This is a genomic window from Bradyrhizobium sp. AUGA SZCCT0182 (assembly GCF_018130185.1).
GTDB lineage: Bacteria > Pseudomonadota > Alphaproteobacteria > Rhizobiales > Xanthobacteraceae > Bradyrhizobium.
Window position 1 is genome coordinate 1 of record NZ_JAFCLY010000059.1, and the last position, 54,857, is coordinate 54,857.

General features: G+C 57.7%; 51 protein-coding genes and 1 tRNA gene. 34 read left to right on the forward strand and 18 right to left on the reverse strand.

Annotated elements, in window-relative coordinates:
• A partial coding sequence (locus tag JQ611_RS37335; RefSeq protein WP_312012360.1) for an AMP-binding protein occupies positions 1 to 422 on the reverse strand: 422 nt, incomplete at its 3' end.
• A gap of 255 nt (positions 423 to 677) precedes the next feature.
• Between JQ611_RS37335 and JQ611_RS37340 the strand changes: the two genes are divergently transcribed.
• The gene (locus JQ611_RS37340; protein WP_212468264.1) at positions 678 to 2,078 is read left to right on the forward strand and encodes a hypothetical protein; all 1,401 of its coding nucleotides are present in this window, start codon (positions 678 to 680) and stop codon (positions 2,076 to 2,078) included.
• 70 nt (positions 2,079 to 2,148) lie between these two features.
• A complete protein-coding gene (locus JQ611_RS37345; protein ID WP_212468265.1) occupies positions 2,149 to 2,343 on the forward strand; it encodes a hypothetical protein in 195 nt (64 codons plus the stop codon).
• A 503-nt stretch (positions 2,344 to 2,846) separates the two neighbouring features.
• On the opposite strand, the gene JQ611_RS37350 is transcribed toward JQ611_RS37345, so the two are convergent.
• Positions 2,847 to 2,990: a hypothetical protein gene (locus JQ611_RS37350; RefSeq protein ID WP_212468266.1), complete on the reverse strand. Its 144-nt coding sequence runs from the start codon at positions 2,988 to 2,990 to the stop codon at positions 2,847 to 2,849.
• Between the two features lie 137 nt (positions 2,991 to 3,127).
• Here JQ611_RS37350 and JQ611_RS37355 point away from each other — a divergent pair, with 137 nt between their 5' ends.
• The 5 genes from JQ611_RS37355 to JQ611_RS37370 all read left to right on the forward strand — a co-directional run bounded on the left by JQ611_RS37355 (position 3,128) and on the right by JQ611_RS37370 (position 11,173).
• Complete coding sequence (locus JQ611_RS37355; protein ID WP_211998602.1) at positions 3,128 to 3,550, forward strand: cupin domain-containing protein; 423 nt, start codon at positions 3,128 to 3,130, stop codon at positions 3,548 to 3,550.
• Positions 3,551 to 4,215: 665 nt separating this feature from the next.
• On the forward strand, positions 4,216 to 6,399 hold the full coding sequence (locus JQ611_RS42210) for an AAA family ATPase (RefSeq protein ID WP_249133763.1): 2,184 nt from the start codon (positions 4,216 to 4,218) through the stop codon (positions 6,397 to 6,399).
• Between the two features lie 2,069 nt (positions 6,400 to 8,468).
• Positions 8,469 to 8,621, forward strand: coding sequence for a hypothetical protein (locus JQ611_RS37365; RefSeq protein WP_212468267.1), 153 nt, complete (start codon positions 8,469 to 8,471; stop codon positions 8,619 to 8,621).
• Between the two features lie 81 nt (positions 8,622 to 8,702).
• Positions 8,703 to 8,912, forward strand: coding sequence for a DUF6894 family protein (locus tag JQ611_RS43195; RefSeq protein ID WP_409411329.1), 210 nt, complete (start codon positions 8,703 to 8,705; stop codon positions 8,910 to 8,912).
• Positions 8,913 to 10,624: 1,712 nt separating this feature from the next.
• Entirely contained in the window at positions 10,625 to 11,173 is a 549-nt protein-coding gene (locus JQ611_RS37370) for a GNAT family N-acetyltransferase (RefSeq protein WP_212468268.1), read from the forward strand.
• 398 nt (positions 11,174 to 11,571) lie between these two features.
• Here the strand turns inward: JQ611_RS37370 and JQ611_RS37375 are convergent, their stop codons facing one another.
• Entirely contained in the window at positions 11,572 to 12,555 is a 984-nt protein-coding gene (locus JQ611_RS37375; protein WP_312012361.1) for a thioesterase domain-containing protein, read from the reverse strand.
• Between the two features lie 84 nt (positions 12,556 to 12,639).
• Here JQ611_RS37375 and JQ611_RS42220 point away from each other — a divergent pair, with 84 nt between their 5' ends.
• The 7 genes from JQ611_RS42220 to JQ611_RS37415 all read left to right on the forward strand — a co-directional run bounded on the left by JQ611_RS42220 (position 12,640) and on the right by JQ611_RS37415 (position 22,362).
• Entirely contained in the window at positions 12,640 to 13,182 is a 543-nt protein-coding gene (locus JQ611_RS42220) for a hypothetical protein (RefSeq protein WP_249133765.1), read from the forward strand.
• Positions 13,183 to 13,512: 330 nt separating this feature from the next.
• Positions 13,513 to 14,136 (forward strand): hypothetical protein, encoded by a 624-nt coding sequence (locus JQ611_RS37390; RefSeq protein WP_409411330.1) that lies wholly within the window; start codon positions 13,513 to 13,515, stop codon positions 14,134 to 14,136.
• A gap of 135 nt (positions 14,137 to 14,271) precedes the next feature.
• Positions 14,272 to 15,780: a glucan biosynthesis protein G gene (locus JQ611_RS37395; RefSeq protein ID WP_212468270.1), complete on the forward strand. Its 1,509-nt coding sequence runs from the start codon at positions 14,272 to 14,274 to the stop codon at positions 15,778 to 15,780.
• Positions 15,768 to 17,924: a glucans biosynthesis glucosyltransferase MdoH gene (gene mdoH, locus JQ611_RS37400; RefSeq protein ID WP_212468271.1), complete on the forward strand. Its 2,157-nt coding sequence runs from the start codon at positions 15,768 to 15,770 to the stop codon at positions 17,922 to 17,924. The genes JQ611_RS37395 and mdoH overlap by 13 nt, the downstream gene beginning before the upstream one ends.
• 844 nt (positions 17,925 to 18,768) lie before the next feature.
• The gene (locus JQ611_RS37405; protein ID WP_249133766.1) at positions 18,769 to 19,650 is read left to right on the forward strand and encodes a YihY/virulence factor BrkB family protein; all 882 of its coding nucleotides are present in this window, start codon (positions 18,769 to 18,771) and stop codon (positions 19,648 to 19,650) included.
• Positions 19,651 to 21,735: 2,085 nt separating this feature from the next.
• Positions 21,736 to 22,113, forward strand: coding sequence for a hypothetical protein (locus tag JQ611_RS37410; protein ID WP_212468273.1), 378 nt, complete (start codon positions 21,736 to 21,738; stop codon positions 22,111 to 22,113).
• Between the two features lie 57 nt (positions 22,114 to 22,170).
• Positions 22,171 to 22,362, forward strand: a complete 192-nt coding sequence (locus tag JQ611_RS37415; protein WP_212468274.1) for a hypothetical protein — start codon at positions 22,171 to 22,173, stop codon at positions 22,360 to 22,362.
• 464 nt (positions 22,363 to 22,826) lie between these two features.
• Here the strand turns inward: JQ611_RS37415 and JQ611_RS37420 are convergent, their stop codons facing one another.
• Both JQ611_RS37420 and JQ611_RS37425 read right to left on the reverse strand, forming a co-directional pair.
• Complete coding sequence (locus JQ611_RS37420; RefSeq protein ID WP_212468275.1) at positions 22,827 to 23,003, reverse strand: hypothetical protein; 177 nt, start codon at positions 23,001 to 23,003, stop codon at positions 22,827 to 22,829.
• 179 nt (positions 23,004 to 23,182) lie between these two features.
• On the reverse strand, positions 23,183 to 23,959 hold the full coding sequence (locus tag JQ611_RS37425; protein WP_212468276.1) for a triacylglycerol lipase: 777 nt from the start codon (positions 23,957 to 23,959) through the stop codon (positions 23,183 to 23,185).
• Between the two features lie 973 nt (positions 23,960 to 24,932).
• On the opposite strand from JQ611_RS37425, the gene JQ611_RS37430 reads away from it, so the two are divergent.
• The 8 genes from JQ611_RS37430 to JQ611_RS37460 all read left to right on the forward strand — a co-directional run bounded on the left by JQ611_RS37430 (position 24,933) and on the right by JQ611_RS37460 (position 31,710).
• Entirely contained in the window at positions 24,933 to 25,172 is a 240-nt protein-coding gene (locus tag JQ611_RS37430; protein ID WP_212468277.1) for a DUF6894 family protein, read from the forward strand.
• Between the two features lie 382 nt (positions 25,173 to 25,554).
• A complete protein-coding gene (locus tag JQ611_RS42620; RefSeq protein ID WP_283816798.1) occupies positions 25,555 to 25,680 on the forward strand; it encodes a hypothetical protein in 126 nt (41 codons plus the stop codon).
• Between the two features lie 134 nt (positions 25,681 to 25,814).
• The gene (locus JQ611_RS37435; RefSeq protein WP_212468278.1) at positions 25,815 to 26,312 is read left to right on the forward strand and encodes a ferritin-like domain-containing protein; all 498 of its coding nucleotides are present in this window, start codon (positions 25,815 to 25,817) and stop codon (positions 26,310 to 26,312) included.
• A 2-nt stretch (positions 26,313 to 26,314) separates the two neighbouring features.
• Positions 26,315 to 27,598 carry a DUF892 family protein gene (locus tag JQ611_RS37440; RefSeq protein WP_212468306.1) on the forward strand — a complete coding sequence of 428 codons (1,284 nt, stop codon included), beginning with the start codon at positions 26,315 to 26,317 and terminating at the stop codon, positions 27,596 to 27,598.
• 102 nt (positions 27,599 to 27,700) lie between these two features.
• The gene (locus tag JQ611_RS37445) at positions 27,701 to 27,919 is read left to right on the forward strand and encodes a hypothetical protein (protein ID WP_212468279.1); all 219 of its coding nucleotides are present in this window, start codon (positions 27,701 to 27,703) and stop codon (positions 27,917 to 27,919) included.
• Between the two features lie 318 nt (positions 27,920 to 28,237).
• On the forward strand, positions 28,238 to 29,098 hold the full coding sequence (locus tag JQ611_RS37450) for a VWA domain-containing protein (protein WP_212468280.1): 861 nt from the start codon (positions 28,238 to 28,240) through the stop codon (positions 29,096 to 29,098).
• Between the two features lie 18 nt (positions 29,099 to 29,116).
• A complete protein-coding gene (locus tag JQ611_RS37455; RefSeq protein ID WP_212468281.1) occupies positions 29,117 to 30,421 on the forward strand; it encodes a protein kinase domain-containing protein in 1,305 nt (434 codons plus the stop codon).
• Positions 30,421 to 31,710, forward strand: coding sequence for a metallophosphoesterase (locus JQ611_RS37460; RefSeq protein WP_212468282.1), 1,290 nt, complete (start codon positions 30,421 to 30,423; stop codon positions 31,708 to 31,710). Before JQ611_RS37455 ends, JQ611_RS37460 begins: the two co-directional genes overlap by 1 nt.
• A gap of 639 nt (positions 31,711 to 32,349) precedes the next feature.
• On the opposite strand, the gene JQ611_RS37465 is transcribed toward JQ611_RS37460, so the two are convergent.
• Positions 32,350 to 33,255 (reverse strand): NAD(P)/FAD-dependent oxidoreductase, encoded by a 906-nt coding sequence (locus JQ611_RS37465; RefSeq protein ID WP_212468283.1) that lies wholly within the window; start codon positions 33,253 to 33,255, stop codon positions 32,350 to 32,352.
• Between the two features lie 91 nt (positions 33,256 to 33,346).
• Here JQ611_RS37465 and JQ611_RS37470 point away from each other — a divergent pair, with 91 nt between their 5' ends.
• The gene (locus tag JQ611_RS37470) at positions 33,347 to 34,252 is read left to right on the forward strand and encodes a DUF72 domain-containing protein (protein WP_212468284.1); all 906 of its coding nucleotides are present in this window, start codon (positions 33,347 to 33,349) and stop codon (positions 34,250 to 34,252) included.
• On the opposite strand, the gene JQ611_RS37475 is transcribed toward JQ611_RS37470, so the two are convergent.
• Positions 34,245 to 35,579, reverse strand: a complete 1,335-nt coding sequence (locus tag JQ611_RS37475) for a hypothetical protein (protein ID WP_249133767.1) — start codon at positions 35,577 to 35,579, stop codon at positions 34,245 to 34,247. The two genes, JQ611_RS37470 and JQ611_RS37475, sit on opposite strands and share 8 nt — an antisense overlap.
• A gap of 782 nt (positions 35,580 to 36,361) precedes the next feature.
• The gene (locus tag JQ611_RS37480) at positions 36,362 to 37,195 is read right to left on the reverse strand and encodes a YihY/virulence factor BrkB family protein (RefSeq protein WP_212468285.1); all 834 of its coding nucleotides are present in this window, start codon (positions 37,193 to 37,195) and stop codon (positions 36,362 to 36,364) included.
• A gap of 971 nt (positions 37,196 to 38,166) precedes the next feature.
• Here JQ611_RS37480 and JQ611_RS37490 point away from each other — a divergent pair.
• The 5 genes from JQ611_RS37490 (at position 38,167) to JQ611_RS37510 (ending at position 42,924) form a co-directional block, all read left to right on the forward strand.
• Positions 38,167 to 39,669, forward strand: a complete 1,503-nt coding sequence (locus JQ611_RS37490) for an FAD-dependent oxidoreductase (protein WP_212468287.1) — start codon at positions 38,167 to 38,169, stop codon at positions 39,667 to 39,669.
• 295 nt (positions 39,670 to 39,964) lie between these two features.
• Positions 39,965 to 40,351, forward strand: a complete 387-nt coding sequence (locus JQ611_RS37495) for an alpha-ketoglutarate-dependent dioxygenase AlkB (RefSeq protein WP_249133768.1) — start codon at positions 39,965 to 39,967, stop codon at positions 40,349 to 40,351.
• A gap of 35 nt (positions 40,352 to 40,386) precedes the next feature.
• On the forward strand, positions 40,387 to 41,631 hold the full coding sequence (locus tag JQ611_RS37500) for a DUF763 domain-containing protein (RefSeq protein ID WP_212468288.1): 1,245 nt from the start codon (positions 40,387 to 40,389) through the stop codon (positions 41,629 to 41,631).
• 378 nt (positions 41,632 to 42,009) lie between these two features.
• A complete protein-coding gene (locus JQ611_RS37505) occupies positions 42,010 to 42,198 on the forward strand; it encodes a CsbD family protein (RefSeq protein ID WP_212269841.1) in 189 nt (62 codons plus the stop codon).
• A gap of 507 nt (positions 42,199 to 42,705) precedes the next feature.
• A complete protein-coding gene (locus JQ611_RS37510) occupies positions 42,706 to 42,924 on the forward strand; it encodes a hypothetical protein (RefSeq protein ID WP_212468289.1) in 219 nt (72 codons plus the stop codon).
• A gap of 63 nt (positions 42,925 to 42,987) precedes the next feature.
• Here JQ611_RS37510 and JQ611_RS37515 read toward each other — a convergent pair whose 3' ends face one another.
• A complete protein-coding gene (locus tag JQ611_RS37515) occupies positions 42,988 to 43,230 on the reverse strand; it encodes a hypothetical protein (protein WP_212468290.1) in 243 nt (80 codons plus the stop codon).
• A 965-nt stretch (positions 43,231 to 44,195) separates the two neighbouring features.
• Here JQ611_RS37515 and JQ611_RS37520 point away from each other — a divergent pair.
• Complete coding sequence (locus JQ611_RS37520; protein WP_212468291.1) at positions 44,196 to 44,513, forward strand: PilZ domain-containing protein; 318 nt, start codon at positions 44,196 to 44,198, stop codon at positions 44,511 to 44,513.
• 906 nt (positions 44,514 to 45,419) lie between these two features.
• Here the strand turns inward: JQ611_RS37520 and JQ611_RS37525 are convergent.
• The 4 genes from JQ611_RS37525 to JQ611_RS37540 all read right to left on the reverse strand — a co-directional run bounded on the left by JQ611_RS37525 (position 45,420) and on the right by JQ611_RS37540 (position 46,782).
• Positions 45,420 to 45,590, reverse strand: coding sequence for a hypothetical protein (locus JQ611_RS37525; RefSeq protein WP_212468292.1), 171 nt, complete (start codon positions 45,588 to 45,590; stop codon positions 45,420 to 45,422).
• Positions 45,591 to 45,614: 24 nt separating this feature from the next.
• A complete protein-coding gene (locus JQ611_RS37530) occupies positions 45,615 to 45,809 on the reverse strand; it encodes a hypothetical protein (protein ID WP_212468293.1) in 195 nt (64 codons plus the stop codon).
• Entirely contained in the window at positions 45,806 to 46,006 is a 201-nt protein-coding gene (locus JQ611_RS37535) for a hypothetical protein (protein WP_249133770.1), read from the reverse strand. The genes JQ611_RS37530 and JQ611_RS37535 overlap by 4 nt, the downstream gene beginning before the upstream one ends.
• A gap of 578 nt (positions 46,007 to 46,584) precedes the next feature.
• Positions 46,585 to 46,782, reverse strand: a complete 198-nt coding sequence (locus JQ611_RS37540) for a hypothetical protein (protein ID WP_212269968.1) — start codon at positions 46,780 to 46,782, stop codon at positions 46,585 to 46,587.
• 100 nt (positions 46,783 to 46,882) lie between these two features.
• Between JQ611_RS37540 and JQ611_RS37545 the strand changes: the two genes are divergently transcribed.
• The 5 genes from JQ611_RS37545 to JQ611_RS37565 all read left to right on the forward strand — a co-directional run bounded on the left by JQ611_RS37545 (position 46,883) and on the right by JQ611_RS37565 (position 50,348).
• Positions 46,883 to 47,479: a twin-arginine translocation signal domain-containing protein gene (locus tag JQ611_RS37545; RefSeq protein WP_212468294.1), complete on the forward strand. Its 597-nt coding sequence runs from the start codon at positions 46,883 to 46,885 to the stop codon at positions 47,477 to 47,479.
• Positions 47,476 to 47,748, forward strand: a complete 273-nt coding sequence (locus tag JQ611_RS37550; protein ID WP_212468295.1) for a hypothetical protein — start codon at positions 47,476 to 47,478, stop codon at positions 47,746 to 47,748. Before JQ611_RS37545 ends, JQ611_RS37550 begins: the two co-directional genes overlap by 4 nt.
• A 733-nt stretch (positions 47,749 to 48,481) precedes the next feature.
• Positions 48,482 to 48,859 (forward strand): hypothetical protein, encoded by a 378-nt coding sequence (locus tag JQ611_RS37555; protein WP_212468296.1) that lies wholly within the window; start codon positions 48,482 to 48,484, stop codon positions 48,857 to 48,859.
• On the forward strand, positions 48,859 to 49,116 hold the full coding sequence (locus JQ611_RS37560) for a hypothetical protein (RefSeq protein ID WP_212468297.1): 258 nt from the start codon (positions 48,859 to 48,861) through the stop codon (positions 49,114 to 49,116). The genes JQ611_RS37555 and JQ611_RS37560 overlap by 1 nt, the downstream gene beginning before the upstream one ends.
• Positions 49,116 to 50,348 carry a site-specific integrase gene (locus tag JQ611_RS37565; RefSeq protein WP_212468298.1) on the forward strand — a complete coding sequence of 411 codons (1,233 nt, stop codon included), beginning with the start codon at positions 49,116 to 49,118 and terminating at the stop codon, positions 50,346 to 50,348. The genes JQ611_RS37560 and JQ611_RS37565 overlap by 1 nt, the downstream gene beginning before the upstream one ends.
• A 57-nt stretch (positions 50,349 to 50,405) precedes the next feature.
• On the opposite strand, the gene JQ611_RS37570 is transcribed toward JQ611_RS37565, so the two are convergent.
• The 5 genes from JQ611_RS37570 to JQ611_RS37590 form a co-directional block, all read right to left on the reverse strand.
• Positions 50,406 to 50,481 (reverse strand) — tRNA-Lys (locus tag JQ611_RS37570).
• 277 nt (positions 50,482 to 50,758) lie between these two features.
• Positions 50,759 to 51,352, reverse strand: a complete 594-nt coding sequence (locus JQ611_RS37575; RefSeq protein ID WP_212468299.1) for a Spy/CpxP family protein refolding chaperone — start codon at positions 51,350 to 51,352, stop codon at positions 50,759 to 50,761.
• 124 nt (positions 51,353 to 51,476) lie between these two features.
• Positions 51,477 to 52,802 carry a TRAP transporter large permease gene (locus tag JQ611_RS37580; protein ID WP_212468300.1) on the reverse strand — a complete coding sequence of 442 codons (1,326 nt, stop codon included), beginning with the start codon at positions 52,800 to 52,802 and terminating at the stop codon, positions 51,477 to 51,479.
• Positions 52,799 to 53,374 (reverse strand): TRAP transporter small permease, encoded by a 576-nt coding sequence (locus tag JQ611_RS37585; RefSeq protein WP_212468301.1) that lies wholly within the window; start codon positions 53,372 to 53,374, stop codon positions 52,799 to 52,801. Before JQ611_RS37585 ends, JQ611_RS37580 begins: the two co-directional genes overlap by 4 nt.
• 132 nt (positions 53,375 to 53,506) lie before the next feature.
• Positions 53,507 to 54,508 (reverse strand): TRAP transporter substrate-binding protein, encoded by a 1,002-nt coding sequence (locus JQ611_RS37590; RefSeq protein ID WP_212468302.1) that lies wholly within the window; start codon positions 54,506 to 54,508, stop codon positions 53,507 to 53,509.
• Positions 54,509 to 54,857: the final 349 nt, after the last annotated feature.

The window sequence follows — 54,857 nt, forward strand, 5'->3', positions numbered from 1 at the left end:
GCCCTGCCTTGCGGCACGAGAAGCGCGTCCAGGCGCAGCATGTCGAGACGTTGATCGAATTCCGCCTCGGACAGTCGTGGATCAAGAGGAACCGCGATGCTGCAGCAGGCCACGGCCACGATGGCGAGAACCGCCTCCGCGCCGTTCGGCATGAGTACCCCGATCCGGGCCTTGCAATCGAACCCGGCCAAACGAAGCTGCAGGCGGATACCGTCCAACTGGCGCTGAAGATCGCGGTACGTCAGCGGCGCAAACTTGGTGGAGACGATCGCAGGCTGGTCTGGCAACCGGCTGGCGGTCCGACCGATGACGTGGCCCAGCGTGCATTGGACCTCGGGCTCTGCGCCGTCGCGGAAGGACGAGGCTCCCTCGGGCCAGATCACGCGGGCGGAGTTCGCCTCCCCCAGGAGCAAATTCGTCACACAAGCCTCCCGTGACCACAAGAATGTGAGCGCTGTGTGCCGCCGCTACACCAAGCCACTGCAATCCCCAGTGGCAAAGATTACACCCACCTGCCCACTGACCGGACAACTGGCAATGGTGAGTACCTCGGATGGTTAGGTGTATTGTACCTATAGAGCTTTGTATCCGTTGGCAGGGTATCGGGCTCGCGATAGAGCTCTGTATGGCGCAGGGCCTGACGTGCGGCCGGCCAGGCTCTGGCGCGGATAATTGCGATGTCACTGTTCCGGTTTTACTCACCACCAGCAATTCGCAAACGTGGCCTGAGAAGCGCAATACTGGCGGGCCTGGGCCGGGGCGCGCATAGCTGGTTAGCTCTTCTCGTAATGAAGGGGCTCAATGCCGCACTAACGGCGGTATCGAATTTTGTCCTGGCGTATGTGCTGATTCGGACAGTTGGCCTCGAGTCGTATGCATTTATTGCAGGCTTGTTGGCGGTCGCTGCTCTTGTGGTGCAGTGCGATCTCGGAATTGCCGTTCTGACATTTTCTGAACTGCGGTCTCACTACCTTAGTGAGGCCCAAAAACGTAAGGCGAACCAGGACGACAACGACCTGGTGCTAGCGATCGTGACGATCTACAGCGCGATCGCTGCCATCGCCGTCGCAACTCTGGGTGTTGCATTCTTTGCCGGCATTGTTCCTGTCGCACATCATAGCATCGCATACTTCCTGATTTTCGCCGGAGCTGTCTGTCCTTTGCCGCATATGCCCCTTCGCATGGCCATCAACGCCAGGGATGGCTTTGTTTGGACTGAGAGCGTTGAACTGGCTAGACGTGTTGCGATCCTGGCGGTGACGATCGCGATGCTTTTTGGGCTTTCGCTTGTCGCATATAGCACGCTGAGCTTGTTGATATGGGTAACGTCGATAGCAGCCCTGGTCTGGCTCGCCCGCCCACACGGCTTTGCCTTGCAGAGTGGAGTGTTTCTCGAGGGTTTGCTGTTTCTGAGGCGCAAATTTCGGGAGGCGCGCGCGGCAGTCGTGTTGTCATCGGCTAAGTTTGTGATCAGCATTTTTCCGTATTACTTGCTCTCTGCCACAGGGGATGGATTGGCAATTGTCGCGTTCGATATGTTCTATAAGGTGTCGCGCTTCGCGATGATGACCTACCTGATTGGCGCAGAGACGGTCCTGCCTCATCAAACGCGCGCGCTACATAACAAAAATGCGTTCGGATTGGGTAGAGCAACTGCAGCCGGATTCCTGTTGGGCTTGTTGCCGATGACGCTGGGCATTGTCGCGGTCTCCATGTTCGGCGAAAGGATATTTGGTACTATTTTGAACCATAGCGGAATTGTATCACCGACTATGCGAACGGCACTTTGTGCAATGCTCGTGTTCATGCTGATACAAACAACGTGCGCATTTGTGCTGGTCGGCGCGGGAAAATTTGAGGCACTCGCCCGTCGCGCCAGCATCACGCTTGCGGGGATGGCACTGATCAGCGCTCTAATGCTTCTGTTTCATTGGAGCATCGACACGTTCATCGTCGCCTATGTGTGTGTCTATGGAGCAGGCGCTTTGCTTTACGCGGAGTGCCTTTATTCGCTAAGCAGATCGTTATGGTTAAAGAGCTCTCAAGCCTTCAAAATGGGAACGGTACAGAAGATATAACCGGGGATCAATTCATCGCGACTGCTGTCCGTGGTTGCGGAAAACTGAAGGTGAGCGTTAGGAGGTTTCATTGGCTGACATCGTGAACCTTGGAGACAGGCTAAAAGCGCAGCAGGAAAAAACAGCCCGCATGGACCTGACGGCTAAAATGATCCCCATCATGGTCGAGAAAGTTGAGAAGTTTTATTCGGTGGGTGCCACACCGGAACACATCGCGCGCTTTCTGCAGGTCGCCATCGAGGAAATTAACAAAAGGCCGCGCTAGATTGAGGGACTGAAGCCAACCATGTCCATACCTGCTAAACTCATCAAGTTGGTACCTGAGGGCGAAGCGAACGCGGTCTCGGGCCGGGTGCTCTGGCAGCAGCGGGGCATGTGGTCACCCGTTAGTGTCAAACACACTTTGAAGAAGATGGCCGCAGCGGGTGAAATCGAAAGTAAACACGTTCCGCACCCAACTGGTGAAGTGGGATTGTATTTCAAACAACCGCGCCGGCCGCAATAAGCGTTGGCAGCGTTCCGTGAATCTTCACATAAGTGGGTTCGCGCCTTTTCGATCCCCAAAGGATTGATAATTTGCATTCACCGCGCGCTGCCGTTTCGATGCGGCAAGCGCACGCGAAAACGTCCCGGCCCGTGGGCGCGCACGAACGCGGATCAGCTCGCGTGCAAGCCTTGGAACACGCGCATGCTCGGCTTTCATGGGCCAGCGCACCCCACGATCGCCATCGGCGATGCGCTCCATGCGGGCAAACCAAGGGTCATGTACTAAACCGACCGTCTATAATTTTGGCTTTTTGCTCCAATGGTCTTGCCGACTCCGCCGGTGACGCCATCAAGCTCATCGTCTCGCAAGACCGCCATGTCGCCATTGCCGTGCGGCGATTTGTTCTCTCGGGCGATAATATCCATTTTCGACCGCTCCTCTCCTAAAGCTCCAGGGTGGGTCTCAAGAGAGACCAATGAAAGAGGCCGCCAACTGAAGCGGCCCCTCGCGTAGCCGGGACGCTGTTGACCGTGCATACTTTTTCAATCCGCTGAGGTGATCGATGCCGCTTGCGCTTATAGAAACTGGCCATTTGAACGTGGATCTCAAGCCGTCGCCGATCGAGCCATCCTGGATCCTTGAAGGCAATCCGGAAGCCCGCTCGCATGTGCTGTCGACCAGCGCGGACGGCGCTGCCACAACCGTGATCTGGTCCTGTACCGAGGGCAAATTCAACTGGTACTACGATGTCGACGAGACAATCGTGATCCAGGAAGGATCGATCGTGCTTGAGAGCAAGGGCATGCCACCAAAACGTTACGGCGTCGGTGACGTGATCGTTTTCCACAACGGTGCCCACGCCAAATGGCATGTCGAGGGCTATGTGAAGAAGGTCGCCGTCTTCCGCCAGACCAGTCCGTTCTTGCTCGGTCTGGCCGTTCGCGCCGTCAACAAGCTGAAGCGGACGCTCGCCCCCGTCCATTGACTTCCTGACTGCCGATCCGCCATGCGGAGCATTCAGATATTGCTCGGCCGCGACCGCGCAAACGGTTCGCGGTCTGCGTGGCGGCTATCTGGCCAAATTCTTGAAAAGCTTGGTGGGCGCACCAGGGCTCGAACCTGGGACCCGATGATTAAGAGTCATCTTTAAACCCAACGTTCTCAACAGCACTTCTGACAAATTCCCTTTCCGTTCCGGCGTTGAACTGAAAGGAGAATTTTAAAATGTCAGAACTACTTCTACATGAAATCTTCGAACGTGAGGACGGGTTTTTCCAACTCAGTCTCGCCGACGATGCGCCGTGTTTTCGCACCCGGCAGTTCGCTTTGCGCGTGGCAAGTGGCCTCCCGCCCTGCCCTGCGCCGGTAACCAAGTTTCGGCACTTCAAGACCATCCGCGAGGTGCTGCAAAATGCATCCGCTTGACCCTGAAGCTCAAAGCCAGCGCGAGGGCGGCAACCCTGCACTGGCCAATTGCAAACTTGGAAGCTTTGAGCACGCCCAGAATATACTGCCAGCCCGACAAGCGCAACATCTTCGGCGCCTCTACGCCCTGACCGCCTCCGTGGCCAATGCCGTCGCCGAGCTTGCCTTCGCGGGGTTACCGCGATGAATGCAACCACTCAGCAGATATACGGACCATTTAGGCCGATGGACGAATGGACGGGTCGCGCAGCCGCTGTGCCGGTTGTCGAGGACGTTGAGTTTGTTCCTTTTGAGGGTCCCGCCGAGGAATCTGAGGAGGTCAGCGACCTCGACACCCGCAAGATTACGGTCACGTTCATCAAGGACGAAACCGGGCAGGACATGCGCCGCGTGGACATGACGCTGCCGCAACTGGCCGAGCACATCCGAAAACAGGCCGCCGCCAGCAAGATGGAATTGCCCTGGCTCAAGCTGGCGCTGTTCGGGAACAAGCGAAGCGAAAATAGCTCGCTGCGTACCAATACCAACGTGGTGCAGATCAGCGGCGTCGAAGGCGATCACGACAGCGGAGAACTGTCATTCGACGAGGCGGTCGCGAGAATACGCCAAGCCAACATTCGCGCGCTGCTCTACACGTCGGCATCCCACGTACCGGGCACTAAGGAACGCTGGCGCATCCTGGTGCCGCTATCGAAGGCCCGTGAGCCCGAGATCTGTCCCCGGCCCTTACCTGATTTGCGAGCAAAGTACCTTGCACGGGTTAACGGTCTCCTCGACGGCAAGCTTGCGGGCGAAAGCTTCACGCTGGCGCAAGGGTATCTATACGGCCACGTCGAAGGCAACGAGTACCGCGTTGAGGTGCTCGACGGCGACTTCCTCGACCTGCGCGACGACACCTATGCCGGATCGATCTTCAAGGACGGCAGCAGGGTCGGCAACAAAGCAGGCGGCAACCCTAACGGTCCCGGTTCCCGCCGCGCTCGTGAACAATACAGATCGTCAGGTGATGACACAGAAGGCGGTAAGCCCGCCGACTGGCAACCCCTGATCGGCAACATCCTTGCCGGCGAACCACTGCATACCTCGCTGCGCGACCTGGCCGCCAAGCTGGTCACGTCGGGCACAAGCGCTGGCACAGTCGTCAACCTTCTGCGGGCGCTGATGGAGAGTTCAAGCGCGGCGCGGGACGTGCGCTGGATGGCTCGTTTCAGCAGTATCCCCGAACTGGTCGATAGCGCCGAGCAATTCAGGGGCGGTGAAGGCACCGCTGAGCCCGCGGGGCCGGTAAGGGCGACCCCCTACGTCTGGCGCGATCCCAGGGACATCCCGAAGCGCGAATTTCTCTATGGGACTCACCTCATTCGCAAGTTTGGCTCGGCCAAGTTTGCGGCCGGTGGTGTGGGCAAGTCTGCCCTCGCGCTAACCGAAGCCATTGCGATGGCTACTAATCGCCCGCTGCTCGGTATCGCCCCACGCCGACGTTGTCGCGTCTGGTACTGGAACGGCGAAGATCCCCGCGAGGAAACGGAACGACGCATTGCGGCGATCTGCCTGCACCACGGCATCACCCGGGAAGAGATCGAGGGCTGGTTATTTTACGACAGCGGGCGGGATCAGCCAATCGTCATTGCTGAGCAAACCAAGACGGGCAGCGTTATCGCCAAGCCCGTTGTGAGGGCTCTTGTTAAGGCGATCCTTGACGACAAAATAGACGTGCTGACCGTCGATCCGTTCGTGTCTTGTCACCGCATTGTCGAGAACGACAACCCGGCAATGGACATGGTGGCCAAGCAGTGGACCGCAATCGCTGACGAGACGAATACGGCCATTGAGCTAATCCACCACACCAAGAAAACCGGGGGTGCTGAAGCCACGGTTGAGGACGGTCGTGGCGCTGTTGCTCTCCTGGCCGCCGTGCGGTCTGCCCAGGTGCTCAACAAGATGACGCCTGACGAGGGTGCCAAGGCGGGAGTTGATAACCACCGGCAGTATTTCAAGGTTGAAAACGGCAAGGCCAACCTGGCCCCACCTCCGGAGGGGAAAGACTGGTATCGCATCGTTGGCGTGCCGCTAGGTAACGGGAACGGGCTCCTCGATACGGGCGACAACGTCGGTGCCGTCACGGCGTGGCAGTGGCCTGACCCGCTGGATGGTGTCACCGGCAGCGACTTTGAGGCCGCAGCGCAAGCCATCCGCGCAAATAAGTGGCGAGAGAACGTCCAATCGACGGACTGGGTTGGTGTTCCCGTTGCTCGAGCGTTGGGCCTGAGCCTGGCTGACACAGCCGATAAGGCCAAGGTGAAGGGGCTCGTCAAAATCTGGATCGGCACCGGCAACCTCGTTGTCGTCGAAGAACTCGACGAAAAGCGAATGCCCCGCAAGTTTGTGCAGGTGGCAGATGCAGCTTGATTTGCCACACCTCACTTTCTCATCGCTGCCGTGCCTCACCACACCCCTCACCCCTAAGGGGGTGGTGGTGTGGCAGAGGAATGCCGAACCTTGCCAAACCTTTGCCGAACCAAGGTGTGGCAGGTGTGGCAGAGCACCTAAAAGGCAGCACCATGTGTGACCGATCACGCATGGCAGCCGAGGCCCCGCGGGAGGCCGGCAAGATGAAGGCCGGAGGGGCTATTTCCGGAATCTCAGCCATCGGCACCCGTTTACCGCCGGGCGAAAAATCGGCGCATCTACAATTCAAAACATGGGGCAGCCCAAAGGAAAATTCTACAGGTTTATGCTTGCCGTGCGGTGGAGCGGATCGGGCCAGCCGTTTCGGAAAATGCCCCCCTCCCGGGGGCTACGCTGGAAATCTCCATCCGGACAAACTGAGACCGCGCGGGGGCTAAGCTGCGCTAATCGCCCTCATTTTTGGTTCTGAGCCAGAATTGGCCATGCGGCGCGGTCCTGGCGTCAGCATGAGCGCTCGCCATGCTGGCTCTCAGCCTCTCCGGTGCCATGTCCATGGATGAGCAAGAGTTGCGCGGCGTGATCGAAGCGCGCATCGAGCCTTCGACTTTGCAATGACGCTTACAGCGTGACGCCGGTGCCTCGGACCTTATTCGCAACTTGGTTCAGTCCTCTTCCTACTGCCCCACAGATCCTCAGCAGCAGCGAACCTAGCGAGGGCTTCCCGCTGTGCAGCCGACGATCGGCTTTGACATGGGTGACCTCCTCAGAAGGTGTATTTTCAATTTCTATTTCTGTCTATTTTAGATGGACTCTATTGTCATTGGTGGGGCCGGGGCGGTGACCACCCCGATGGGCCCCGATTTTTGACACTCGGTGACCACCCCGTTCGTAAACTACCCGGCCGTTTGGAACGCTGGGCCGGGAGAGGAGTTTCTACGCGGTTGTTTTTATCGGGGAGTAAAATTGTGAGTCGGCGCCTAAGACACGAGAAGGGCAATCAGCGCCCGCCCGGCTAGGACCAGCGAGCCATATCCTGCGATACCGAGCCAATCGATGCGCCGGTTCATACGGAACGCTGATCGTGAGAAACCCAGGGATTCTTGACTTAAATCAAAACAATTGCGGCGCTTGACGAAAAATCCCGCCGTTGCCAGTTTTTCCCGAATTTTTATCAGAAGAACTAATGAGTTGGGAGCTTGCCGGAGATCGAAAGACCCCGCCGGTTAGGGCGGGGCTAAGTCGAGGTAGCATCGCTTCTTTAGCCCGCGTGAGGGCTGCTGACAGAGTAACGATCCGGTCGGTATAGTCGACCGCGTTTCCCGCATGCTTGCCTACTTATCCCGCATGCGTCCCGACATAATAATGCCGCCTGCGCACCATCGGCACAAACGGCCCCGGCGCGGAGAACGCCACGCTGCACCAAGGCCGCCAACCCCGTGGGGGTTTCTCCCGGTTGGAGGTTAGGGGCATACCGGGAGCACCAGAATCGATTCTTGGGACGCTTAAGGAGTTCCAAAGAAACGGCCCCAGCGCCGCGCGGTGGGCGAACACTGGGGCCGACATTTCCTCGAATGAAGCGCGGGGGGGACGTTGCATCATTCGGTCGTGCACCAACTAAGCGATCCGGTCAGGAATCGTTCCGCTCCCTTAGCGGTCGGCTCATTTCGACATTCCTACGGAAGATAACGTCTCGGTGAACGAAACCGATTGCCTTCCTCCACGCAGTCGTCCGGAAACGAAGCCGGAGCAGTCTCCTCGTCGCTGACAACAGGGGATTTCAAAATGATTGCTCTCACAGTCACCGCCATTTTAGCCGTCTGTGCCGGAACATTGATCGCGCTGGCATCGAGCGATTTCGGCCCGGAACTAGTCCTCGCCGTTGTCAGCCTCGTATAAGTACGGCAACAAAGAAAAAGCCCAGCCTTCACCCGGCGGGGCTAGTGGGGTTGGTGCGTTTCGAAAAACGCAGGGCATTGTTACTGCAAGTCGGTTGCCCCTCCGAACTAGTTGGGAGTACCCCGATCTGGCAGAGGTGAGATTGCTCTCCACTCTCCTGTATCCTCACCAACATGTCCGACGATGCCGCCAGATTTCGCAAGCTAGCTGATGAATGCCGCGATCAGGCCGATCGCGCGATAAACCCGCTCGATCAAGAACGCTGGCTGAAGCAGGCCGGAGACTGGGCCAAGATGGCGCAGGAAGCCGAAGCGCGGCACCGCTAAATGAAGTTGCCCCGCCTCGCACCATCGGCACAGACGAGGTCCCCCTGGGGAACGAACCGCATATTGGGGTATTTACCCTCAATGCCGCACTATCATTTTGAATTAGCGAATGGACATCGGATTCCTGACCCGCGGGGCCTCAATTGTAAAGATAACGAGGATGCAATCGCCAAGGCGCACCAAATTGCGAATGCGATGGCTGTTGAAGTCGGCGAAACGCCTCGTTGCCTTGTCGTAGTGGACGATGAAGGAAACGATCTCTGCAAAGTGCCAATCGCCCCAGCGCCATGAGTGGTTAGTTCAATTCAGCCGGCTTATTCGAAACTCCAGCTTGGCATGCAATACCTCGCCAAGTTCGTCATGGCATCTCCGATTTCGAGGTCTGCACAGCCGCAAGCACAATTACGAGGTGCAGTTCTACGCCTTCGAGGGCCAAGGATGCGTTTTCCTGAGGGCAGTTTCGTTGTTTCGGGCAGGAAGACGCGCCGCTAAAACGGCCCCAGCCCTGAGGAGGAAACTGGGGCCGATCGGCTAGGGATTAGGTAGCCTCATGCGTCTGGCACGACGCATTGGAAAGCAAAATCCAGCCGATCGCTATCGTTCCTGATCGCCCGTAATTAGCAAAGAAACGGCCCCAGCCTCGGGGAGCACTGGGGCCGCATATACTGCCGGGTAATTGGGGACAGGCAGCGCAGTCAAAACTCCGGCCATCGGCCACTTGTTCCCGAACACCCACGGCGGCGATATCGTGTTAAGTTTTGTGATGTGAGCTGTTTTGACCAGCGAGACAGCTACAGCCATGTCAGACTGGTTCATCACCGCCCGGTCAGTGGCTTTTATCGGTGATGAGAACGCCTGGTAGCGCTCCCGCCTTCCTTAATGGAAAGGAGCGCCAATGGTACAGCGGCGTCGATTCAAGCAATTGCTATCCCTCTCCGAGCGTCTCGAACAGGAAGCCCGGCGCCTACGCGCCCGAGCTGAAAAATTGCCGCATGGCCCGGAGCGGGAACAGATTCTTCGCAAGGCACGCCAAGCGGAGACTGCGACACACGTTGATGAGTGGCTTTCATCGCCCGGCCTGCAAGCGCCGGAGTGAGGTTATGCGAACCGTTGAACAGTACCTCGAAAAGGCAGACAATTCGAGGCGTTTGCGGCAACATCATCGACGAGTGTATGCAAAAGCGGTTCGCTGACATCGCGGCGTGTACCGGCTATTAGCTAGAGACCGGGAACGGTTGGTAGCTGCTGGCGCGATCCCGCCGGAACTAATTCGAGACAAACCATCTCCGGACCGTCCCATTAGCGCAACTTAGAAGCTGACGGACATGCGCAAAGACGATGCAGCTTACTGCCGCAAGGCCGCGGACCACTGCCGTACCAATGCTGCCGCGTCTGTGACTTTGCTGGCCACAGACGCATGGCTAGAGCTTGCGTCCGATTGGACGACGCTTGCGGAAGCGTTCGAAAAGGAAGCCCGGCCGCGATGGTTGAACTGAGGCCCGCCTCACTTGACGGCCGCGCTTACGGAAGGTGTCTCGATCGTTAGCAACCATCCGGTGACAGGCTCATTGTCCTGCATCACGGGCCAAGGCGCTGTCCGTAGGCGTCGGTGACTGAGAGTCGATCGTGCTCCCGCCTGCCCATAAAGGAAGCGAGAGCCATGAACGGACTAACCCATCTCGACTGGTATTCAGCCGCAGCACGCATCTGTCTGGGCGTTGCAATCCTCAGCACAGCGTTGCTCGCTACAGTGCTCACGCGCGCCTTTTGACGGAACTAGGATAGGTTAGAACTGTTCCATAAGGGCCTAACTGGCCTACGGGGTGGGAAAACAGTGCGCTTTCATTTCCAAGTTCGGACCGGGACTCACGTCATGTTGACGGAGGCGTCCGATTTTTCGAACACGGACGAAGGCCGGGGGTGCCATCCAACTTCGGCAAGCGGCTACCGAGGGGTGACACCCCAAATGCCGCCAATGCGGCCTTCTCGCACTGGAGGGTTATGTGAACGGCAAAGCTAGGAAAGAGAGCGCTCGCCGGTATCCTTCTGAATGGGAGAGGCATGTGGTTCTTGACGATAATTGGCCAATATTTCTGCGACCTGTTCGACCAAGCGACGATGGTCTTATTCGCGATCTTTTTGCGCACGTAAGCAATGAGGATCGGCGACTTCGCTTCTTCGATTCGATCAAGGAAGTATCGCCTGCACTCATGAACAAATTGACTCGGCTAGACTATTCACGCGCTATGGCCTTTGTTGCAATCGACGAATCGGATGGCCATACGCTCGGTGTTGTTCGGCTGCACACTGATGAGGCCGACGAAACGGCAGAGTACGCGATTGTTATTCGATCCGATCTAAAGGGACGGGGATTGGGGTGGCTGCTGATGCAACTGATCATCGAGTATGCCAAGTCAGAAAGCCTGAAACGCCTGCATGGCGAGATCCTCCAAGAAAACGCTGTCATGCTAAAGATGTGCGAGGGTCTAGGTTTTGAAATCAAGACGAACGCCGAGGATCGCGGCCTGCGGGAGGTTGACCTTATCCTGTAGCCTTAGAGCCGGCGATTATTTTCAAACCGGACGGCGAAAAGTCTGTTCGAGCGGGCGGTGAAGAGCTTCATGCCGTCCTTGTTCGGTCGTATGGCGCCCGTTTCTCGAATCATGTTTCTGGCGCCGAGCGCATGGTCGCTTGGAACGCCTTGGCCCAGGAGCCCTTATGATTTGCGGGCCTCCGGCCGCAACCCCACCCGTCGGAAAGAGTCAGAGATCTAATTTCCAACGAAAGGCGCTCCCGGCGGCGGTTGTGCGAACGCCAATCGAAAAGCTAACAGCCGATTTCAATGCGGAAAGAGGATTCGGGAAAACTTGGTATCTGTACCGGGAATCGTGCCAACCGATCCGAGTTATACCCCCGTTTAGACGATTGTGCCTTCATCGTCCTCAGCGCGCTATCCTCTTAGGCGTTGGGGCCGTTTTTTCGCCCGCTGGGGGGGCACATCGGCAACGTATGCGGTGGCCGAAGGCCAGCCGTCAACCAGAGCGTCAATTCTTTGCCGCAGATGACCAACCAGCTGTTCAGCGCCGATAGTCAGGCAGCCATGATGTCCCCAAGGCACCTCGACCACGTCGAGTTGAGAACTGAGATGCCGCCACGCCCGGCCGTCGTGTTCGGCCGCGTAAAAAGCCACAGGGACCTCAAGCGGTGCGGGAAGATATTGCGACATTGCGATTGAATAGGCTTGCCACAACACCGGTGGAATCTCCAGTTCGGCGATCGTAATCGGCGCGCTCTTCGGCGCCTTGAAGTAACGCTCCAGCTCCGCCATTTTTTCAAATGCCCAGCGCAGAGGGTAAAGCGGAAGCAGGGGCTTCATCAGCCCGATGATCGCCCGCGGCACCGGACGGGCACTGACGGTCGGCGGGTCGACCATCGCCACCATATCAACCTTGTGGCCGGCTGCCATCAGCAGGCGGGCTGTTTCAAACGCCACCATGGCGCCGTTGCATTTGCCGCCCAGGAGGAAAGGACCGCTGCTCTGCCTCTGCAGAACAAGCGGCAGGCGGTCGGCGGCCATCTGCTCGATCGACGGCGGAATCCGCTCCCCATGAAGACCATGGGGATCGATCGAAACGATTTGATAATCGGGCCCGAGAAGCTCTACGATCCGCCGCATACCCGAGTGGCCGCCAACGAGGTTCCCATTGAAAAAGAACAGGGGGGGCCGATCGCAACTGACACCGAACTGGAAGAACGGCGTCGCCGGGGTGCCTGTCTGCATGGCGATTTTTGGGACAAGTTGGCGGATGGTTTCTGCCCCATACAGAGTCGTTTCCGGTAAGCGGTGGCCGATGAGCCGCTCGACTTCGATGAGCATTTCCATCGCTAGAAGGGAGTCACCACCGCTGGCGAAAAAATCATCGTCGATCGTCACAGCGCCCCCTTTGGCAGTTGGTCGAGGATCAGAATGCGCCGCGGAATCTTGAACGAGCGTCCGCGCCAGCCCCCGGACGGGGGTTTGGGCCTGTTTTCCAGTACCGACTTGGCAACCCGCCAACCTCGCGATCACACGGGTTTCGCTCATACAGGCAAGCGAAGCATCATTGCAGCGGCGGTAACGCCGCACACGATGATCGCTATAATGATGCCGACTATAAGACCGGTGCTTGGCATCGTTCACGGATCCTCATCGGTAGGGCGCATCAATGCTCTACAAAATGTCTGCGCAACCTGGCTCGGCAACAGAGTGGATTTTGAATACCGCGGCTACGTCGCTTGCCGAAGCAACGCGTTTGTCGTTCCAAGTTTCCGCTCTTGGAAAGAAGTTGCCACTTTTTCCCGTTGTTTTGGAACTCCGCCTTTTATTGGGCGTTGCGCAAGAGAAAGAGGTGGTGACATGAATGAAGGTGCAGAACTAGCCACCGCTGGTTTGGTGGTGGCATGTGCGGCTGTTTTGCTGGTCGCTTCGCACCTTTTTATGGAATCGCAGTCTGCCAAGGAGCCCGTCAAAGGATCAATCGATCTAAAAATACACACCAATACAACCGCGAACTGGCTATGACCCGGGAGCGGCTGGGGAAAGCCGATGAGCGCAGATAGCTCTTGTTGCCCCTTCAGATTACACGGCTCGAACGACAGGCACTAAGCAACTAGAAGGACTCCAACTTCTCAGCGTGCCGCCCTGCGTCTTGCATTAGCCGCGGAAAGGCGGCCGCAGCGCGCCTGGTGCTGTTTGCGATCGCAGCCGTCACCATTCTCAGCTTCGTCGGCGCCTCGCACCTTCCAAATGTCCGAAAAGTGCCAACAGGCGACATGAATGCAGAGGCCTATAACTAAAGCGTCAGGAGGCAACTATCCCGGCGCCAGCATCACGCTGGGGCCGGGCTGACGCTTGGATATATCGCGCAACGACGTGTCGCGCGGGCACTTTGAATTAAGCCGGATTGACGCCCTGCGTGAAGGCGAGGCATTTCAGGGCGCAACGCCGTCCTTCTTGGAACGAATCCGGATCGAGTGCGGTTGTGTCGATCTAACCGGAGATTTGGACGTGGCTACGTTTCGGCTGCTCGCTGTCGTTATTATTAGCTTGGTGCCGGCAACGGTCGTTGCGGCCAGCATCCAGTGGCAGAGATATGTAATACCGAGCACCGGGACGAATGTAGAAATTCCGGTGACGATTTTCAGCAGGGACGCCGAACTGCCGGATGGTGGAACCGGGCGGCGTTTCTACACCGACGATCGCCGCGCTGATTTGACCGTCCAATCGGTTGCAAATCCCGAGAACGACTCGCCCGCGGCGTTCCTGGCGAAGAAGAATCCGCCGCCCGGTATCGTCTACAAAAGGGTGACGCCGAACTTCTTCGTGGTGTCTAGCATCCGCAACGACCGGATTTGGTACAACCGCTGTAACCGTTCGGCCGGCTATATGAATTGCGTCCTGATCAATTATCCCGCCGCGGAAAAACGGCAATGGGATCGCGTGGTCACGCGAATAAGCCACACGTTGGCCAACTAGCATTCGCGAGCGCCCCGCGCAGATGCTTAATTTCCAGCCTACTCGGGAAAAAATGGCAATAGAGTTCCTGGGGCAGGAACCCCTGATGCTGCACTGCGTTGCTCATGGTCGCCGCCAGTAACCACGAGTGATATTGTGAACCGCAGACACTTCCTCGCAGCCTCCGCCTTGCCGCTCGTATCGATCGCGGCGCCGGGACTCCTGACTTCCGCGCACGCGCAGCCGGTGCCGTTCGACCGATCCCTTGTGCGGCAAATGGCGCGTGATCTGGCCGGCAAAGCGTTCAAGGCGCCCGACAACAAGCTGCCGGATAATTTGAAAGATCTGGATTACGATCGTTACCGGGCGATACGGTTTTTGCCGGAACGCGCGCTCTGGCGCGGCGAAAAGCTGCCTTTCGAAGTGCAGTTCTTTCATCGCGGATTTTTCTACGCCAACCGGGTCGATCTCTATGAGGTGAAGGACGGCCACGCGGCGAAGATCGTCTATCAACCCGACCTTTTTTCATTCGGCAAGCTGACGCCGCCCGGCGCGGGTGTCGATCTCGGCTTTGCCGGCTTTCGGCTTCATGCGCCGATCAACAAGCCCGACTATTATGACGAGGTTTGTGTCTTTCTCGGCGCGAGCTATTTCCGGGCCGTCGCCAAGGGCCAATTGTACGGGCTGTCGGCGCGCGGGCTTGCGATCAACACCGGCGAAGCGAAGGGCGAGGAGTTTCCGTCGTTCAAGGCATTCTGGATCGAGAAGCCGGCAGCCAACGCCAAATCTATCGTGGTGCACGCCTTGCTCGACAGTGAAAGCGCCGCGGCGGCCTATCGCTTCACCATCCGGCCCGGCGACGCCACCGTCTTCGACGTGGAAATGGCGATCTATCCAAGAGTGGATCTGGAGCGTGCCGGCTTGATGCCGATGACAAGCATGTTCTTTTTCGGACCGAACGACCGCAAGGACGTCGACGACTTCAGGCCATCCGTCCATGATTCCGACGGGCTGTTCGTGGCCAACGGCCGAGGCGAGGAGCTTTGGCGGCCGCTTCATAATCCCACGGATCTTCAGATCAGCGCCTTCGCCGACCTCAACCCGCATGGCTTCGGGTTAATGCAGCGCCAGAGGGATTTTCTAGCCTACCAGGACCTCGAATCCAGTTTCGAGCGGCGGCCAAGTCTGTGGGCGGAGCCGATCGGAGACTGGGGCGAAGGTTCGGTCAGGCTGATCGAAATTCCGACCAAGGAAGAAGTGCACGACAATATTGCGAGCTTTTGGCAACCCAAGGCGGCTTTGCAGGCCAAGGGCGAACACACCTATACCTATCGGCTGAACTGGGGCCCGGACATTCCGAAGCCGAGCCCGCTGGCGCGGTTTTCCCGAACCGGCATCGGCGCAAGAGGCGATAACGCGACGCTGTTCGTGCTGGACCTGATCGGCGGCAGGTTGAAGTCCGTAGACCCAAAGACCCTGCGGGGCGTTGTGACCGCGGAGAAGGCCAAGATCCAGAACATCGTCACCCAGCCGAATCCGGCCTCGGGCGGCTGGCGTTTGAGTTTCGAACTTGTGAAGGAGAAGAATCCCGTCGAGCTTCGCGCGTCGCTGATGCAGGAGAACGAGGCGGTATCGGAGGTTTGGGTCTATCGATGGACACCTTAGGGAAGGTCCACGGATCGCTTCAGCGCAGCGATCCCTTCAATCAATTCCTGCCCCGGGAGGCGCCAATGGAAATGGCGCTCCGGCCGCAGCAGCGCGAACCGCAACCCCAAGCCGCGGATTTCACGACGGCATGGCCCAGGCGCGCATGCATCCTTGCCGGCACCGTCTTGCTGACCCTGGCCGGCTGCTACGAAATGTACCAGGTGCTCCAGGTCGGAGGCGTGACGATCCTGGAGTGGATGATCCTCGTGCTGTTCGTGTTGTTGTTTGCATGGATTGCTTTTTCCTTCACGTCGGCGATTGCCGGTTTCTTCGTGCTGCTGTTTCGACGCAAGGACGAACTCGGCATCGATGCCAGCGCGGCGCTGCCGGCGATCCAAAGCCGGACCGCCATGCTGCTGCCCACCTACAATGAGGATCCCTATCGCGTTCTGGCCCGGCTGCGCGCCATCTGCGAATCGGTCGAGGAAACGGGATGCGCTTCGAAGTTCGACTGGTTCGTTCTGAGTGACACGACCGATCCCGCGATCTGGATCGCCGAGGAAAAGTGCTTTCTTCAACTCCGGCATGAAGCCGGGCCGGCAGCCAGGATTTTCTATCGTCACCGGCCGGAAAACACCGCGCGCAAATCCGGCAATATCGAGGATTGGGTCAGGCGGTTCGGCTCCGACTATGAATGCATGCTTATTCTGGATGCGGACAGCCTGATGACAGGGGATACCATCGTGCGGCTGGTCGCTACGATGGAGCAACACCGACACGTTGCGCTGATCCAGACGCTGCCGATCGTGGTCAACGCCAGAACGTTGTTCGCGCGGTGGCAGCAGTTTGCCGGGCGGTTGTACGGCCCGTTGATTGCGGCCGGAATTGCCTGGTGGCATGGATCCGAAGGCAATTACTGGGGCCACAACGCCATCATCCGCGTCAGCGCTTTTGCCCGCTACGCGGCCCTTCCGGAACTGAGGGGCCGCAAGCCGTTCGGCGGGCACATCCTCAGCCATGATTTCATCGAGGCCGCGTTCATGCGCCGTGGCGGTTGGGCCATCCATATGGCGCCCACGCTCGGCGGCAGTTACGAGGAATGCCCGCCATCGCTGCTGGATTTTGCCGCCCGCGACCGGCGATGGTGTCAGGGCAACCTGCAACATCTGGCGGTGCTGCCGTCGCGCGGCCTGCACTGGGTCTCGCGGCTCCATCTCCTGACTGGGATCGGATCCTACCTGACGGCGCCGCTCTGGTTCATCTTTCTGGGCCTCGGCATCCTGGTCTCGTTGCAGGCGCAGTTTGTCAGGCCCGAATATTTTCCGAAGGGGTTCTCGCTGTTTCCGACATGGCCCGCACAGGATCCGATCCTGGCGGCCTGGGTATTCGTCGCCACGATGGGCATGCTGATTCTGCCCAAATTGCTCGCCTACATCGTCATGCTCACGCATCGTGACGAGCGAAGAAAGTTCGGCGGCGGCTTTCGGGTTCTTGCGGGGATTGTCGCCGAGACATTCCTTTCAGGCCTGACGGCGCCGGTGATGATGATCTTCCAATCGTCCGCGGTCGGAGAGATCCTGCTGGGGCGCGATGCCGGATGGCAGGTTCAACGCCGCGACGACGGCATGGTCTCGCGTAAAGAGACGCTTCACAAATATTCGGTTCCGACACTCTTTGGCGTCGCAATGGCCGTCAGCGCCTACGCGGTGTCGTTGCCGCTGCTGTTATGGATGATGCCGGTCATTCTCGGCCTCCTGCTTGCCGTTCCGCTTGCCACGCTCTCTTCCTCGGCCAGCGCAGGCGCTGCTTCCGGCCTGTTCAAGACACCGGAGGAGACCTCACCACCGCGGGTCTTGCTGCGGGCCAACGAACTGGCCAGCGCCTCACACCGGGCGGTTTCCTGCCCGCTTCTCGAACTCCGCCGTGACGCCGACCTGCGCGAGGCGCATCTCGACAATCTGTCCGGCCCAAGGCCGCGGAATCGCGGCGAGGTCGATCCGCATCTCGCGATCGCGCGAGCCAAGATCGAGGATGCCGAAACCTTCGACGAGGCGGCCACATTCCTTAGCCCACGCGAGAAATTTGCCACCCTTAATTCGCCGGCCGTTCTAGGCACCCTGCTGGATTTGCCGCCTAGAACTTCGGCGCGGCAAGCGTCCTAATTAAAATAGATCGCCCCTCGATCTCCTTAATCTTATAGAGCAGAGCGTCTCTCTCGATGCTGGGCGGGAGCTTCGCCATGTCCTCGCGAGCCTTTCTTACCTCGCTTTCTAGGCGGTTGTGCAAGCCGGCCTCCCACTGACGTGCGTATCCCAACCCAATGCACGCCGCCGTGCTGGATGATGCAAGAAGCGTTCTAACGAGGCCGGGTGGCGGCTGCTTCTTTGGTAATCGCAGCAAGCGAGTTGCCGGTCTTGCGGATAATGTCACCCAATTCCGGGGCAGAGAGCTTACGCGATCTCTTGCAAGAGGGCTGCCCGACTGGAATCTGACAGCCCTTGTACTCCTGCGCCTCATTAAAAATTACGCTGCCTTGCGGTTCACACTTTTGAGTGCCATCGTGTTCAGGCGACAACGCACGCAAGGGAGCCGTGAAGAAGCGTACGCAGCTCAAGAATCCGCTGACGAAGACATCCACCAAGCGCAATAAGGCGGGCGGGCAGTTTATGGCCGTTAAGAAGAGCGCGAAGAAGTTTAAGGGCGTCAGACGTGAGAAGTGATAGGTAAGGCCTGCCTGGCGGTCGTTGCAGTGTGCATAGCGTTTCTGATCGAACTGGCAGCATGGGCCGTCCTGTTATGAGGAATTTTCGGCGGACGATGCGGCCTACAAGAACGCCTACGTGGCGGTGGTTCAGGCATGGGCGAAAGGTATAATCAAGGGCACAGCTAACAGGTTTCTGACGCCACTAAATCAATTCTCGAGGACTAGGCTCAACCTGACCTAGACAAGTTTCTTTGCTCCGAACAAGGCGGACTTGGTCGATGTGGACTGCAGGTCGAACCGCCATGAAGGTTTTCAACCAACCAGGCGCCTTTGCTTGGGCTGTGATCACACAATTTCGTGCCAACCAGGGTGTTTTGCTTGCTGGAGCGGTGGCGTACTACACGCTATTGTCGTTAGTCCCGCTGCTTATCCTCATTCTAATGGCGCTCTCCCATATCGTTCCAGAAGACCGTCTTCTTTTGACCCTTAGCGAATATCTCGAGTTTGTAATTCCAGGGCAATCAGGAGCTTTGGTAGAGGAAGTTCGGACGTTCCTCGCTCAAAAGCAAGTCGTCGGCTGGATCCTGTTCGTCACAATGCTTTTCTTTAGCGCACTGGCGTTTACTATTCTCGAGAACGCAATGTCGGTGATTTTCTTTCATCGGGTCAAAATCAAGCGCCGACATTTCCTGGTGTCAGCCGTAATGCCCTACTTGTTCATCCTTTTTTTGGGTGTAGGGCTACTCATCGTCACCGTCCTTTCCGGAGTGCTCCAGTTCGTGGGCACTCGAAGTATCGTGATTCTCGGTCAGCCACATTCCCTGGACCAATTTTCCATTTTTCTCCTCTATATCGTTGGAGTTACCGGTGAGATCTTTTTGCTAACTGCGATCTATTTTGTCATGCCTGTGGGGCGATTGTCCTTGCGTCATGCACTGATTGGCGGAGTGACGGCCACGCTCCTTTGGGAAGTGATGAGGCACATTCTGGCTTGGTACTACGCAACCATGTCTCAGATTCAACTTGTTTACGGCTCCCTCACCACGTCGATCGCTGTGCTATTGAGTGTTGAGCTTGGCGCATTGGTCTTGTTGATCGGCGCCCAGGTGATCGCAGAATATGAACGGATTAGTCGTGAGCCAATCGAAACGGCGGCCCGACCGGCGAAGCTGGAGGAACCATAGAGCGCGAGGGTTTCCGGTGACACCACTGGAGCGCAAACTGCATGCCGCGCTCCGCAGCGAAGACCCGCAACTGCTCCTTGGCGCGATTGGCGTCTTGCTCGTCGGTCCACCGGAGCTACCGGACCTTACTCCGATCGAGGAGTCCGATTTTCCACTAGGGTTAGGAACGCACTAAATGCCGCAGGTATGAAATCCATCGGCGATGTACCGAGGCCTCGGATGCGACGCTTCTCAGCTTGCCTAATCTTGGGCCGGGCTCCGTAGCCTTTTTGCGCGAAAAACTAGGCCTGCCTTCGACCGAGGGAGTGCGCCCTGCTTTTGGCTCTTAACGTGCGCGGCTGGGTCGAGCCATTGCGGCGACCAAAGCCCGCCTTGCGCGTGCTGGCGGCCTTCTCAGGAGCATTTGAGAGTCTTCTAGTCCGTATGAACTCTGCGTGGCGCACACTAAGGAACTAAGGATCCTGGCGGCCGCAACAGACTCAACCCTCAACGCGCTCGCGATTCAGGCCTTGAACGATCTGAAAAGCACGGCAAGCGGCCGGCTATCGGAAATCCCCTCCCCCGAATAAATAGTTAAGAATGCGGCTGCAAATTCCTGGCGCGCTGGATGCGATTGATGCGATGAGCGGGGAACCAACTAGACCATTAACAATTAGCGGTCATGGATGAAAAAGATCTCGAACGCCAAGGCAATGAACCATCCCCGTTCCTTTTTTTCGGGATCGCGGCTTTGCCGTTCTTTGGCTTAATGGGATGGTATTTCGGCTTGTTCGGTTGAAAAAAATCTGCCCCTGCTATAGGCACCGGGTCAACATAACAGCAACCTGCATGCCACGAGGCGGGTACTAAAAGTGTCGGAGGTGCGAACGCTGCACCAGGCCGGCCGGCGGCCTCATACTCATGGTCGCCCCCATGATGGGGCCGCCGTTAAGGCTTCTTGTGGGGACGGTGCCGAGATTACTGACACCTCGGAAAATATTGGGATGTTTCTTCCGCTAGAAACACTCGGCACCGTCCATCGATAGCCGACTGCCTAATCCGCGGGTGTACCGCGAGCAATCAGGTTAGCGGGCCGGACTTCGTCATACTCGTAGACGACTTATGCAGCACCTCCAAGGCAGGGGACCAGCGCAGAGTGCGGACCGAGCCTTATACCAGTCTCGCAAACACAGATGGCAGGGTTCCGAGCTGGGCCGTTCGTTCCGCACAAACGATGCCTTCGTTGGCAAGGCGTATCGGGTGCCTCATCCCGCCCTTCCAGGCATTTGAGATCGCCGTGGCAACCAACAATTCAGGATTGGGAAACTTATCAACGAGCCCGGTCGCGTGCACGTAGCCCATGGCGATAGTCATAGCTTGGCACAAGTCGGGGTTGTTTTCGGTAATGGGAAAGTGCGCAGCGTACATGGGTCCTCACCACTCTTGCTGCGTTAGAAACTTTGTAAATACTTCACCGTTCCTATTCTGGTGCTTCCGGCAAACAAGCACTCTGTGGGCCAGGCGCGACGGTAATCAAACCTCGCTACTGCGCCTGGTCTCCCATTTAAAAAATAGGAACTCAAGCCGCGCTTGTGTATTCTCGGGCCAGCCGTCTCGTTTAGCCACAGACGGTCCTCTGGCCGGGCGGTCCACTGACACCATGCAGACGGCCGCCCGGTTTCAATTTATCGACGGTGGCCCAACGGCAGATTCATTGCCCTCGCCTTTTGACGCAACGTCGCACCCGATCGCTTCATAAGCTTTGCGATACGCTCTACCGGAGTCTTAGACTTCGAATGCGTCTTCAGCAGTTTTAGATCGTCTTTCGTATATCCACGACGTGCCGCCGTCTTCTTAGCTTTCTTGGCCACAAGAGACTCCTTTGTGTGAGGTGCCCTTCTAGCATTAAGCGATTGCGTTGCAGCTTAGGGGCCAAATGGCGGATCGGCGTTTAGCCAGGATAACCTAAGCTCAACACCCCCGTGATGATGGCTGCCACTAATTCCATAAAATCAGTCCCTCTGAATGATTTCTTGGGGAGATACCCCACCCTACCAATGCCGCCTGAAGGAAAAATGAGCTAGGATACCGATTCTGGAGGACACCATGGACACTGAAAAGACTGAGCAAGCCACCGAGGCCGACCAATCCAAGAAGCCCATCATGGAGCAAATGACCGACCTGGTCGCTGGAGCGGCAGGAACATTAGCTGAGGCCGCGGTAAAGACCGTTGCCAAGAAGGCCACCAAAGCGGTTGCGAAGCGCGTACCGAAGTCGGTCAAGAAGGCCGCCAAGAAAGTGGCCAAGGCTGCAGCGGCTAAGAAGACCGCCAAGAAGGCCTCGAAGAAGTCAGCAAAAAAGTCGGCCAAGAAGTCTTCGAAAAAGGCCGCGAAGAAGTCCGCACCGAAGAAATCAGCTAAAAAGGCGTCGAAGAAATCCGCCAAAAAGTCAAATAAGAAGAAAAGTAAGAAGTCAAAGCGCTAACGTTCAGCTCTTTCTCAGACATTGAAACGCCCCACATCATCTGGGCGAGAGAGAAACATGGCGAAGAAATCCAAACGCAAAGACTCTAACGTACCGATGACGGGGCGACAGATCACGAACGCCATGGCAAAGAAGAAAAAGAAGACCGCCGCTAAAATGCGCTCTGCAAAAACCGCCAAGAAAAGTGCGAAGAAAGCTTCTAAGAAGAGCAAGAAGACGGGGAAAAAGTCGAAGCGGATTATGCTCTAACCTGCTTGACTCAGTCACTGATATTTATTCCCAGGCGCTGAAGGACGCCGCTCTGCATGATCACATTTCTAGAACATTCGATTACGTCGAATATTGATGTGCCCATTCGGCCGAGCCGACATACAACTCTAGTTTGGGCCACGTGTTGCGGATAATATTCTTTAGGTCGTTGCAACGCCGCTTATGCCAGCGGACTTCTCCTGCTCAAACGCGGCGATGGCCGTATAAACTAACGTCATGTGCCATGCGTTCACTTGCCTTCGTCAAGCTCATTTAAGGATATATCGTATGCCGCCACGCGGTCAGCACGGCGCTCGTGACCGATAGCGCCGTATTTCAGAGAGTTGGTGGCCAGCTCATGGACAACTAGGGCAGTGCCGCCGCTTCGCTAACCGCCATTCGTCGAACCTATACCCGCACTCGCCCGCTAAAGCTCCCATGTCATTCAATGGTATAGCAGAGCGTCACCGTGCGGGCACTTCCGTCACTGTGACTTGAAGGCCAGCATCCCCAAGAGCTCCAAGGATGCGCTTCGCAATTATTTTGGCCTCCTCAGAATCTACCTTGAGCTCGGGACGGTCGCCAAAGCTATCGAGTATCGCCGTTGCGATGATCGCGTTTATTTGATGCTCATCAGTCATAACTGCTCCCAGTCCCAATTGACGTGGCCTAAGTTAGCGACGCGAAAAACCTCAGAGCAAGGTAGGCGACGACCGCTGTAACGAACGTGATGCCAATCGCGACGGCGACGCTTCTAACAAGATGTCCCCAATTCATACGTCTGCTTCCAGGATGCCCTGAGATTTCGCTCAGGTGCTCCTCATTTCTCGCGTTGAGCGCCCAGCGAGGGATCGGGGAAGATAAGGCTTCGCAAGCCACTGCGATCGAAGCGTTTCCACGCTCCCTCCGGCTGCGCCAATCTGTCGGCAACCGCATAGACGGCGGCGGGATTCACGGCCAGCCCGCAATGGCTGCCTTGCACCTCAATGCTTTCTGACTGAGCGGAGGTTTCCTCAACACAACCCTGCCACGCGCAAATTCCGTCCGTGCGGCTATAAATCGCCGTCGTAGGAACTGGTGGCGCGACCGCAACATCCTGCGCGTCGTCGACCGATTGGCCGCTGGCAAACTCATAAACTCGCCACGCATTTGTGGATTTGGGACTGGCGCCGAAGGGACTTCCCAGCGAAATCACCGAACGAACGCGATCTGGCAACATCTTTGCCAGTTCCCGCGCATAAATCCCGCCAAGGCTCCAGCCTACTATGCTGATTTTTCTACCGTGCAAGTCGCTAAGTTCACGCACCAAATCGAGCATCCGATCCTGGACGCCTTCACGAAGGCCTCGGTTTAGCCCCTGCCCCCAGCCACTAACCCTGTAGCTACGACCTTCCAAAAATTTGCGCAGCAGTAATGTGGAGTCGTCACCAGCCATGAGGCCGGGTAACACCAACACCGGATGTCCGTCCCCCTTTGGCACCAAGTTTAAAATCGGAAGCGCACCCAAAAAAGCGCCGAATTCGGTGAAAGCGCGCCGCCCTTCAAGCATCATAAGAATCTTAGATGGCGGACGAAATGACTGAGTTGTAGCTGGCATTTTTACCCTTGTTGCGTTGCACAAGGAGAACCTGCCAACCGACTGGTTGTTCCTAATTGCATCTCAATTGCCCGGAAGGAGCTAATTTTGTGACTAAAGCCTATAAATGCATATAAATGGCAGGCACTGATAGGAACGGAACGCCTCCTCAGATGTTGCGCTGCATCATAGAGGACTTTCATATGTCGAAGATCGAAAAAGCTCCGCCGGACCACACAGCGCCGCTATCGTCCCCGCCATCTATTCCTTTTTCGTTCAGTTGGGGCTCAGGATTAGAATGTCCTCGAAGCCCCCACTGCTAAATTCGGTCCGCCGCGAGAATTCGGCGAGAAGCGCCCAATTGCGAATGCGGTTTAAGTCGGCGAAACGCCTCGTTGCCTTGTCGCAGTGGACGATGAAAAGCCCGCGAGCACGGTCTCCACCACGACCGCGAAGGGCGGCGCTGTGTGTTAGCGCGCGTATTTGCGCATGATGAACAGCGTAAATCGGCGTGCGCGGCTCTGATGACTCAACATGCAGAATGTTCTGGAACACCGATTAAGACTGACTTTTCGGGATTGCACGGACAATCAATTGAGGGCCGCAGCGCGCTGCGCGCGGCCCTTTTTCACGTTTTCATTGGGCCGCCCCGCTAGAGCGCGAGTCCTCACATCAAAAGCTCCGGGCACACATCGATTTTAACTTCGCCATTACAGACGATATGTTTGCTCAAATTGAGGGACAGCCAGTGATCATTGTGCGCGGCAAGAGCCAGGTGGCTCACACCCGCGGACGATATCCGAAACAGCAATCGACCTGCTTCTACTAAGATGAACTGTTGTGACTTCGAAGAACGGCTGCGTGTAGAACGCTCAACCGGTCCGATGACGCCCGGAAATAGTTCTGGCGCGGCGCGCTAAGAGGCTGCGCAGTTCGCGAGGAACAGAAACCGGTTTCACCCTTTAACTCAGCGTGGTGCAGCCGGACGACGTAAATGAAACGCTATTACTTTGATCTTATAGATAGCAACGGGATTGTCGTGGACGACGAGGGGATGGATTTGGCGGACATTGAAGCCGCTCAGGACGAGGCCGCACGATCACTGGCAGATTTTGCGCGGGGGGCTTTGCGCAGTTCTCCCGCCGCTCCAGCCGACATGGCTGTCGAAGTCCGAACTGATGCCGGCGCGGTCATGCGCGTTAAGTTCTCATTCGAAATAGAAAGAACGAACTAACTCGCCGGTAAAGGCCACCTCACTTGTATCCGCCGGCATCGTGCGAATTTCAATCACATCCATTCGGACCTTCAGGCTCATCCCTGCCGACGATGAAGCCCGGCGCGGCTTGATAGCGATGGATGCGAGGGTGCCAAGCACCGTGAGCACGCAGCGGGGCCGGCGAACATTCGTTTCAAGAGTGGCGGTTCCGCAGTCGCGCTTCGCGAAGAACTACGTTCAAACATTAGCGGGGTGCCCTTGTGCCTCCTCACGCACGTCGTCGGCCATGCTAAGCTCGCGTTGCTCGACGATTGAACCTACTGTCCTCAGGTGCTTCCCCCCTTTTTGCGGCGACAAGCTCGGTGGCATTATACCGATTTCTGGTGAAGAGACGCGCCTGATGGTCTCCGAAAAGGTCAATGCTGCAGTGGAAGCTAGCGCGATGCTGATTGGAGGCAAGCGCACCGGCGAGGTCATCGATTTCTATAGCAAGCAAGTGGCAGCCAATGCGACGCGGCTTACCTAATGCCTCGCCGCATCAGTACCGCCTGTACGATGAGCGCATGCAAGGAACTCCGTTCTAAGGGAAGCGTGCGGTACAATAGGAACGATGAGCGGCGCGTCTCGTTGGACGGTCTCCTACCAACAATGGAGACGGCAATGACTACCACAGCAAGAGACGTATACGTCGCCGGTCTGCGCAATGCGCACGCGATGGAAGTACAGGCGCGAGAATTGATGGAGCGTCAATCGGAGCGACTAACCGACTATCCAGAAGTAAGGGTGCGGGTGCAGGAACATCTGGCAGAAACCAACGGCCAGCTCGGTCGCCTTGAGCAATGCTTGCAAGCGTGCGGAGAAAGCAATTCCACCCTCAAGGACGCGGCGCAATCCGTGATGGCTAACATGATGGCAATGACCCATGCGATGGCTGGAGATGAAACTCTCAAGAACACGTTTGCAAACAACGCTTTGGAGCATTTCGAGATCGCCGCATATAAATCGCTCCTAACGTTATGCGACAGCGCTGGCCAAGGCAGCTCCCGCTCGCTGCTCGAGGCGAACCTAAAGGAAGAAGAGCGAATGGCCGCCTGGATCGATGCCAACGTTGCAAAGGTGACCCAACAGTATCTCGCGATCGAACAGAAGGCGGCCTAATCATGTACCACCACGTCAAGAAACTGATGTTCACCGTGCGTGTCGACGAGCCGGACGTCCGATTTGGCAACATGCTGCTGGAGCAGTTTGGCGGTGCCAACGGCGAACTGGCTGCTGCCATGCAATACTCCATCCAGGGATTGAATTGCGAAGACCCTGACCGCAAGGATCTCCTGATGGATATCGGGACCGAAGAACTCAGTCATCTCGAAATCGTCGGTTGTCTGGCACGCATGCACCTCAAGCCCTCGAAGTTCGACCGGCAGGCGGCCGAAACTGACCCGCTGATTGCGATCGCCGGAGGTGGCGGCGTTAATCTGTTCAACTCGCAAGGCAATCCATGGACAGCCGACTACCTCAAGATCACCGGCGAGCTCGACGTTGATCTGCGCAGCAACATCGCGGCGGAAGCCAGGGCCAAGATCGTCTATGAGCGGCTCATCAATTTTTGCGACGACGCCGGCACCAAGGACGCGCTTCAGTTTCTCATGACCCGGGAGATCACGCACATGAAGGCTTTTGCCGCAGCCCTGGAGAGCATGAAGAAGCCGGCGTTCAGCATCGGCAAGCTCGCCCCGACGCCAGGGCTGGTGAACCAGTTCTTCAACGATTCCACGGGGGCCGGCGATGAAGGCGAGATCGATACGCGTGGTCCCTGGAACCAGGGCGGCGAGTGGGAATTCGTGGAGTCGCCCGCCTTCTCGCAGTCCGAGCCCGGCATCAATGGCTCGCAACCGATCAAGACAGAGAGTTCGCCTCCCCTCGCGCCTGAGGGCATGGCTGAACTTCTGGTCGACGAACTGCGAGACATCCTGCACGCGGAGAAACAGTTGACTAAGGCACTGCCAAAGATGGCAAAGGCGGCGCGGTTTGATCGCCTGAGAGAACTTTTTGAACAGCATCTGATGGAGACCCAAGAGCAGATTGAGCGGCTCAACGAATGTTTCTCGCTGCTCGGCGAAACTCCCCGCGCCAAGCCCTGCAAGGGCATGATGGGTCTGGTGGAGGAAGGCCAGGAAGTCATGGAGGAAGGCGCGGACAAGGAAGACGCGCTTGCCGATCTCGCTCTCATCGGTGCGGCGCAGCGGGTCGAGCACTACGAGATTTCCGGGTACACGACCGCCAAGAACCTGGCCCAGCAACTACGCCACAGCGCCGTGGTGGAATTGCTGTCAAAGTCACTGGCGGAGGAAGAAAACTCCGACCAACTGCTGAATCAGGTGGCCCGGAGCTTGATGTCGGTTGCCCAGATGCCGGCGGCGGTCGAGCGTATCGAAGTCGAATAGGGACTGCCGGCCGGCGCGCCGTTGCGAGCGCGCCGGCCGCCTTTCGTGCGTGGTAACCGAGTTCGAGGAAGCGAAACAAGTGCAAGCCGTAACAGCACGCAAATGAGTAATCATCGCCCTCCCCTGAACGATGATCGTAGCCCGCTGCTGGATTTGATGACGTGCGTTATTTGCATGCAGACGATGAAGATCGAGAAGGCCGACCCGGACGACGACGGCAACGATCTCATTCACTACCGGTGCGACATTTGCCAGGCAGTTGAAACGGTGCGGCTCGTTCGTCGCCAGCCTCCGATCAGCCGGCCGAAAAGATCCCCGTGACTAGAGGCTTGCGCATGATTTTGCTTCGAAACCTACGTGTCCGTGGTCGGCCTACTGAAGCTGACGACGATCTATCCCTCGCCCAGGCCGCCCGAAGTGACAGTAGTTCCGGGCTTCGTGCCGGCCAGCGTCTCCATGGCGGGACGGGCTCTCGAGCGAACGACCAACCCGGGTGCTTGCTTTATTCTGGCGGAGGCCTTTGGAAATTGGCCTACCTCGCAATGGCTATCGACGCCGAGATGCCGCGTGAAGCATAGGAACTTCGGCTACTTTGCCTTGTTGTACTGCCCACTGCACCCATTCGCTTATGGAGCCATCATGACCTCAGCTGAGCATCCCGAGAACCCGATCCTTCCGGAGGGCAAGGCAGCGATCGACAACCCTCAACCCGAAGCTCCGGCGGAATCTACTTCGAGTTTAGACGAACCCAGTTTGACCACGTCAGCACCTCCCGCAAAGGCGAAGACAAAGGGCGTGGCTGATATCGTGTTTATGGTTGATATCAGCGGCAGTATGGCTCCTTGCATTGATGCGCTGCGAACAAACATCGAAGCTTTCATCGACTCTTTGAGCAAAGGAGAAGCGAATAACGCTCCACCGATCCGAGACTGGCGAGGAAAGGTGGTGGGTTATCGTGACGTCGAGGCGGCTCAATCGGAAGGAATTCAATGGATCGTGGATGCACCTTTTGTGCGCGATACAAGTCAGCTGAAGGCGCAATTGGCCGCGTTGAAAGCGGAGGGAGGGGGTGACGAGCCTGAATCGCTTCTTGATGCTCTGTACAAGGCTGCCTCGATGGAAGCCAGTCCCAAAGGTTCCCAGACCGAAGACCCGAACAAGTGGCGGTATAGAAGCGATGCGGCACGTGTAATCATCGTCTTCACGGATGCATCGTTCAAGGAGAGCATGAGCATCCAGGAGGCCAAGGGCGGCTCCTTGCAAGATGTTGCAAACGTCATAATGGCCAACAGGATTATTCTGAGTTTGTTCGCTCCCAATTTTGAAGGGTACGACCGTCTTAGCCAGATCGATAAATCGGAGTGGGAGGTGGTGGAATATGAGGGGTTAAGCCCTCAAGAGGCCTTAAAAAAATTCACATCCGATCCCGTAAGTTTTCGAACAACCTTGAAACAGCTTGCAGCAAGCGTGTCTCGATCAGCGGAGACCGTGGCCCTCTGAGGAGAGAGCTACTCTGTTATGGCAAAAAAGCTGAAAGTTGGGGACGTTATCCGCGATTACCGCATCACGAAGGTCTTCGGACCAGGGATGATGGCGATTTCGTATGGCGCCGTTTCACCTTCCGGGGAATTAGTTTTCTTCAAGCAGTACAAATCTCCCGCGCCGACCGTCGTTTGGTATAATTCGTTTGTTGCCTATCAGCGCGAGCTCTCATCACGTGTTAAGAATGGCAAGGCGGCTCGCTTCGCAGTTGCCCAACTAGATGCCTTCGAAGAAATCTGGGGCGGTCCTTGCTATTTTCAGGCTTTTGAGTTTGTGAAGAATGGGGACGATCTGCAGAAAATCTTCGATGTCGAAGCCGATGAACACCGAAAATCAAAGGTGGCTCCGACCCAAAATTCAGCAGTGTGGTCTCGGCATGTAACGTGGGCCAAAGTATTGATGGCCGGAATTGAAGCGCTTCATCAATCCAACATTGCGCATGCTGATCTTAAACCGGCTAATATCTACTTGATCCGTGATCCAACTATCAAAGCGGGCTATCAGCTCAAGCTTATTGACATGGATTTCTCGTTATTGACCGACCATCGAGCGCCGTGGCACGGTCATCAAGGATACATCGGAAGCGATAACTACCGATCTCCCGAGCACCTCACCCGTCGTCAAGTGCCTGATGCCCGATCAGATATTTTCACCTGCGGACTAATTCTTTCAGAACTGCTTACGGGTAGGCATCCTTACTGGAGCGACGACCAGGGGGAATATGCCAAAATGGCACTCGGGGATCAGGCTAAGCCTCTACCGCTGGTGGGGACCATGCCGCTGCCAGCCCAAAACTCGTCGGTTAGTTTGGCGATCCACCGCTGCCTTTCTTCTGACCCTACACTTCGCCCCACAGCTTCTGAATTGCGTGCCGTTCTCAGCGGAAGCGATTCGAATCGGGAACGGAGCGAGATATCAATGGATCCCTCACCGACAGCCAGCGATCGAAGGAAACGAAGAGAGCCTATCACCGCCGATTTGTTGCAGCTCCAAAATGCGGAGGGCGGATCCCTGAGAATCGGGGTTCGAACAGAGCTAACTCGGTCCCTTATGCAACAGCTTGGTCCAGAGGCTCAATTTTGGGATACGAAGCAATGTATCCTAGACCGCAACTCTCAAGGTCAGTGGGTCCTGACCCCACAAGAAAGAACGGTCAACGAAACCTTGCTTAATGGAGCAGCGGTCACCGGACCGGTGGTGCTCAGCGATGGCGATTCAATCGCTGTTGGCCGAGCGGCAAAGGGCGTTTTGAAAATGCCACTCTTAGTGCGGGGCGGCTAATGCCAATGATCGGCCGACCTGATTCGGAGGATGAACCCCAAATAGTGGCCGACCTTGCGTCACAATCTGACAGGGTGACCGCTCCAGTTGCCGATCCAGACCCCGAGAAATTGAATGCACCTTCCACTGCTGAGTACGCAACGGGTGCCCCTCCGGAATCCACGGGTAGCAGTGCTCATTTGCCTGACGGAGGCCTTCGTGCATCCCCTCCCTTCCTTCCCGTCGTTGATATTGAGGACTTAGATTGGTGCGCACTTAGACGGCTCATGCTTGGTAATGGCGTCCGCGGTCGGATCTCCGATATCGTTAGCAAAGTAGAGACCTTTCTCGGCACTTCCAAAAGAAACGCGATGCTATTTGATGCGTATCGTGCTTTTCCAGACGATAAAGTCATTCGCGTAATAGACCCGGGCGTGGCACCGCTGTGGTTTATTGGGGACCTTCACGGCGATCTACTGGCACTTGAAGCGGCGATAGCCCTGATTCGCACCCATCCGAAATATGGGTCCCCCGATTCCCGGATCATTTTTCTCGGCGATCTATTCGACGACGAAGGTTTCGGTTTGGAAGTGCTGCTTCGTATTTTTGAGCTTATCCTGGCCCACGCTGCAACGATTTGTGTGATTGCAGGAAATCATGACGAGGCGCTTGGGCACGACGGCAGTCGTTTTACGTCGACAGTATCTCCATCGGATTTCTCTGACTTTCTTAACAACAATCTGTGCGACGATGCGATTGTTAACGCTGGAAAGTTAGCTATACGCCTTTTTGCGAATGCGCCTCGAGCACTCTTTTTTCCTGACGGGCTTCTAGTCGCGCACGGAGGTTTTCCTTTGGCCGACCTACATTGCACTCTCAAAGAGACCGGAGACTGGAACGATCCACCCTGCTTATCAGACTTCGTGTGGGCGCGAGCCCATCCGACTGCTCGAAAGAAAATACCCAACCGTTTCACTCGAGGCAGTCAATTTGGTCATGAAGATTTTTCAGCGTTCTGTTCGGTAGCGTCCTCCTTAGGCCGCCCGGTTACGCACATGGTGCGTGGGCACGACCATGTTGAGGAGCGCTACCAGGCTTATGCCGCATACAAAGCGAACCCCGTTCTGACCACCGTTGCCCTATCCAGGCGCCTTTCTAGAGAGTTTCTGGGCTCCCATGAAAGGCTCCCGACGGTAGCCCTTTACACTGAGCATTCGTTACCTCAGGTGTTTCGCCTCCATATCCCACCACATCTAGTTCGGGAATTCTACCCCGACGTTTCCGAACCTCAAGCTTGTGACGCATCATGAGTGCCGTAATCTTGCGATGCGACAATTGCGGCACTTCGCATTCCGCTCGCGGGGTGTGCGAGGCCTGTCATGAGGGTCAGGTTCGGTACTTCTGTAAAAACCACGATCCGGGGCGCTGGCTTGACAGCCCGAAGTGCTCGCAGTGCGGGGCCGAATACGGCGTAACTATAAGTACGCCGCCAACCCGTTCCCCGGTGGAGACCGTCCGAAGCGCCGGCACTAGAAAAAGCGCCGCGACTAGCGATGCTCGATCTCGAAGCCCGCCGCCTCCAAAGAGACGGGGGCCTTGGGGCTCAAGACCCACTCATACCGAAGAGATCCTTGTAAGTGATGAACTGGTAGCGCGGGCAAGGGCGATGGAACGGTTGCGTCGTATACTTGGTGGGGCCGGTTACGGCCCCCGAATGCCGGATTCAACCGATTATACTTATGGCCCCACCACCCCGAGGATAGCAGGTGGCTGCTTTCGAGTCGTTTTGCTCCTCATGTTCTTCTTTTTCCTGCTCTCATTGCTTGGTTCAAATTTTGGAGCGTTATTGCTTGGTTATTGAATTCCCGGCCGCGGCGTTAACAGCGGTGCGCTCGTTCAGACCGGTACGACCACAATTCCAAACGGCCCGGGAAGCGAGAGTTGACACACTACTCGCACAATCCGTCGCGGCGCAGGAAAGCCTTATTGATCGCCACGGCTGCCTGCGCGCCCTCCGCGATAGCTACCGCGACGAGGAGGACGTCGCGCGACACATCACCTGCAACATAGACACCGGGAACGCTGCTTTCTTCGGTGTCCGGATCGATGACGACGCCTCCTTTCTCGTTACGCGCGCACCCGAGACTTTCGGACAGGTCAGAAGCCTGATGGCAGCCGGTCGAAAAGAACAAACCGGTCCGGGGGAGTTCAGGCCCGCTCTCAAATACTATTCTCGCAAGCTCCCCGTCCGCGCCTTCCAGGGACCGGATTGGCTCAGATCGCAGTGGAATCTTGTATTCTTCGAGCTTCCTGATCGCTTTCGCACTGACCTCCGTACCATCGCTGCAGGCCACCACATCGGACATCCAGTGCTTCATCATGATGGCTAGCTCCGCGCCCTTATCACCCTTGCCATAGGCAGCTGCCGGCTTCCCGGCGTATTCGAAACCGTCGCAGTAGAGACAGTGATGCACCGAACCCCCGTAGAGGGGTTCGAGCCCGGCAAGTTCGGGGAGCTCGTCAACGAGCCCCGTCGCAAGAAGGACTTTCGAGGCCGTGCCGTGCGTCCCGTCCGCGCATATGAACTTAAAGGCCTCGTCGGCAGGAACGATATCGGTGACCCGTGTCCCGCGTACCTCGACGGATTTATATCGTGAGAGTTCCTCCAGCGCCTCGTCGAGGAAATCTGACGGCGACCGCCCTTCCCGTCCGATTAGGCCGTGGATGGCGTGCGAGCTCAGATTCCGCTGGCGGCCCTCATCGCAGAGCAGCGCCTTCCGGTGGCACCTTCCCAGGATGAGCGCGGCACTTAGTCCGGCGGGTCCGCCGCCGACGATGAGAACCTCGAATTGCATCAAAAACCCTTTCGTTGCCAAAGCATATAGATTTCCCGGCTTTGCTTGGAACCCCTCACCGCTGTCCGGACGTTAGCAACCGGGAAGAGGTATGCCGCGCGCAATAACAGCAGCTCAATGGACCGAACTTACGCTCGATGAGCGCCGCGAACGGCGTCGGCTTCGCCGCGAAAAGCAGCGTGAGGACAATGTCCAACGCGCCGCAAAGATGCATGCCGCCCGCCTGAAGAGCGAAACAAATATCGCGAGGAAGATGGCCGGGCATAAGCAAGCGGTTTTTGTGGGATGCTCGGGCTGGCGTTACTGGAAATGGCGCGATTCATTCTATGAGGGCGTGCCGCAGAACGACTGGTTCGCGCACTACCTGAAGAGCTTCGACACCGTCGAGATCAATGCCTCCTTCTACTCATGGCCCACGGTTGCCGGTGTCCAGGCCTGGAGGCGCCAGCCGGGCAAGAAGAAGTTCGTCTACACGGTCAAGGTCAGCGAGTACATCACTCACATCAAGAAGTTCAAAGGCACGAAGACGCTCGTGAAGGATTTTGGATTGATTGCAGACATTCTCGGCGATCGCATGGGCTGCTTCCTATTTCAGCTTCCGCCGAGCTACCGGTACACTATGACCCGGCTGGGCGATATCGTCAGCCAGCTCGATCCGGCGCGCCGCAACGTTGTGGAATTCCGGCACGCCAGCTGGTGGAATGAAGAGGTTTACAAGGCTTTCCGGGCGGCGGGAATTATCTTCTGCTCCTGCAGCGGACCGCGCCTGCCCGACGAGCTTATCCGCACAGCGGATGAAGTATATGTCCGCCTGCACGGCCCAAAACGATGGTATCGGCACGACTACTCCAAGAGTGAGTTGGCGATTTGGGCGGACAGGATTAGATCGAGCGGGGCGAAGAACGCTTGGATTTACTTCAACAACGATAACGATGCTCATGCCCCAAAAAACGCGATAGCGTTGCGGCGCATGCTCGGGCGAGAGGGTTTTAAGTAACGTTACGGACGGTGACCCTTGTAGCCGTTCCGACATTTTGCGGACGCATTCTCACCCGGCGCTCGTGCACTTTCCACCAAGCGCCTACGGCTGCGACGATCTCGTCCCAAAGCGAGGTTGGCAAATCAGCGGCTGCGATCCTGACCACGTAGCGATCGCGGATCCTATCCTTTGACCACTCCGCCGCCCCAAAATCGAATCCGAAGCTTCCCGCATGGCGTAGAGGCAAGCCTCTGCGTCGCAAGTCGGCACATAGTTCCGCGACAATGTTCCGCGCTTGGTTCTCATCGAGTGTCCTGGCAGAAGCCAAAGTGACGTAAAGACCGTGTGCAAAATGGCGTTCGGCAGCTAATCCGGCAAGCTTCGCGGAAAAATAGTGCGTCATCCGACGACTATTTACCAGCATGGCGGCCACCCGCTTATTCGTCAGCGAGCGATAGGGCGGAGATCCCACGTAAGGCGGGAAGTGCGCCGGCAATGCCGCGCCACCAAATAGTCGGATTGCCTTTTGCATCTCGGTCAGGAGGGCTTCCAACAACTGATGCTTTGCGCCCCCCGCGCGCGAACGAGGAGCGAAGACTGCAGATCCAAGCCGCCCATATTCAACGCCGAGAGAATCAAGCTTCGTATGGCTACGAAGTAATATAATCGGAATTCCTGCGCAGCGGGCCCAACTCAAAGCTCGCATAATCCGGCCGGAGCCGCTGGAAAAACAGGTCGTATCGAACGCTATCAAATCGAGCCGCGGTAGAACGCATTTGAGTGTCTCTTCAAACGCGCTTGCCGTGGTACAGGAGTCCAACAACAGAATCCGTGGCCGTGATTCGTGAAGTCTTGTGAGTTCGGCGAATGATCCGCCGAGTTCGATCCTTCTTAGATGCTTCATATGACCGTCTATGAGCTCGATCGTCTCAACGTAGGAGTTCGGCATGGTGATGATGTCAGCTGCGGAAAAAACCGGAGCTGTCGCCATTAACAGCCCCGCAATGGCGGCCATTCCCGACGCCGCATAGACCGTTTCGCTACTCGACTGGTTCTCGAGCGCGTAGAAGGATGGACCAGTTACATCCAGATCGGCGCGCTGATAGTCGTATTTGAATTCGAATGGGCCCGATCTAGGCCGACCTGAATGCGTCCAGGCGGTTTCCGTCTGCGCCCAATCATGAAGAGCGTGATCAGCTTTAAGCGCTGCGGCAAGATGAAATTTCTGCTCGATCACCTCGGCTACCGACTTTGGAAACTGGATCGTCAAAGGATGATTGAGACTACCGTTTAGCAGCTCAAGCTCTTGCTTTTTTCTGGTGAGGTAGGCTTCCACGGTTTCCATGACGACCTCTGTTCGTCACATCAACGCGAAATAGATGAATTGGGTCCTAAATTTGAGGGCCCTGTTGCAAAAACGTTTCTCGCCCCAGAGCCCGTTTCGAGCGTGGATGCGTTCGCTTCGTTGAGTGAAACTGGACCCGGTTCCTGTTTTGTGGATCCACTGCCCCCTGGGCGCTCAAGGTCGCGGCCTAATAAACCACAAGACGCTTTACCACGAACCCAAATCAGAAATGTCCCCATCAGTCGCTAGAAGCAGCTGATTAACAACTCTTTGCTTCTCGCAGTTTCCTTACGGGACGACTGCTAGGAACGAATTTCTCCCATCCAACGTTGTCTGATCACCAGCCAACTCAATGGAGACACTAATGAAGAAGATTCTCATCGCGGCTGCCATGGCCTAATAGGTACCAACTCATCATTTGCTCAGAGTACCGGTGCACCCGCTGCGGCTCAGTCGGACATGAATAAGCCCGGTATGAGTAATAATTCCAGTACCCAAATGAACTCCGGCACGACCGGCGCTTCGAAAGACCGTATGAAGGACGGGATGACCCAAGGTGGCGCCTCAAAGGATGGCATGGGCCAAATGAACAAGGGCGGGACTTCCAAATAAGCCGCGCACTGCCCAACTCTTCGCGGCGTACCAGCCGCGCCGTTATCTTGGCGGCGCGGCTATCTATTTACAATCCTACTCTTGAAGATCGGATACCGCTGGCCCGCGGCTGGTCAAGTGCGCTATTGACCGCCACATGGAGCACCGGATTTGCCAAGCCGCCATCTATCTCACTGCCGCCTGAGCAAGCCGTTGTGCTTCGCGTAACTGTGGGTGATTTCCGCACCCATCAAGATGATCTGCGACGTGTAGTAGACCCAGATCAGCACGACGACGATCGAAGCGGCAGCCCCGTAGTTTGATTCCAGTCCCTGTTTACCAATGTAGAAGCCGATCGCCGCCTTACCGATCTCAAAGAATAGCGCGGTGAGAAACGCGCCCAGCCAGACGTCCCGCCAACCGACGGAAACATCGGGCAGCCATTTGAACATCATGGCGAAAAGCGCCATCACCACCACAAACGAAACCAGCATGCTTGCGATGTGCAGCAAGCCTTCTGGCAGGTAGGTTGCGGCATACTTTCCCGCGGCAGCTAAGCCCGCGCTCACCAATAGCGAGACCAACAGTAAGAAACCCAACGTCAATACTGCGGCAAATGACAGCACATAGTTGCGCGCGAAGTGCCAAAGCCCCGACCCCTTCGACTCCTCCACCTCCCAGACCACGTTTAGCGCGTCTTTCAATTGCACGACGACACCAATCGCGGCGAAAAGTAGCGCTCCTATACCAAGTATGGTGGCGAGAATGCCCGCAGCAGGCCGGCTGGCCTCAGTGAGCATTGCCTCAATGGCCTTCGCACCGGTTTCGCCAAGCATGTCCTTGATCGACGACATGACCTGTGCGGTGACGGCATCGTGGCCGAAAAGCAGTCCGGCCACCGCGATGGCGATTACGATAATGGGACCGAGTGAAAACACGGAATAATACGCTAGCGCGGCCCCCTGCCTCGCATCCTTGTGGTTCGACCAGTTGGCCGCAGCCTCTTTCAGTACCGTCCACCACATGACCACGTCGACCCCGTTTAGCGTTATACGGTCAATAAGGACCCTGCGGATGGAATGTTCCTTTGGACCGAGAGCCGCAGACGAGAGGCCCACAACTCAGGGGCCTAACCTCGGCTCCAGGAATTTGCGGGATTCACATTGTCGGCGAACGTGTTTCGAAAACCAACAGAGACAGCATTTCCGCCGCTCACGCCATTATCAACGCATCTGGCCTTGCTGCTCATGACGGATGGCATGCGCCAATATACGCAAACGCGGGTCGCTCCCATCGCGAACCTGCGAATTCGCCATTGCTACCGCCCCCTTGTGAGGTCATGAGATCGAGGAATAGCGCGTCGAAGGATGAGCCCTCTGTGGACCCAAGTCTCGCAACCTCCCCCGTGTCGAGCAGGCCGGGCATCGACGCGCGCTCGTGCGCCGAACAGATCTTCATAGGTTCACCGAACCAGCTCGCCCACCAATGTAACAGTATCTAGGCCTCTCAGCTTTGGCTCGCCACCAGGAGCAATGGGCCCGTCGGGTCGCCGGCTCTCTCGGCAGCCATCGAGGCCAGCAGAATTTCCTGCTCGTGATGCCGGATGAAGGTCTGGTCGATAGTCGGATCCCGACCGTAGACGGCGAAAAGTACTGCGACCCAAGCAGCAGGACTCCGGCAATTGCGGCCAGGCTCCATACCCGAAGGAATGTCCGCCCCTCGAATGCCCGACGTTCAGAAGGCGAGCCGCGAAGCCAGGCGAAGAGCGGGTACATGGATGCCGACGAGAGATGGACCATTCGCTGAACGTTCCTAACGCCTGCCACCCTCGAACGGCTCCTCTCTTCCGCGCGATTGTCAGTGGGTGTTCGGCAGGCGACAGCCCATGCAAAAGCCCGCCGTGGGCCGGCGAGATTTCCCTCATTCTTTGCGCCATTGGCCCGATGGGAACCGGTGATACGCCAGGCCGTTTGCATGCATTGAAGGAGGAATGCAAATGACCAGCAAATCTCTTTGGATGTCGATTGCCGTCGCGCCCCAGGCCATCCCGCTGCAAGGTGACGAACGGTGCGACGTAGTCGTCGTGGGCAGCGGCATTGCCGGCCTGTCGACGGCCTACGAGCTAAGCCAGCGCGGCCGTTCGGTCATCGTTATTGATCGGGGTCCGATTGCCGGCGGAATGACGGCGCGTACCTCCGCCCACTTGGCACCGCTATGCGATGACCTGATGAGCGAGATGCAGAAAATCAAGGGGGAAGATCAGTCGAAGCTCTTCTATCAGAGCCAGGCTGCGGCGGTGGACCGCATCGAGGAAATACAGAAAAGAGAAGGGATCGATTGCGATTTTCGCCGTCTCAACGGCTACTTGTTTCAAGGCGACGATATGCCGGCCGACGTGATAGACGAGGAACTCGATGCTGTGCGGGCGGTAGGCGCTCCTGTCGAGCGTTTGGTCGGCGTGCCACTCAGCGGGTGCGACAGCCGCCATGCGTTGCGTTACCCCCGCCAAGCGACATTTCATCCGCTCAAATATCTGGCGGGAGTGGCCGAAGCCTGCGCAAAGCGCGGGGTTCGCTTCTTTGCTAATACGGCCGCAGATGAAGTCGTCGAAGAAAATGGCGCGGTGACGGTCAAGACCGCGCGGGGTTTGATCCGCGCCGGCCATGCCGTTGTTGCCACCAATTCATCGATCGTCGACCGCGTAGCGCTGCATTCGAAAACGTCGCCCTACCGGACGTATGTCATTGGCTTCGCCATCAATCGCGGCGCCCTGCCGGATGCGCTCTACTGGGACACCGAAGAACCCTATCACTACGTGCGCCTTCAGCCGGGGGATAACGGCATGGATTTCGTCCTGGTTGGCGGCGAGGATCATAAGAGCGGCGAAGCCGATGACGCCGACAAGCGTTTCGAGCGCCTGGAGCAATGGGCGCGTGGCAAAATGCCGATGCTGAAAGATGTCACCCATCGCTGGTCGGGACAGGTGCTCGATACGATCGACTACGCCGGCTTCATCGGCAAAAACCCCGGGTCGGAGTACATTTACGTCGCAACCGGCGACTCCGGACAGGGCCTGACCCACGGCGTGATGGGTGCGATTCTGAATGCGACCCTCGTTACGGGCGGCGAAAGCAAATGGACGGAGCTGTATGCGCCCGACCGCAAGCCACTGAAGGCCGCTAAGAACTGGGTAATGGAAAACAGCACCGCACTCAAAAATCTGGCAGAATATGTGACGCCGGGCGAAATCAGCTCTGCGGATGAATTGGAGCCCGGAGAGGGCGCAATCATACGCGAGGGCCTAAGGAAGATTGCGGCTTATCGCGATGCAAAAGGGAATGTCCATCAGCATTCCGCTGCGTGCACACATCTCGGGTGCCATCTGCACTGGAATAGCTTCGAGAGCTGCTGGGACTGTCCGTGTCATGGATCTATCTTCGGGCCCGAGGGACAAGTGCTGAACGCGCCTGCCATATCCGGCCTCACTCCAATTTCCTGACGCCAATCCAGCCCCACCCCGCCCGTAGGCCGTCCTTTCAACCGCGCCTTGGAAACCTACATACCTGGCACCGCCTATGGAGGCTTCGTGTCCGAGCAATTTTCCCTGTTTAATAAAGTGCGTCCGAAGCCAGAAGGACTGCGCTACGCTGCCGAGTTCGTAACGCCGGCGATCGAACAGGAACTTATTTTAGGAATTCAGACCCTACCGCTCCAGCCTTTTCATTTCGGCGAATTTGAAGGCAAGCGGCGGCTTGCCTCGTTCGGCTTCCGCTACGACTACGACCCTGCGCCAATTGAGGCGCGCCGAACCGATCCCCGGCTGGCTGGCGGAAATCGTTGCAAACGTCGAGACATTTGGAGGCCCTGGAGTTCGTATCCAGCAGATTCTCTGTACCGAATACGGCGTGGGGGTCGGCATCGGCTGGCACCGCGACAAGTCGCATTTCGACGAAATATTCGGCTTATCGCTGGGATCTACCTGCAAGTTGCGGTTCCGCAAACGGGGGGCCGGCGAGAACTGGGATCGCGCCACGATCGATGCCGAGCCCCAGTCGCTCTACATGATGACCGGCGCGTCGCGACGAATATGGGAACACAGCATTCCCGCCGTTGAGGCGCCGAGATATTCAATTACGTTTCGCACGATGATCAAAGGGCCTGACCCACGTATGCTGGCCTGATACGGTTCGGCCGAACACGGATTGTGCGATTCGAAATGGCAAGACGTTCCGGCACCGCGATTCTTCCCCTGCATGGCGGGCGGGTACCGCCCTGGCTGGCGACACGCATGTCTTCCCTCGGCGCCGTCATTGCTCAGGCGATCGTCCACCATTACGGCCGGGACGAATTCCTCCAAAGACTAGCCCATCCATTCTGGTTCCAGTCGTTCGGCGCAGTCATGGGCATGGACTGGCACTCCTCCGGCATCACCACCAGCGTCATCGGCGCACTCAAGCGCGGGCTGGGACCGCTTTCAGGCGAGCTTGGCATCCACGTCTGCGGCGGACGAGGACAGCATTCGCGGAAGACGCCAGACGAATTGCGGTTGCTGGGCGAGCGCGTCGGTTTCGACGGTGCTAAGCTCACCCGCGCGAGCCGCTTGGTCGCCAAAGTCGACAGCGCCGCCGTCCAGGATGGCTTCGATCTCTACCTGCACGGGTTCTTCGTGACCGACGACGGCAAATGGACGGTCGTGCAGCAGGGCATGAACGCCGACAATAAGCAGGCGCGGCGGTACCATTGGCATTCAGGGGACCTGAAGAGCTTCGTCGACGAACCGCATAGCGGGATCGAGGGACCCGCGCAGGGCGAGATCGTGAACCTAACCGACAGGCGCGCCGAGGCCTCTCGCAGCGCCCAGCTGCAGTTGCTGACCTGCTTGGGCCCCGACCGTATCGTTTCGGAGCTGTCCGCCCTAGCGGGCGAGGTCCCGGCGCAAGCCTTGCTTCCGCATCTCGTCATGCCGGCGCATCACGACGTCCGATCGAGCGATGTCTTTACGCGGCGGCTTCACGGCACGCTCGCAGCAGCGGCCGAGCGCGGCCCAGTGGATTTCCGAGAACTCCTGCTAACGCCCGGCGTCGGAGCGCGCACGGTCCGGTCGCTCGCCATGGTGGCAGAGGTCGTGCACGGGACCCCATACCGCTTTCTAGACCCCGCCCGCTTCTCACTCGCCCATGGCGGCAAGGATCGCCACCCCTACCCGGTCCCCCTGAAGGTCTACGACGAGACCATCCGGGTGATGAAGTCCGCGGTGCTGCAAGCAAAGCTCGGACGGGACGAGGAGATGCAGGCCCTGAAACGCCTCGACAGCCAAGCCCGCCGCCTTGAGGTCGTTGCCGGGGGTCCGTCGCTCGAGTCCTTTAATGCCGTTGAACGCGCGGCCTCGCCGGCGCTGGACGGCAGATCAGTATTCGGCTGGGAGAAAGATTTGGCTGCGAAAAGGTCTGCTGGTTCTTAGCTGGGGTGGCTGGTCGGGGAAAACGCCTCTCAGACGTCGCCGGAACCGCCGCCAGTGGTTCAGCTAAGGGAGCAGCTCTATTGACCAGGCAGGCCAACAGACGGCTTCAGAATCGTGTCGGTCACCGGCCGACTGGAACGTTCGGCAGATTGGAAGCACGGTGGCCGTTGTGCGAGGCGATCGCCTCACCATCTGGCTGGATATCCGATATGGCGGCGATGCCTTGTGTTCACTTTCGTACTCTGGCGTGCGAGCCACGCTACGTCCGTACCGAAAGCTCCAGGCGTGTAACCGCTGCAATCCGCGTGCTGGTCACCAAATCGTCAAGCAACTCCGGCGCCCTCCCTTCGTTACATCCGCTCACAAAGGAGAGTGATCATGGATAAAGACCGCATTGAAGGTGCCGCAAAACAGGCAAAGGGCACGATCAAAAAAACCGTCGGTAAGGTGACGGGCGATAGTAAGACCGAAGCCGAAGGAACTGCAGACAAGGCTGAGGGCAAGGTGCAAAATACCGTCGGCGGCATCAAGGATAAGGCTCGCGAAGTGCTCAACAGCGACAAGTAAAGCATCGAAGCTGGTGGGTCGTCGTATCGACCCTGGTGGGTCGTCGCAAGCCGGACCTATGGTTTGGTCCCGTACGTCCGGCTTTTTTTCAATGTTATGGACCACTCTCACTTTCGATTCTTCTTGCTCTTGTCGAATTTGTCGAATTTCTAAGTCCAGTACGGGCGATCTGGATAAGTTTTTTCCTGGCAGAGTTACGACCGGTACTGAGGGATTTGGGCATGCCCGTCAACTGCAACGGTGGCATGATCGATCCCAGAGAGTATACTCAAAGTGCGAGCCTTGATGGTCGCCTGCCGTTAGACCGGAATGAACATGCTTGTTCCTACGCAGGCGGTCGTACTCTCCGACCAACTCCTTATTGGATCTACGAGCGCGAGTACGACCGGCGCGGCAGAGACGTGCTTCAAGGCACCAACAACACCAAAGGCACCGCTTTGGCGGGCCTTTTTTTTGTTCCGCAGCCAGCAAATAGGAACGCCACTGTGCGCGGGCCGTTCTGCCCCCATGCAGATATTTTCCTACAGCGTCACGGACCTCACCGATTACGAGTCGCCATCCGACGAAATCCTGCTGGACGAGCAGGAGGTTCCGTCGTTCGCGGCCCGGGTGGCGCGCGAGATGCTGACCGCGATGCCGGAGCTGAAGCTCAAAGGAATGTGCCTCGCGGTCTACAACAGAGAAGGCACGCCGGTCGTGATCGCTCCGCTGGACCCCATTCAATAATGCCCTTGGCCAACTTCAACAAGCTGAGTCTGGACGCCCTTACGGCGTCGTGCAGTGAAGTCATCATAAACCTGTATAATTTTTGTTCGGGATGCAGAAGGCCGGGGGCGCCTCCAGTCCTTGAAGATGGGTGCCTTTTAACCGGGGATGCCGTCCTAGACGGCGCAGGTTATGAGAAATAATGGAAAACGAATGCCAGTCAGAAAACGCCGCGGCCAGCCCGGCAATAAGAATGCGGTAAAACATGGCAGGCACAGCGAGCCGGTTCGAGCCGCGCGGGTTGCTACGGCGAAACGGATTACGCATATCAATGCCTACGCTCGAGCTGCGAATGACATGAACAGCCCAGATGCTATTTCCGTCGGCGTCGCGTTCCCTTAGTCACTCGGTTTTGGCCCGTTTTGAGGCCACCCAGCCGTTTCGCATTTCGGGCAACATGGTGCCGGTATCTCTGAATTATTTCATCACTTGATGTGCCGACCATCAGACTAACCGCGGCTTCGGAAGCCGCAAGTATCTTTTCGCTGACCATTAGTTTAGCTTCGCGCCGGCCAGACCTGCCGCCGCGCATCAGCTTCATCGTTCGCAGCGCGATTACGCGATTTTTACCGCGCCGGGTACATTAGGGAACGATGGCGACCGCCGAGACTCAGGTCTGCAATGCGTCACTCAGCCCGACGTAAATCAGCCGGCACTCGGCTGCGTCGGTTCGGAGCTTTTCTAGTTGTTTTTGATAGTCTTGCATGGCGGGGCACTCCAGCTAGCCATGAACCCACTCCACACCGCTAATTCTTGCCAAAAATTCACGCCAAATCAATGTAGCCATTGCCCAGGATTCCCATGGGCGGGTGGGCCCGGCGCATGTTGTCCGGCAAGGTCTTGCGTTGGGCGCCCTCTCAAAAAGCGACGGCCCTGGAGCGCGTAATCCAGGGCCGTCCGGGGTCTTGCATGTATATCGTGCTCGGGGGACAGGCACGACGCGGCGCTAATTCGGAAACCAGCCTTAACGTTCCATACTGCGCAGCCGTTATTTGATACTGCTACCGCCAAGTGGTTGGCCTTGATGGTGTGGCGAGCGCGGGCTGGTCACGACGCGGTGTGCACCATCTCTAATCCCGCGAGAAGTGAGCGATCCGGCATTATTCTTTAACCATCCACCCATATCGTTTTGAGCAATCGCGGAATGCCCCCAAGGCCCCGCGAGAATCGCGTAAGAGGCCCGCTGGCGGGCAAGAGCCAGCCGGCCTCTCGTCTCATGGCGGAGCACGCCGATGGCAGAGCAGCGATCACATCGCCGGGTCGTGTTTGAGCGTGGCCAACCTGCGTACATGATGGCCATCGACGGCACTTGGCGGCGTACCTGCGTGATGGAAGACGCGTCGGACGGCGGCGCAAAGCTGACGGTCGAGGGTCCCCTCGAAGGGCTCCAGCTAAACGAATTTTTCCTGCTGCTTTCCTCGACTGGGCTTGCCTATCGCCGCTGCGGATTAGCTTGGGTCAATGGTGACCAATTAGGCGTCACGTTCTTGAAGCGGAGCAACGTGAAGCGAAGCGCCCAGACCAAGCCAAAAAGTGAGGCGCCCGCCTAGTCGCCGCTGGCTTTCGCAATGTCGGCCTTGTGTAAATCCTTGCGAGCCGGTCCATTCGCCAGATGGCACTACCGCCCAAGGCTGGATAGAAACACCGCGACGACCCGCCGGTTCACCCCGGCGGGTTTTTCTTTGCCCGCGAAAACGGCGCCTTATACGAGGCTGACAACGGCGAGAACAAGTTCGGCGCCGAATTCGCTCGATGCCAGCGCGATCAATGTTCCGGCACAGATGGCCAAAATAGCGGTGATTTTGAGAGTAATCATTTTGAAAATCCCCGGTCATTGGGGCGAGACCATTCCCGCCAGCCAGTAATCGGGGAAATACGCGGGGATCAGGTTGGCGTATGTGATTTTTAGCACAAATGGCTCTGCACGGATTTGAACCGTGCACGCAGTTGGAACGACGCCCCGCCCTAACCGGCGGGGCTTTCTTCTTGGCGTTAGGAACGATCCGGCGCCGCAGGAATCGAATCTGCGCTCTCGGTGGATTCCTCAGGGAGAAAACCCTCATTTGGGTTGGCGGCCTTTGGTGCAGCGTGGCGTTCTCCGCGCCGGGGCCGTTTGCATGTCGCGGCTACCAGGGTTGATGCCATAGAAAACGGCCCCATCGCTTAGCGCGCTGAGGCCGGTAAGTTGCCGTGTCCATTCCCTACGTGTCCTTTCGGATACCCCATCAACGCCGGCCTTTGCCACTTGTTCCCGAAATTCAGTGTATGTTTTTTAGCAACCTTATCCCGCGCCGGCGGTATCTTCTCCGCTGGGTATTGCAATTTCCAGCTCAGGAGCAGCGCCACCAAGCATTATTCGGCTCGGGGGCGCTGTTTCCGTTAGTGGCCTGTTGGAATGGGCGAGTGGTCTAATTCGGCGAATACCTTAGCGGCCCCAGCGCATCCGTCGCGGCAGGTCACTTTTCCCTCGCCGTCTTCAGAAAACTTTTCCGCGAATAAATGGCGCCGATGGAGCGCTTCATTTTCAGTGCGATCAAGGTGACGGCCATTCCGGAAACCAGTAGTTTACGCAGCTGATCGTCATCCGTAAGTGTCCAGGGGCGGCCTGCTGGACGGGGACCGCTCATTTCCCCATCGCCTTCGGCCCCAGCTTACAGGCCACCAGACAACGCCCTCATTTCCGGAGCGATCGCCACTTTCTGAAGTTCAAGCTCGTTCCGCAAAGGATCGGTCCACTCGAGGCGCTGGGCTTGGTCGATAAGCTGCCCCAGTTTTCGGTCCAAGCGCTTGTACTCTCCTGCCGCGGAGATTGAACGCTTCATGAGGGTTTCGATTGGATCGTTCATTTTCCCTTCGCCTTCAGCCCCGCTTCGCGTGCTATCCGCTCGGCCTTTAGCCGCTCCCGATTTTCATCGAAGGACTTCTTTGCCTTCTCATGCTCGCTTGTGGCCGTTTTTGTCTCGACCTTCTTGAAGGCCTTTTCGGCCTCCCGCTCTGCAGCTGTTGTTATCTTTCGCTTCATCACTTCTTCGCCTTCAGCCATCTCTACAAGCCGCCGTGGACAATCAACTCAGCCCGGCTAGGGCTGCCTTTCACGATAAAGCCTCCGATGCTGACATCGACAACTCGCCCATCGCTCAATCTAAGCTGAGCTCCGCTCGCACTTTGCGCATATGTCAAAACGGCAGGGCCGGCTTCGACCCAACCTTCCGCGCGCATAATGGTGTCTCAAAGAGGGTAATTTCATACTCGACGGGCGATTCTTCAGCCCCTTTGACGAACAGCGTGCCCGTTCCGCGAAATCGGGTGGGGTCTGTCATTTCGTCTTCGCCTTCAGTACAACAGGGGCGCGCATTGCTGCCCGTCCCAACTCGGTCAAACGGATTTCGGTTCGCGGTTTCATTCCGCGAAGTTCTATCCAACCATGGCCCCGTATCCGATCGAGCATACCAGGGCCAGCCGGCACAGGTAGGTGAGCCACCACCTTCCATTCAGCAAACTGAGATGCTGCATCACCGCGCGTTGGCTCATGTTGGCGGCGAGTACTGGAGTATCCTGGATCATTACTCCGCGCCTCCTGTCAGCCGGGAAATCAGCCGCTTTGATCCGACGGAGGTCGGCTCATTTCGCCTTTGCCTTCAGGCCGATCTCGACCAACCTGCGGATTGCTTCAGAAATGTTCGGCAAGTCCGGCTGATGCCGGCGCCAGTCGTCAATCTTCTTCACCCAGGAAGCCGAGGCGACCAGGTTGAGGCGTCGGGTTTCGGTCTCGGGATCGAGCTTGGGCGGCATCAGTGCATCGTGATTCTGTCTATTCATCTTAACACCCGTCTTGCGTAAGTTCCTATCATATGTATCATACACATGATAGGCGAACCGTACGATAGGGTCGGACACCTGCAATAAGGGAGCATGCACAATGTCAACTACGATGGATGCAAACTCGCCATTGTCCTCCAGGCGGGGATTTCTTGCTAAGGCTGCTGGCGTCGCCGCTGGTAGCGCCGTTCTCGCTCTGGCGACAATTCCGCCCGGTGCGGTCGAAGCCGCTCCGGGGCCGTCTGTGTTAGCTCTGGACGGCACGAAGGTAAGTCAAGAACTCCGGGACCTTGTCCATGCCCTGCAAGATGCCGACGAGATCTTGATAGCGGCGCACGCCGCTTATGATGCAGAATATGTACGGTATCGAGAGTGGTTGAAGCAGCAGCCCGAGCCGACCGGCCCCAGCCGGCGGGCATATCGCAGATGGGACGGCCGTCAAAAGAAATACATGCGCGGCAACAACTTCTTTGCAACGCAAGATGCGCATGAGGTTGCCTGCCGGGCCCACCGCGACGCGCGCAAGGCCATCGCCGAATATCGAGCGCGTGACATGAACGAGCTGGCCCATAAGGCCTGTCTTGTTTGCGTCTTCGAGGGCGGCTTCGACGATAAGCCGCGCGGCTATATGAAGCCCATCATGGCCATGGGGGTGGCTCTCGACCTAGCACGCATGAGCGCAGGCGTTTCAGCATGAGCAAGCTGCTTGATACCTACGGCGTGCAGGAAGTGTTCGTCGAAGCGCTGGCGCGCGTGGAGCGCATCGGGCCTAACCGCCGGCTCGTGTTCGTCATCCCACGGCCGGCCGTCGACTACACCGACGGGGCTTGCAGCCGGGAGCAAGGCGCCGTGATCCAGCTTGCCCTGTCAGCGGATGCAGCGTTTCAGGTCGCTCAGGCGATCCTTAACGATGGAGGCCATCCGTTGGCCGCGCTGGAATCCGTATCGACGGCACGGGCAAACTAAAACAAACAACGGCTCGCCGGGCAACTCGGCGGGCTTCCCATTCGAGGCAACTCGATCACGCCGACGTTCGGCGGCGCCGCCGAATGAGTCGCCAGTTGCTGTTATGCCCGACCTACTATCTCACTCGCCAAATCGTGATGCCGTCCCTACCCCAAACCATCTGGTATTATCTTGGTATGGCGCGAGTGTTTTGGGTCCGGCGCAAAGCATTCAACTGCCGGAAAAACCAGTACTTGTGCGGTGCCGCATGTTGCACTCCGGGTACAGATTCAGTGGATTCCAGCACATTCTTGAGCTGGCGAGTCGTTTAGCATGACTATTGCATTGCGTGATGGAGTCACTCGCATCACCATACTCTACGTGTTCGGCGGGGGTTTGATGGGCACGATTTCAAACCGCTAGCGAATCTAAAAAATAAGGAGCATCGGCAAAGGACATGAGTGGTGAATTGCCTGAAAGCTACTGTGACGGCGCGAGTGTTTTGGGTTGCCCAAGTAACGACAAGTGTAGCTGTGAACGTTAATTCGGTGAGGGTGGGGGAATTGGGCATAAGTCCATTTAGTCGCACCTGATGCTTCCGCTAGAATTAGAGTCGCTAACCAGTTGATCCCCGTAGCCAACGGGTTAAGTGCGAAACAGATTTCCCGAATTTCATTGGGCCTCGGTTTCGCAAAATGCGAACCACGACGCGCTTGTGGCTTGGCTGGCCGAGCGCCCAATGGAGACTTATTTAATGTCGCGAGGATTGGGACGTATACAGCGGGAAGTGCTGGCGCTTATCGCTGCTAGGCGCATTCGAGACAAGGAATGCGACCTTGATACGTACCAGCTGACGCGGCTCGTTTACGACGTAAAGCCGGACGAGAACGACTTCCACCGGTTGACCGACGCGCAAGTTGTAGCTGTGCGGCGCGCGCTTCGCGGACTCGAACGTGCTGGCATGGTTGCTCGCCTGTATCGCACCAGTCAAAACCGCGAGGTATGGGCGACGGCGGAGCGAGCAGCGCAGCATGAGCGCGAGATGGGAGTAAGGCGGGCACGTTGGGGTAAGTGTTCTCTTCCGGGCGCGGCCGCCGCCGAAGAGAACACTTACAATGCAGGGGCTGCCTGATGTCCCGCGCCGTATCAATCCCGCTCGGCTCATGGCCACTCGAAATGACGGCAGATATTGCCGCGGGATACTGCGGCGAGCCAAGCACGGATGCCTTTTTAGCGAAAGTTGCAAAAGGTCATTACCCGCAGCCTATCAAGTGCAAGGGAATGCTGCCGAAGTGGCACCGATTTAAACTTGATGCCGCGATAGCGCAAAGACACGGTCTTCAGGTCGGCGCTTCGCTAATTGCTGAAGATGTGACGGCGTTGATCTGATGAAACGTAAACCGCTGGGCTGGCCCGATTATATGGAAGCGAAGCCCTCGAAGGGAGGCGCCAGGTACTATTGGAATGCACCGAGCTGGGCGCGTAAGCGCGGCTGTCCAATCAAGAGCGAGGCCCTCGGCACCGAATACGGGGCGGCTAAGGCGCGCTGCGATACGTTCTTAAATCCGCTTTTCGATAGCTGGCGCACAGGCGGCGCTAGCGACGCCATTGTTCAGAAACGAGCAGCTGTGGGCTCATTCGACTGGGTAATCGCGACCTACAAGGCGACCGGCAAATATACCAAGCGGCCGGCGCGAACGCGGGCCAGCTATGACCGAGCCCTCGCCTCTGTTGCCGACTATCGGCTAACGGATGGGCGCCGGTTCGGTTCGCTGTCGGTTAAGAGCGTGACGCCGAGTGTGGTTGAGCGCCTTTACGAAAAGCTGAAGGTGGACTCTTCGGGTAAGCCTCGCCATCGCAGTGCCCTGCTCTCGGTGTCTGTTTGCAAGCTTGCGTGGTCAGCTGCTAATCGCGCGCATGAAACAGTCGTTGCTAGCGCAAATCCGTTCGTTGGGCTTGAAATCGAATATGACCCGAAGAAAAACCGGGCAGCAACGCAGCAACAGCTTCAGATATTCGTGGCTGCGGCTGATGCGGATGGATCTGGTTCGCTCGGCACGGCGGCAATGATCGCCTATTACTGGCTTCCTCGCGAGGAAGATATCTTCCAACGTTTCGCATGGACGGATTACCGCCCGGCCGAATTCCCGAACCATGTTTTGGTTTGGCATCATAAAAACCGAAAAAGCAAAAAGGTGCCGGTGCCGCTGTTTGATGGCGAAGACGGAGCGTCCCTGTGGCCAGAGATGGTCGCGCGCCTGGATGCCGTTGCTAAAACCGGCACGCTCGTCGTGATGCGGGATTCTCCGGACCCCAGGAAGAAAATTCATCTGCCGTGGACAACGGGCGGACAGAACCCCATGCGCTACGTTCAAGGCGAGGTGCGCCGAATCTGTCGCGCCGCAGGACTACCCGACACGATCACGTTCACTAGCTTCAGGCATGGCGGCCACACAGACGGCGCCGATGCCGGACTGACTGACGCCCAGATGCGGGCGTTGGGCGGTCATAAAACGACCGCCGCCTTGCTGCGGTACGCAAAAGAGACAGACAAGCAACAGCAAGTTGGTGCGCGTAAGCGACTGGAAGCCAGAACAAAGAAGGGGAATTTGTCAGAATAAGCAGGTGATGACTTGTCAGAATGACAATTCAAAAGCTTGTTAAGTGCTTGAAAAGCTTGGTGGGCGCACCAGGGCTCGAACCTGGGACCCGATGATTAAGAGTCATCTGCTCTACCAACTGAGCTATGCGCCCGGACTTGGTCCGGAAAAGCCTTCGCAAGAGGGCGTCGTTTAGCAAAGCGATTCCCCGATGTCCAGCAAACTGGAGCGAGTTTTCCCGGCCTTTGGCACGGGCCCGGAAAGGCAAAAAGCCGCTGGATTTCAGCGGCTTCCGCCCCTAGAGCCTTTTCCGTTCCGATTGAATCGGAACGGGGCTCTAGATTCAATGATTTGACGCGCTTTCTTGACGCGAACCGGTATCCACTTCGCTGGAAAACGCTCTACCCGGGCCGACCTCGGCAAACCGGTGCTCAGAGCCGCTCCGGGCCCCCTCGGTCCGGCCCGTCATCCCGGTCGTAGCGGTTGCGGTTGTAGCCGCGGTCCCGGCCGCCATCGTCGCGATCCCGCTCAAACCGCTCCATGCGGCGCTCCCGCCAGCCTTCGCCATGGCCGCGAAACCGGTCCATTCCGGTCAGGACGGCCAGGCGGCGCTTTTGGCCGTCATCCAGCGTCTTGTAAAGCGGATCGGCCGCGTCAGCGATTTTCTTCATGGCGGCCGCCGAAGTCGCCATGTTGTCGGCGCGCTCGCGCAGGCGCGTCAGCGGATCATCCGGTTTCTGCTGGCTCGAATCGTCCCGCCGCGCATCCATCCGCGCATTGGCGCGATCGATCCGCAGTTTGGCGAATTCCCGCACCGCGGTTTCCACCGCCGGCCACAGCTTTTCCTGGTCGGCGGTCAGCTTGAGCCCGGCATGCACGGAGGCGATCCGCGCGTCGGCAAACGCCGCCCGGTCTTCCGGGTTCATCCGCGTATGCCCGTAGCCCCAATGACGTTGCTGGGCATAGACCGCCGTAGAACCGGCGATGGCGAGCACCGCGACCGCGGCGATGGCGAACTTCCTCATGCTGACCTCCGTTGAAAGGTTGCATGAAGATGGTCCCGCGGCTGCCGGCAATCAACTTAACGATAGGCAAGAGTGCCTTCCCTTACCAAGATGTAATGTCGATGAACTTCGTCTGTCCAGATCGTTAAAGCATCCCGAGGGTACGCGGCAGCCACAACGACAATTCCGGGATGTAGGTGATGAGGCCGAGGAAAACCAGGAGCGTGATCAGCCATGGCAAAACCGCGATCGACAATTCCGTAATGCCCATCTTGGCTATCCCGGAGGCCACATAGAGATTAAGTCCGACCGGCGGATGGCACATGCCGATTTCCATGTTGACCACGACGATGATGCCGAAATGCACCGGATGAATGCCGAGCTTGACCGCGATCGGATACAGGATCGGCGCCATGATCAGAACGATCGACGACGGCTCCATCACGTTGCCGGCCAGTAGCAGCAGCAGGTTCACCACCAGGAGGAAGGTGATCCAGTTGATGCCGCTGTCGGTGATCCAGTTCGACATCGCCTGCGGGATCTGCTCGCTCGTCATCAGGAACGAGAACAGCACCGCGTTGGTGACGATGTAGAGGATCATCGCGCTCATGTTCGCGGACGCGAGCAGGACCTTGGGCACGTCCCTGAACTTCAGGTCCTTGTAGATGAACATCTCGATCAGGAAGGCGTACACCGCACTCATGGCGGCGGCTTCGGTCGGCGTGAACCAGCCCAGATAGATGCCGCCCAGCACCACGACGATCAGCGAAATGCCCCAGATCGAATCCAAAAAGGCACGCCAGGCCTCGCCCCACGTCGCCTTGGGCACTTTCGGATAGTTGTTCTTCCAGGCGCGATACCAGGTGGTGGTGGAGAGCATGATCGCCAGGATCACACCCGGCACCATGCCGGCCATGAACAATTGCCCGACCGACGCGGAGCTGACCCTCTCACCGGCGGGGCCGAAGTAAACCGCGCCGCTGGTCGACACCGCATAGATCACCATGATGATCGAGGGCGGAATGAGGTTGCCGAGCGCGCCGCCGGTGACGATCACGCCCGCGGCAAAGCGCTTGGGATAACCGACCGACAACATCGCCGGCAACATGATCGATCCGATCGCGACCACGGTCGCCGGCGAAGATCCCGACACCGCTGAGAACAGCGCCGCCGCCATCGTGGCGGCGATGCCCAGGCCGCCGGCCCAATGGCCGATCATCGTCCGTGCGAATTCGATCATTCGCCGCGCGACGCCGCCATGGGTGAGGAAATTGCCGGCGAGGATGAAGAACGGGATCGCCATGATCTCGAACTTCTCGATGCCGGTGAACAGCTTGAGCGCCACCGACTCGATCGGCACCGTCGTCATGAAGAACAGGAACGACAGCACGGTCAGGCCGAGCGAAATCGAGATCGGCATGCCCGTCAGCATCAGCGCGATCAGCAGGCCGAAGATGATGAGGGCGCTCATCGGGTGATCCCCGCAGCGCCGGCACCGGGAGCATCGACCTCGATGCCCTCGACCTGCGTTTCATCGTGATGCGGCAGATGGCCGGTGCGCCAGAAATTACGCGCCACCTGCAGGAAGCGGAAGCACATCAGATAGGAGCCGAGCGGAACGCAGAGATAGATGATCCAGCTCGGCATTTCCATGTCGGGGGTCACCTGGTCGGTGTGGTACAACCCCCAGACGAACTTCGCACCCATCGAGCCGACGACGAACGTAAACAGCGCGCCGCACAGCAGACTGAACATGACGGTGATTTTGCGCTTTTCCGGACCGAGCTTGTTGACCAGCACGTCGACGCCGACATGGATGCCGGTTCGCACGCCGTAGGCGGCGCCGAACTTCGCCATCCACACGAACATGATGATGCAGAGTTCCTGCGCCCAGGCCAGGTTGATCGGAAACAGCAGCGGATAGAACAGGGGAACGCCGACCAGATAGCGGTGGACCACCGCGATAAAAATGATCACGGTCGCCGCAGCGATCAGAAACGTAATCAGCCATTCCTCAAGCCGATCGAGGATGCGTAGAAACATCAATTCCCCCCGTGCCGATCATTCCAATCCCGGGCCGGGTTGGTGATCCTGCGCGCCCCGCCGCCTTCAGCCGGCCGCGGCCCCAGACATCGAAGGGCTTCCGCGCCGAAGCCCGGAAGCCCTGATGTCGTCCTAGTTGGTCGCGCCCCTCGTCTCCTTGAGGAATTCGTCGATCAGCGGCTGGCCGACGCGGCTTGCGACGTCCTTGTAGACCGGCTCCATCGCCTTGCGCATGGCGGCGTCCTGATCGGGCGTCAGCGTCAGGATTTCGCTCTTGCCGGACTTCTTGATTTCCGCAAACGCGTCGTCGTTTTCCTTCTGCGACTGGCCGTTGCCGTAGGCGGTGGCTTCCTTCATGGCCTTGTCGAGCTGGCCACGAATATCTTCCGGCAATCCGTCCCAGAATTTCTTGTTCACGACCACGACATAGCCGATGTAGCCGTGGTTGGTGACGGCGATGTGCTTCTGCACTTCGTGCATTTTCTGGGTGTAGATGTTCGACCAGGAGTTTTCCTGACCATCGACGACGCCGGTCTGCAGCGCCTGATAGACCTCGGAGAACGCCATCACCTGCGGGATCACGCCCAGCGACCGCATCTGCGCCTCCAGCACTTTCGAGGACTGGATGCGGAACTTGAGGCCCTTGTAGTCGGCGGGCGTGACCAGCTTCTTGTTGGCGGTCATCACCTTGAAGCCGTTATCCCAATAGGCGAGACCGGTCATTCCCTTGGAATCGAGCAGCTTCAGAAGCTTTGCGCCGAGCGGCCCGTCGGTGACTTTACGCAGCGTCTTCAGGTCGGGGAGGATGTACGGCAGATCGAACACCTCGAACTCCTTGACGCCGATCGGGCCGAACTTGGCGTTCGAGGGCGCCAGCATCTGCACCGCGCCGAGCTGCAGCGCTTCCAGCTCTTCCTTGTCCTTGTAGAGCTGCGAATTCGGGTAGACCTCGACCTTGACCTTGCCGGCGGTGTATTTCTCGGCGAGCTCCTTGAATTTCTCGGTCGCCAGCCCCTTCGGCGTGTTCGGCGCAACCACGTGGCTGAACTTGATGATGATCGGCGACTGCGCCGACGCCGGGCCCACCAGGGCCAAAGCTGCAATCGATGCCGCAGCCAATATCAATTTCTTCATGTTTCCTCCCACGTAATTTTTTGCGGAGCGCGAACACCCGGCTCCGAAGCTTGTATGCCACCGAACCAATACAGAGAAGCCGGGCAAAACGCCATTGCCCGTTAGCAGGGGCCGGTCTTTGGAGGTTTGCTGCAGCGCAAAATGCGACATCCTGTCCATCCACGGTGTTCACCAAAGAGGCGGTTTGCTGCTTCGCAATGCAGGGACATGGTTCCGCGCCCTCGCCGCGCGATGCGCCCGAGCTTTGCCAGAAATTCCTTGCCCCCGAAATGAGAGGGCGCAGGGAAGACCGGGTGCGCGCTGCACCCGCGGTCTCGCGTGCGGTTTGCACAAAACAAAGTGCACACGA

Coding starts and splice junctions, on each gene's coding strand:
- JQ611_RS37500 (WP_212468288.1), top strand. CDS start 40,387: ATGGCAAGACGTTCCGGCACCGCGATTCTTCCCCTGCATGGCGGGCGG.
- mdoH (WP_212468271.1), top strand. CDS start 15,768: ATGGACACCTTAGGGAAGGTCCACGGATCGCTTCAGCGCAGCGATCCC.
- JQ611_RS37560 (WP_212468297.1), top strand. CDS start 48,859: ATGTCCCGCGCCGTATCAATCCCGCTCGGCTCATGGCCACTCGAAATG.
- JQ611_RS37590 (WP_212468302.1), bottom strand. CDS start 54,508: ATGAAGAAATTGATATTGGCTGCGGCATCGATTGCAGCTTTGGCCCTG.
- JQ611_RS37525 (WP_212468292.1), bottom strand. CDS start 45,590: ATGAGCGGTCCCCGTCCAGCAGGCCGCCCCTGGACACTTACGGATGAC.
- JQ611_RS43195 (WP_409411329.1), top strand. CDS start 8,703: ATGCCGCACTATCATTTTGAATTAGCGAATGGACATCGGATTCCTGAC.
- JQ611_RS42210 (WP_249133763.1), top strand. CDS start 4,216: ATGGACGAATGGACGGGTCGCGCAGCCGCTGTGCCGGTTGTCGAGGAC.
- JQ611_RS37575 (WP_212468299.1), bottom strand. CDS start 51,352: ATGAGGAAGTTCGCCATCGCCGCGGTCGCGGTGCTCGCCATCGCCGGT.
- JQ611_RS37515 (WP_212468290.1), bottom strand. CDS start 43,230: ATGCGTAATCCGTTTCGCCGTAGCAACCCGCGCGGCTCGAACCGGCTC.
- JQ611_RS37470 (WP_212468284.1), top strand. CDS start 33,347: ATGCCGCGCGCAATAACAGCAGCTCAATGGACCGAACTTACGCTCGAT.
- JQ611_RS37545 (WP_212468294.1), top strand. CDS start 46,883: ATGTCAACTACGATGGATGCAAACTCGCCATTGTCCTCCAGGCGGGGA.
- JQ611_RS37520 (WP_212468291.1), top strand. CDS start 44,196: ATGGCAGAGCAGCGATCACATCGCCGGGTCGTGTTTGAGCGTGGCCAA.
- JQ611_RS37455 (WP_212468281.1), top strand. CDS start 29,117: ATGGCAAAAAAGCTGAAAGTTGGGGACGTTATCCGCGATTACCGCATC.
- JQ611_RS37440 (WP_212468306.1), top strand. CDS start 26,315: ATGTACCACCACGTCAAGAAACTGATGTTCACCGTGCGTGTCGACGAG.
- JQ611_RS37540 (WP_212269968.1), bottom strand. CDS start 46,782: ATGAATAGACAGAATCACGATGCACTGATGCCGCCCAAGCTCGATCCC.
- JQ611_RS37415 (WP_212468274.1), top strand. CDS start 22,171: ATGGCGAAGAAATCCAAACGCAAAGACTCTAACGTACCGATGACGGGG.
- JQ611_RS37365 (WP_212468267.1), top strand. CDS start 8,469: ATGTCCGACGATGCCGCCAGATTTCGCAAGCTAGCTGATGAATGCCGC.
- JQ611_RS37505 (WP_212269841.1), top strand. CDS start 42,010: ATGGATAAAGACCGCATTGAAGGTGCCGCAAAACAGGCAAAGGGCACG.
- JQ611_RS37340 (WP_212468264.1), top strand. CDS start 678: ATGTCACTGTTCCGGTTTTACTCACCACCAGCAATTCGCAAACGTGGC.
- JQ611_RS37475 (WP_249133767.1), bottom strand. CDS start 35,579: ATGGAAACCGTGGAAGCCTACCTCACCAGAAAAAAGCAAGAGCTTGAG.
- JQ611_RS37405 (WP_249133766.1), top strand. CDS start 18,769: ATGAAGGTTTTCAACCAACCAGGCGCCTTTGCTTGGGCTGTGATCACA.
- JQ611_RS37580 (WP_212468300.1), bottom strand. CDS start 52,802: ATGAGCGCCCTCATCATCTTCGGCCTGCTGATCGCGCTGATGCTGACG.
- JQ611_RS37555 (WP_212468296.1), top strand. CDS start 48,482: ATGTCGCGAGGATTGGGACGTATACAGCGGGAAGTGCTGGCGCTTATC.
- JQ611_RS37430 (WP_212468277.1), top strand. CDS start 24,933: ATGAAACGCTATTACTTTGATCTTATAGATAGCAACGGGATTGTCGTG.
- JQ611_RS37550 (WP_212468295.1), top strand. CDS start 47,476: ATGAGCAAGCTGCTTGATACCTACGGCGTGCAGGAAGTGTTCGTCGAA.
- JQ611_RS37350 (WP_212468266.1), bottom strand. CDS start 2,990: ATGGATATTATCGCCCGAGAGAACAAATCGCCGCACGGCAATGGCGAC.
- JQ611_RS37585 (WP_212468301.1), bottom strand. CDS start 53,374: ATGTTTCTACGCATCCTCGATCGGCTTGAGGAATGGCTGATTACGTTT.
- JQ611_RS37460 (WP_212468282.1), top strand. CDS start 30,421: ATGCCAATGATCGGCCGACCTGATTCGGAGGATGAACCCCAAATAGTG.
- JQ611_RS37465 (WP_212468283.1), bottom strand. CDS start 33,255: ATGCAATTCGAGGTTCTCATCGTCGGCGGCGGACCCGCCGGACTAAGT.
- JQ611_RS37420 (WP_212468275.1), bottom strand. CDS start 23,003: ATGACTGATGAGCATCAAATAAACGCGATCATCGCAACGGCGATACTC.
- JQ611_RS37435 (WP_212468278.1), top strand. CDS start 25,815: ATGACTACCACAGCAAGAGACGTATACGTCGCCGGTCTGCGCAATGCG.
- JQ611_RS42620 (WP_283816798.1), top strand. CDS start 25,555: ATGGTCTCCGAAAAGGTCAATGCTGCAGTGGAAGCTAGCGCGATGCTG.
- JQ611_RS37450 (WP_212468280.1), top strand. CDS start 28,238: ATGACCTCAGCTGAGCATCCCGAGAACCCGATCCTTCCGGAGGGCAAG.
- JQ611_RS37535 (WP_249133770.1), bottom strand. CDS start 46,006: ATGGCTGAAGGCGAAGAAGTGATGAAGCGAAAGATAACAACAGCTGCA.
- JQ611_RS37410 (WP_212468273.1), top strand. CDS start 21,736: ATGGACACTGAAAAGACTGAGCAAGCCACCGAGGCCGACCAATCCAAG.
- JQ611_RS37490 (WP_212468287.1), top strand. CDS start 38,167: ATGACCAGCAAATCTCTTTGGATGTCGATTGCCGTCGCGCCCCAGGCC.
- JQ611_RS37565 (WP_212468298.1), top strand. CDS start 49,116: ATGAAACGTAAACCGCTGGGCTGGCCCGATTATATGGAAGCGAAGCCC.
- JQ611_RS37530 (WP_212468293.1), bottom strand. CDS start 45,809: ATGAACGATCCAATCGAAACCCTCATGAAGCGTTCAATCTCCGCGGCA.
- JQ611_RS37425 (WP_212468276.1), bottom strand. CDS start 23,959: ATGCCAGCTACAACTCAGTCATTTCGTCCGCCATCTAAGATTCTTATG.
- JQ611_RS37480 (WP_212468285.1), bottom strand. CDS start 37,195: ATGTGGTGGACGGTACTGAAAGAGGCTGCGGCCAACTGGTCGAACCAC.
- JQ611_RS37510 (WP_212468289.1), top strand. CDS start 42,706: ATGCAGATATTTTCCTACAGCGTCACGGACCTCACCGATTACGAGTCG.
- JQ611_RS37445 (WP_212468279.1), top strand. CDS start 27,701: ATGAGTAATCATCGCCCTCCCCTGAACGATGATCGTAGCCCGCTGCTG.
- JQ611_RS37355 (WP_211998602.1), top strand. CDS start 3,128: ATGCCGCTTGCGCTTATAGAAACTGGCCATTTGAACGTGGATCTCAAG.